Origin of the sequence: Enterobacter sp. LM3 (genome assembly GCF_046622475.1) — a bacterium.
GTDB lineage: Bacteria > Pseudomonadota > Gammaproteobacteria > Enterobacterales > Enterobacteriaceae > Enterobacter > Enterobacter cloacae_P.
On the sequence record NZ_JBJURN010000014.1, the window covers coordinates 57,672 to 107,433 of the forward strand.

The 49,762-nt window shown below is 52.0% G+C and carries 46 protein-coding genes and 3 pseudogenes (1 of these 49 running past the window's edge); 22 read left to right on the top strand and 27 right to left on the bottom strand.

All coding sequences use genetic code 11. The features are described 5' to 3' along the window. From ACJ9N4_RS15170 to ACJ9N4_RS15180, 3 genes are all read left to right on the top strand, one after another. Positions 1–29, top strand: the final stretch of a protein-coding gene (locus ACJ9N4_RS15170; RefSeq protein ID WP_000626969.1) for a NifB/NifX family molybdenum-iron cluster-binding protein. It extends 433 nt beyond the left edge of the window; 29 of the gene's 462 nt are visible here — the last part of the coding sequence; its start codon lies off the left edge, out of view; its stop codon occupies positions 27–29. 247 nt (positions 30–276) lie between these two features. After that, on the top strand, positions 277–627 hold the full coding sequence (locus tag ACJ9N4_RS15175; RefSeq protein ID WP_023135766.1) for a PaaI family thioesterase: 351 nt from the start codon (positions 277–279) through the stop codon (positions 625–627). 114 nt (positions 628–741) lie between these two features. After that, positions 742–1,218, top strand: a complete 477-nt coding sequence (locus ACJ9N4_RS15180) for a Dps family protein (RefSeq protein WP_000043177.1) — start codon at positions 742–744, stop codon at positions 1,216–1,218. 304 nt (positions 1,219–1,522) lie between these two features. On the opposite strand, the gene ACJ9N4_RS15185 is transcribed toward ACJ9N4_RS15180, so the two are convergent. Continuing rightward, positions 1,523–1,873, bottom strand: a complete 351-nt coding sequence (locus ACJ9N4_RS15185; protein ID WP_000928911.1) for an ArsR/SmtB family transcription factor — start codon at positions 1,871–1,873, stop codon at positions 1,523–1,525. Between the two features lie 161 nt (positions 1,874–2,034). On the opposite strand from ACJ9N4_RS15185, the gene ACJ9N4_RS15190 reads away from it, so the two are divergent. Beyond that, positions 2,035–3,693 (top strand): FAD-dependent oxidoreductase, encoded by a 1,659-nt coding sequence (locus tag ACJ9N4_RS15190; protein WP_025760366.1) that lies wholly within the window; start codon positions 2,035–2,037, stop codon positions 3,691–3,693. Positions 3,694–3,956: 263 nt separating this feature from the next. On the opposite strand, the gene ACJ9N4_RS15195 is transcribed toward ACJ9N4_RS15190, so the two are convergent. After that, entirely contained in the window at positions 3,957–4,598 is a 642-nt protein-coding gene (locus ACJ9N4_RS15195) for a recombinase family protein (protein WP_057064890.1), read from the bottom strand. Positions 4,599–4,765: 167 nt separating this feature from the next. On the opposite strand from ACJ9N4_RS15195, the gene ACJ9N4_RS15200 reads away from it, so the two are divergent. Continuing rightward, on the top strand, positions 4,766–7,753 hold the full coding sequence (locus tag ACJ9N4_RS15200) for a Tn3 family transposase (protein ID WP_049246514.1): 2,988 nt from the start codon (positions 4,766–4,768) through the stop codon (positions 7,751–7,753). A gap of 15 nt (positions 7,754–7,768) precedes the next feature. On the opposite strand, the pseudogene ACJ9N4_RS15205 reads toward ACJ9N4_RS15200, so the two are convergent. The 5 genes and pseudogenes from ACJ9N4_RS15205 to cpxP form a co-directional block, all read right to left on the bottom strand. Beyond that, a pseudogene (locus ACJ9N4_RS15205) lies at positions 7,769–7,900 on the bottom strand (CDP-diacylglycerol diphosphatase); the annotation flags it as partial. Positions 7,901–8,011: 111 nt separating this feature from the next. Next, entirely contained in the window at positions 8,012–9,001 is a 990-nt protein-coding gene (locus ACJ9N4_RS15210; protein WP_182273258.1) for a sulfate ABC transporter substrate-binding protein, read from the bottom strand. Positions 9,002–9,135: 134 nt separating this feature from the next. Then, positions 9,136–10,098 (bottom strand): 6-phosphofructokinase, encoded by a 963-nt coding sequence (gene pfkA / locus ACJ9N4_RS15215; RefSeq protein ID WP_182273257.1) that lies wholly within the window; start codon positions 10,096–10,098, stop codon positions 9,136–9,138. 174 nt (positions 10,099–10,272) lie between these two features. Further along, the gene (gene fieF / locus ACJ9N4_RS15220; protein WP_182273256.1) at positions 10,273–11,166 is read right to left on the bottom strand and encodes a CDF family cation-efflux transporter FieF; all 894 of its coding nucleotides are present in this window, start codon (positions 11,164–11,166) and stop codon (positions 10,273–10,275) included. Positions 11,167–11,315: 149 nt separating this feature from the next. After that, entirely contained in the window at positions 11,316–11,822 is a 507-nt protein-coding gene (gene cpxP, locus ACJ9N4_RS15225) for a cell-envelope stress modulator CpxP (protein WP_182273255.1), read from the bottom strand. A 149-nt stretch (positions 11,823–11,971) separates the two neighbouring features. On the opposite strand from cpxP, the gene cpxR reads away from it, so the two are divergent. Further along, entirely contained in the window at positions 11,972–12,670 is a 699-nt protein-coding gene (gene cpxR / locus ACJ9N4_RS15230; protein ID WP_003862004.1) for an envelope stress response regulator transcription factor CpxR, read from the top strand. Next, positions 12,667–14,040 carry an envelope stress sensor histidine kinase CpxA gene (gene cpxA / locus ACJ9N4_RS15235; protein WP_182273254.1) on the top strand — a complete coding sequence of 458 codons (1,374 nt, stop codon included), beginning with the start codon at positions 12,667–12,669 and terminating at the stop codon, positions 14,038–14,040. The genes cpxR and cpxA overlap by 4 nt, the downstream gene beginning before the upstream one ends. Positions 14,041–14,084: 44 nt before the next feature. Here cpxA and ACJ9N4_RS15240 read toward each other — a convergent pair whose 3' ends face one another. The 6 genes from ACJ9N4_RS15240 to ACJ9N4_RS15265 all read right to left on the bottom strand — a co-directional run bounded on the left by ACJ9N4_RS15240 (position 14,085) and on the right by ACJ9N4_RS15265 (position 19,530). After that, positions 14,085–15,335, bottom strand: a complete 1,251-nt coding sequence (locus ACJ9N4_RS15240) for an MFS transporter (protein ID WP_182274602.1) — start codon at positions 15,333–15,335, stop codon at positions 14,085–14,087. A gap of 115 nt (positions 15,336–15,450) precedes the next feature. Beyond that, the gene (locus ACJ9N4_RS15245; RefSeq protein ID WP_182919135.1) at positions 15,451–16,416 is read right to left on the bottom strand and encodes a sugar phosphate isomerase/epimerase family protein; all 966 of its coding nucleotides are present in this window, start codon (positions 16,414–16,416) and stop codon (positions 15,451–15,453) included. Positions 16,417–16,424: 8 nt separating this feature from the next. After that, a complete protein-coding gene (locus ACJ9N4_RS15250) occupies positions 16,425–17,129 on the bottom strand; it encodes a UTRA domain-containing protein (RefSeq protein WP_182273252.1) in 705 nt (234 codons plus the stop codon). A gap of 181 nt (positions 17,130–17,310) precedes the next feature. Next, positions 17,311–17,988: a 6-hydroxyaminopurine reductase gene (yiiM, locus tag ACJ9N4_RS15255; protein WP_182919136.1), complete on the bottom strand. Its 678-nt coding sequence runs from the start codon at positions 17,986–17,988 to the stop codon at positions 17,311–17,313. A 195-nt stretch (positions 17,989–18,183) separates the two neighbouring features. After that, positions 18,184–18,804: a superoxide dismutase [Mn] gene (gene sodA / locus ACJ9N4_RS15260; protein WP_182273250.1), complete on the bottom strand. Its 621-nt coding sequence runs from the start codon at positions 18,802–18,804 to the stop codon at positions 18,184–18,186. 177 nt (positions 18,805–18,981) lie between these two features. Further along, positions 18,982–19,530, bottom strand: a complete 549-nt coding sequence (locus tag ACJ9N4_RS15265; RefSeq protein WP_182273249.1) for a helix-turn-helix domain-containing protein — start codon at positions 19,528–19,530, stop codon at positions 18,982–18,984. Between the two features lie 102 nt (positions 19,531–19,632). On the opposite strand from ACJ9N4_RS15265, the gene ACJ9N4_RS15270 reads away from it, so the two are divergent. Beyond that, entirely contained in the window at positions 19,633–20,292 is a 660-nt protein-coding gene (locus tag ACJ9N4_RS15270) for an AzlC family ABC transporter permease (protein WP_182919137.1), read from the top strand. Beyond that, positions 20,292–20,615, top strand: a complete 324-nt coding sequence (locus ACJ9N4_RS15275; protein WP_182273247.1) for an AzlD domain-containing protein — start codon at positions 20,292–20,294, stop codon at positions 20,613–20,615. Before ACJ9N4_RS15270 ends, ACJ9N4_RS15275 begins: the two co-directional genes overlap by 1 nt. Positions 20,616–20,654: 39 nt before the next feature. On the opposite strand, the gene ACJ9N4_RS15280 is transcribed toward ACJ9N4_RS15275, so the two are convergent. Together ACJ9N4_RS15280 and fdhD are read right to left on the bottom strand one after the other, a co-directional pair. Continuing rightward, on the bottom strand, positions 20,655–20,867 hold the full coding sequence (locus tag ACJ9N4_RS15280) for a DUF1471 domain-containing protein (protein ID WP_182273246.1): 213 nt from the start codon (positions 20,865–20,867) through the stop codon (positions 20,655–20,657). A 114-nt stretch (positions 20,868–20,981) separates the two neighbouring features. Further along, positions 20,982–21,818, bottom strand: coding sequence for a formate dehydrogenase accessory sulfurtransferase FdhD (gene fdhD / locus ACJ9N4_RS15285; RefSeq protein WP_182273245.1), 837 nt, complete (start codon positions 21,816–21,818; stop codon positions 20,982–20,984). Between the two features lie 383 nt (positions 21,819–22,201). Between fdhD and fdnG the strand changes: the two genes are divergently transcribed. The 4 genes from fdnG to fdhE are packed head-to-tail and all read left to right on the top strand — an operon-like array spanning position 22,202 to position 27,725. Beyond that, a complete protein-coding gene (gene fdnG, locus ACJ9N4_RS15290) occupies positions 22,202–25,252 on the top strand; it encodes a formate dehydrogenase-N subunit alpha (RefSeq protein WP_182919138.1) in 3,051 nt (1,016 codons plus the stop codon). Positions 25,253–25,264: 12 nt separating this feature from the next. After that, entirely contained in the window at positions 25,265–26,167 is a 903-nt protein-coding gene (gene fdxH / locus ACJ9N4_RS15295; protein ID WP_182273243.1) for a formate dehydrogenase subunit beta, read from the top strand. Next, a complete protein-coding gene (gene fdoI, locus ACJ9N4_RS15300) occupies positions 26,164–26,799 on the top strand; it encodes a formate dehydrogenase cytochrome b556 subunit (RefSeq protein WP_182273242.1) in 636 nt (211 codons plus the stop codon). Before fdxH ends, fdoI begins: the two co-directional genes overlap by 4 nt. Continuing rightward, positions 26,796–27,725: a formate dehydrogenase accessory protein FdhE gene (fdhE, locus tag ACJ9N4_RS15305; RefSeq protein ID WP_182273241.1), complete on the top strand. Its 930-nt coding sequence runs from the start codon at positions 26,796–26,798 to the stop codon at positions 27,723–27,725. Before fdoI ends, fdhE begins: the two co-directional genes overlap by 4 nt. 39 nt (positions 27,726–27,764) lie before the next feature. Here fdhE and ACJ9N4_RS15310 read toward each other — a convergent pair. Further along, a pseudogene (locus ACJ9N4_RS15310) lies at positions 27,765–28,005 on the bottom strand (PIN domain-containing protein); the annotation flags it as partial. 149 nt (positions 28,006–28,154) lie between these two features. Between ACJ9N4_RS15310 and ACJ9N4_RS15315 the strand changes: the two are divergent. Further along, positions 28,155–29,073, top strand: a pseudogene (locus tag ACJ9N4_RS15315) (alpha/beta hydrolase). A gap of 13 nt (positions 29,074–29,086) precedes the next feature. Here the strand turns inward: ACJ9N4_RS15315 and fabY are convergent. The 5 genes from fabY to typA form a co-directional block, all read right to left on the bottom strand. Beyond that, complete coding sequence (fabY, locus tag ACJ9N4_RS15320) at positions 29,087–30,028, bottom strand: fatty acid biosynthesis protein FabY (RefSeq protein ID WP_182273239.1); 942 nt, start codon at positions 30,026–30,028, stop codon at positions 29,087–29,089. Between the two features lie 44 nt (positions 30,029–30,072). Beyond that, the gene (gene dtd / locus ACJ9N4_RS15325; protein WP_182273238.1) at positions 30,073–30,510 is read right to left on the bottom strand and encodes a D-aminoacyl-tRNA deacylase; all 438 of its coding nucleotides are present in this window, start codon (positions 30,508–30,510) and stop codon (positions 30,073–30,075) included. Then, entirely contained in the window at positions 30,507–31,388 is an 882-nt protein-coding gene (locus tag ACJ9N4_RS15330; RefSeq protein WP_182919140.1) for a virulence factor BrkB family protein, read from the bottom strand. The genes dtd and ACJ9N4_RS15330 overlap by 4 nt, the downstream gene beginning before the upstream one ends. Next, complete coding sequence (gene yihX, locus ACJ9N4_RS15335; RefSeq protein WP_182919141.1) at positions 31,382–31,981, bottom strand: glucose-1-phosphatase; 600 nt, start codon at positions 31,979–31,981, stop codon at positions 31,382–31,384. Before yihX ends, ACJ9N4_RS15330 begins: the two co-directional genes overlap by 7 nt. Positions 31,982–32,114: 133 nt before the next feature. Further along, on the bottom strand, positions 32,115–33,938 hold the full coding sequence (gene typA / locus ACJ9N4_RS15340) for a ribosome-dependent GTPase TypA (RefSeq protein WP_182273235.1): 1,824 nt from the start codon (positions 33,936–33,938) through the stop codon (positions 32,115–32,117). Positions 33,939–34,316: 378 nt separating this feature from the next. On the opposite strand from typA, the gene glnA reads away from it, so the two are divergent. The 4 genes from glnA (at position 34,317) to ACJ9N4_RS15360 (ending at position 38,706) form a co-directional block, all read left to right on the top strand. After that, on the top strand, positions 34,317–35,726 hold the full coding sequence (gene glnA, locus ACJ9N4_RS15345) for a glutamate--ammonia ligase (protein WP_182273234.1): 1,410 nt from the start codon (positions 34,317–34,319) through the stop codon (positions 35,724–35,726). Positions 35,727–36,012: 286 nt separating this feature from the next. After that, positions 36,013–37,062 (top strand): nitrogen regulation protein NR(II), encoded by a 1,050-nt coding sequence (gene glnL / locus ACJ9N4_RS15350; protein WP_182919142.1) that lies wholly within the window; start codon positions 36,013–36,015, stop codon positions 37,060–37,062. A gap of 11 nt (positions 37,063–37,073) precedes the next feature. Beyond that, on the top strand, positions 37,074–38,486 hold the full coding sequence (gene glnG / locus ACJ9N4_RS15355; protein ID WP_182273232.1) for a nitrogen regulation protein NR(I): 1,413 nt from the start codon (positions 37,074–37,076) through the stop codon (positions 38,484–38,486). 109 nt (positions 38,487–38,595) lie between these two features. Next, positions 38,596–38,706, top strand: coding sequence for a YshB family small membrane protein (locus tag ACJ9N4_RS15360; protein ID WP_148422545.1), 111 nt, complete (start codon positions 38,596–38,598; stop codon positions 38,704–38,706). A 99-nt stretch (positions 38,707–38,805) separates the two neighbouring features. Here ACJ9N4_RS15360 and hemN read toward each other — a convergent pair whose 3' ends face one another. Continuing rightward, complete coding sequence (gene hemN / locus ACJ9N4_RS15365; RefSeq protein ID WP_182919143.1) at positions 38,806–40,179, bottom strand: oxygen-independent coproporphyrinogen III oxidase; 1,374 nt, start codon at positions 40,177–40,179, stop codon at positions 38,806–38,808. Positions 40,180–40,367: 188 nt separating this feature from the next. Further along, the gene (gene yihI / locus ACJ9N4_RS15370; protein WP_182273230.1) at positions 40,368–40,883 is read right to left on the bottom strand and encodes a Der GTPase-activating protein YihI; all 516 of its coding nucleotides are present in this window, start codon (positions 40,881–40,883) and stop codon (positions 40,368–40,370) included. Between the two features lie 580 nt (positions 40,884–41,463). Here yihI and yihA point away from each other — a divergent pair. Beyond that, complete coding sequence (yihA, locus tag ACJ9N4_RS15375; RefSeq protein ID WP_182273229.1) at positions 41,464–42,093, top strand: ribosome biogenesis GTP-binding protein YihA/YsxC; 630 nt, start codon at positions 41,464–41,466, stop codon at positions 42,091–42,093. 313 nt (positions 42,094–42,406) lie between these two features. Here yihA and polA read toward each other — a convergent pair whose 3' ends face one another. Further along, a complete protein-coding gene (gene polA, locus ACJ9N4_RS15380) occupies positions 42,407–45,199 on the bottom strand; it encodes a DNA polymerase I (RefSeq protein WP_182919144.1) in 2,793 nt (930 codons plus the stop codon). A gap of 438 nt (positions 45,200–45,637) precedes the next feature. Here polA and ACJ9N4_RS15385 point away from each other — a divergent pair, with 438 nt between their 5' ends. Further along, the gene (locus ACJ9N4_RS15385) at positions 45,638–46,546 is read left to right on the top strand and encodes an acyltransferase (RefSeq protein ID WP_182919145.1); all 909 of its coding nucleotides are present in this window, start codon (positions 45,638–45,640) and stop codon (positions 46,544–46,546) included. Between the two features lie 23 nt (positions 46,547–46,569). On the opposite strand, the gene dsbA is transcribed toward ACJ9N4_RS15385, so the two are convergent. From dsbA to ACJ9N4_RS15400, 3 genes are all read right to left on the bottom strand, one after another. Continuing rightward, positions 46,570–47,193 carry a thiol:disulfide interchange protein DsbA gene (gene dsbA / locus ACJ9N4_RS15390; RefSeq protein WP_182919146.1) on the bottom strand — a complete coding sequence of 208 codons (624 nt, stop codon included), beginning with the start codon at positions 47,191–47,193 and terminating at the stop codon, positions 46,570–46,572. A gap of 27 nt (positions 47,194–47,220) precedes the next feature. Continuing rightward, a complete protein-coding gene (locus ACJ9N4_RS15395) occupies positions 47,221–48,207 on the bottom strand; it encodes a serine/threonine protein kinase (protein ID WP_411500600.1) in 987 nt (328 codons plus the stop codon). Positions 48,208–48,282: 75 nt separating this feature from the next. Then, positions 48,283–48,552: a YihD family protein gene (locus ACJ9N4_RS15400; protein ID WP_010436801.1), complete on the bottom strand. Its 270-nt coding sequence runs from the start codon at positions 48,550–48,552 to the stop codon at positions 48,283–48,285. A gap of 68 nt (positions 48,553–48,620) precedes the next feature. Between ACJ9N4_RS15400 and mobA the strand changes: the two genes are divergently transcribed. Further along, the gene (mobA, locus tag ACJ9N4_RS15405; protein ID WP_182273224.1) at positions 48,621–49,205 is read left to right on the top strand and encodes a molybdenum cofactor guanylyltransferase MobA; all 585 of its coding nucleotides are present in this window, start codon (positions 48,621–48,623) and stop codon (positions 49,203–49,205) included. Continuing rightward, the gene (mobB, locus tag ACJ9N4_RS15410; protein ID WP_182919148.1) at positions 49,202–49,705 is read left to right on the top strand and encodes a molybdopterin-guanine dinucleotide biosynthesis protein MobB; all 504 of its coding nucleotides are present in this window, start codon (positions 49,202–49,204) and stop codon (positions 49,703–49,705) included. Before mobA ends, mobB begins: the two co-directional genes overlap by 4 nt. Positions 49,706–49,762: the final 57 nt, after the last annotated feature.

A 49,762-nucleotide genomic window follows, 5' to 3' on the forward strand; every position in this document is an offset into this window, starting at 1 on the left:
ACGGAAACGGGCGCTGTTGCCATTCATGAGTTTATTTCATCACGGGCGGTGATTTTTATCAGACCCGTATTGTGTATAAACCAGGAGCCGGAATGTGTGGAGGAGGCAGTAATGATGCCGGGGGAGCCCCTCAGCTGACTGAATTCCGGATGCCTCCCGTCAGTACAACCGGACGCTGAGCAGAAACAGATGAATTGTTATCTTGATGCCAGAAAGGCCCATACCTGTTGTATGGTCTGTAGTTCCCGCGACAACAACCCTGATACGGTGAACTTAATGTTTTCAGAGCACCCGGATGGCTCTGTATGTGCGGACTACACGGCCAATCACAGGCATCAGGGGTATACGGGTCTTTTACATGGCGGAATGACGAGTACCCTGCTGGATGCAGCAATGACTCATTGTTTGTTCATGCAGGGTGTGCAAGCCCTGACGGCTGAACTGACGGTAAGATTCATTTCACCCGTTTGTACCGGAGACAAACTGATGGTATGTGCCAGACTGCTTGGGCAACGCAGGGGGATTTACCTGCTTGAAGCATGGCTGACAAAAGGACAGCAGACAGTGGCACGTGCCACGGCGAAATTCATTGTTCCGTCGCAGGATATTGCTCTGGCGCATCGCTAGTGTGACAGACGACAGGTGTACCTGGTTATTATAAAAATTTGAGGCGTGTTTTGCTCAGACCGGAAAGAATAATCGCATATCGTATATTCCACTGAAACCGTGTAAGAGGTAGTTATGAGTAAACAAATCATTGATATTGGTATTGCTGAATCATCCCGGGTGGAGATTGCAGACGGCCTGTCCCGGCTTCTTGCTGACACCTATACCCTGTATATAAAAACACATTACTATCACTGGAATGTAACTGGCCCCATGTTTAACAGCTTACATTTAATGTTTGAAAATCAATACAATGAGCTGGCCACTGCCGTTGATGATATCGCTGAACGTATACGCTCGCTCGGATGCTTCGCGCCCGGCACATATCATGAATTTTCACGTTTAACAGCGGTTAATGAAGATAAGGATATTCCGGCAGCAAAAAACATGATTGAAAATCTTGTCCAGGGCCAGGAGACCGTGGTTAAAACTGCACGCTCCCTGTTCCCGCTCGTTAATAATGCGAATGATGAAGCCACAGCAGATCTGCTTACACAACGTATCCAGTTACATGAGAAAACTGCCTGGATGTTGCGTAGCCTGCTTGAATAATGTCACCACGTGGCAGCAGAAAAAACGGTTTGTCAGCCACAGGCTATTACTGACAGTGCAGAATCATCCGTGTTCCTGTGGCTGTTTTTTCTGACCGTCACAGTATTAAACACCATTGAATCAGTGGGTTAATCAGTGAATGCGTGAACGAGAAATACAGTCCGTGACGGGCATCATCGGCTGGTATATCCGGACCACTGTTGTTTTCCCGTTAAGGTATCGCAGGTTCCGGTCTGGCATTTCACAGCCTGAACAGGGTTAATGATGCACGGATAAAACGGTTCACGGGGAAAGCAGGATCATATTATTCGTTGTTATGGCTTCCTTTACCGGTGCCTGCCTGCGGGCAGTAGAGATCATATAAGGTATTTAACAACGTCATGATACGGTTATCCTCAATACGGTAATATACCATTTTACCTGCCCGTCGGGTCTCGACCAGCTTCAGGCGGCGCATTACACCCAGCTGCTGGGACAGGGTCGGCTGAGTGATACCGACCGCCGCTTCCAGCCCGGCCACATTCGCTTCCCCCAGGCTTAACTGACACATCAACAGCAACCGGTCGCTGTTGGCCAGTCCCCGTAAGACATCTGCTGCCCTCAGGGCCGCATTCTTCATATCTGTCTGACGTTTTGTGTCTTCATTCATGAGCATTGCTGATTTCTCATACTATGTGTTTTTATATAATATAATTTAGTATACTGACGGTATCGTAATTTTGCCATCGTGTTCGTCAGGTCTGCAGCGTCCTGCCGGCCCGGGGAAACGATTATATCTGGCAGGCATTTTTGCCCCGGGTGAACAGAGAGGATGTAATGAAAATAGTGATTGTTGGTGGTGTTGCCGGCGGGGCATCCGCTGCAGCCAGAGCTCGTCGGTTATCAGAGGATGTCAGTATTGTTGTGTTTGAACGGGGAAGCGATGTCTCTTTCGCCAACTGTGGATTACCTTATCATATAGGCGGAAAAATTCCTTTAAGGCAGTCACTGATTCTGAAAACCCCGGAGGATTTTAAATCCCGCTTTAACATAGACGTCCGTATCTGTCATGAAGTGACGTCAGTGGATCCGGTTAATAAAACGGTGACGGTTAAAAATCTGACCTCAGGGGAGGTCTATAGCGAAGAATGGGATCGTCTGCTCCTCAGTACCGGCGCCGCTCCGGTTGTCCCTCCTTTGCCCGGGCTACAGGAAGAGGGTGTCTTTACGCTGCGAAATCTTACTGACATGGATGCTATCCTGGGGTGGATTGAGCAACATCACGTAGCTCACACCACGCTTGTCGGGGGGGGATTTATCGGACTTGAAGTGATGGAGGCTCTGAGCGAACGGGGGATCAGTGTGACCCTGCTGGAGATGGGGGAACAGGTTATGGCTCCGGTTGATCCTGAAATGGCATCTGCCCTGCATCAGGAAATCCGGAGTCATGGCGTGGATCTGCGTCTCAGAACGGCGCTCACCGAGGTACTGCGGACAGAGACGGGATTCCGCGTTGCACTGTCTGAGGGTGGGTTTCTGCAGACCGACATGGTTATTCTCGCCATCGGGGTAAAACCTGAGAACAGCCTTGCCACAGGAGCCGGGCTCGCAGTGGGTAAACGGGGAGGCATAAGCGTCAATGCCTGTATGCAGACCAGTATCCCTGACATCTACGCCGTGGGGGATGCCGTTGAAACCCCAGACTTTGTCTTTCAGGAACCCGCTAATTTTCCTCTGGCAGGGCCCGCCAACCGCCAGGGACGCATTGCTGCTGATAACATGCTAGATCGTCACAGCCTTTACCATGGCAGTCAGGGGACATCCATTTGTAAGGTATTTTCGCTGAGTATTGGCAGCGTCGGTGCGAATGAAAAGCAGCTGAAAGTTCATGGCACCCGATACGAGAAGGTTTACGTCCATGCCGCTGATCATGCCGGTTACTACCCGGGGGCAACGATGATCAGTCTGAAACTGCTGTTCAGCCCCGATACCGGTAAAATTCTCGGGGCTCAGGCATCAGGGAAAAAAGGGGTTGATAAACGCATCGATGTCCTGTCTGTCGCACAGCGCGCGGGGCTTACCGTCAACGATCTCGAACATCTTGAGCTGACTTATGCTCCACCTTTTAACAGTGCAAGGGACGTCGTTAACCAGGCTGGTATGGTGGCGACAAATGTAATGAAAGGAGATACGGTCATATGTCATGTCAGCGATGTGTTACAACGGGAACCGGGCAGTTATTGTTTACTTGATATTCGCTCTCCTGCCGAACTGAAACAATTTGGTGAATATCCTGACGCGCTATCCATCCCTCTTGATTCCCTGCGGGAAAACCTTGGAAAATTGCCTAAAGATAAAGAAATTTTTATAGGATGTCAGAGTGGCCTGCGCGGGCATGTGGCATACCGTATTCTGCAGGCTCACGGCTTCCGGACATATAATCTGAGTGGTGGTTTCATAACCTGGCAGACGGTAACGGAGTCAATGAGTAAATAAGAGATGAAGTGCCATACACACATGGCACTTCATTTCTCCAGATTCGTTGAAAACATATTATATGGAATAGAAAATCTACAAAAATTATTAACGCCTTGAATGGCAGCTATAAGCGCATACCCTGAATCACTTTAAAGTGATTCAGGGTGTGAATGACTATTTTTGGATGTGGCACACAGCGTACTTCCAGGCTGCTAGTCATTAACAAGCCCTAACTATGACGCCTATGCAATGATCGCAATAAACACCGTTATTCCAGCCTTTCAGGAAAATTCATTATTTTTATACAGCGCTTGTATCCGACATACCTGCGAAGCACTGTAACCTGTTGCATCTGCGGTTTCACGAATACTCAATTTCTTAACCTGCCGATAATACAGTACTTTCTGGTGACGCTCCCGATCAGCTTGCTTACCTTGGTATTTACCTAGTGTATGAGCCCGTTCAATCCCCTGTTTTTGCCGCTGTCGGCGGCTCAGCCAGTCCTTATGTGACATTGCGGCCATCAGGTCGATCAACATATTGTTGATAGCCGTAATGACAGCGCGGGTTATCGGGTCAACCTGTGAAGGGTCTTTATCTGACAGAGCCTGCCATGACGTGGGGACATCCAGACTGACAATCCGCAACTCGTGTTGCTCAATTTGCTTTTTCAGCGTCATCCAGTCGCTGTTGCTCAGACGGGTCAGACGGTCTATCTGTTCGACCAGCAAGATATCATTGTGGTGACTGTCCATCAGTAAGCGCCCCAGCTCAGGGCGATCAAGTTTTGTGCCGCTGATATTCTCCCGGTAGTAGCTGGCGATTTTATGTCCCCGCTGCTGAACGAACTGCTCCAGCATCTCTTTTGCCCGGTCAGCGAACTGATCTTCCGTCGATGCCCTTAAATAAGCTCTGATGAACATTTTTCCGCCATAATATCGCATTTAAGTTATTGCATTTAATCTATCGCATATAGGTTATGGCATAAATCGTGTGATGTCACGTTTTGGTTATACCGTCAGGGTGTACCCTTATGCGATAACCATTTTTGTTAAAAATTCCGCATCAAATAATTTATGAGGGAAACTATATGGCAAGGAGGCAGATTCTTTCTCTGTCGGAAAGAGAATCATTACTGGCATTACCGGACGATGAGTTAACGCTGACCCGAATGGCCTATTTCAGTGAGCATGATCTGGCGATTATCAGTGCTCACCGTAAACCCGCCAGCCGTTTTGGTTTTGCCGTCCTTCTTTGCTATCTGAAAAATGTTGGCTTTGCCCCGGATAAAAAAATCCCACCCTCTGATGCGTTGCTGAAGCATATCGCCAGCAGGCTAAAGCTTACCGGGGATCTCTGGTCTGCTTACCTTTCCGGCCGGGATACAACCCGGCGTGAGCATTTAACCGAACTGTACCGCTATCTTGGCGTAAAGGCGTTCACTGGCAAAATACAGCAGGACTGTATTACACACCTGTTGTCGATGGCGACGCGCACCGATAAAGGTATTCTCCTGGCCGAAGAACTGCTGGTCTGGCTCCGGCAGAACAACGTGATCATCCCCGCGATTGATGTCGTGGAGCGTACCTGTGCTGAGGCCATGGCAGGCGGCGATAAAATCGTATTTCAGACCCTGAATGCCCCGTTAACTCCGGCTCACAGGGATGCCCTGGATCGTTTACTTGAGTCCTCAGATAATCAACCTTCCAGGCTGACATGGCTTCTGCAACCGCCGGGTAAAATCAATGGTAAGAACGTGCTGCAACATCTTGATCGGCTCAGTAGCATTGAATCGCTGGCATTACCTGAAGGTATAGATCGTGCCATACACCAGAACCGGTTGCTGAAACTGGCGCGGGAAGGCCGAAAGATGAGTAGCCGGGATTTGACCCGATTTTCAGCAGCCCGCCGTCATGCGATCCTGGTCTGCGTGCTGGAAGAAGCCAGAGCCACACTGACAGACGAAGTGATTGAGCTGCATGAGCGAATGCTGAACAGCCTTTTCAGCAAAGCCAAAAGAACACAGGCTGAGCGCCTTCAGCAGACCGGAAAGCTGATCCAGTCCAAACTGAGGCAGTACATCGATGTCGGTCAGGCGCTGTCTGATGCCCGTGATTCCGGTGGCAATCCCTGGCTCGCAATAGAAAACATACTCCCATGGCCTGAATTTGTCGCCAGTCTGGAGGAAACACGCCATCTCGCCAGAAAAAATAATTTTGACCCGCTGCATATTATTACTGAGAAATACAGCACATTACGGAAATATGCCCCGCGCATGTTGTCTGCTTTACAGTTAGTCGCAACCCCGGCAGCGCAACCTCTGGCTGATGCACTGGTTGTGATCAAGGAGATGTACCGGAAGCAGTCACGTAAAGTTCCGGCGGCAGCGCCGCTTGATTTTGTCCCTGAAAGCTGGCGCAAGGTGGTGATTACACCTGCGGGTATTGACCGGCAGTACTATGAATTTTGTGCGCTCAGCGAGCTTAAGGGAGCGTTGCGCTCCGGGGATATCTGGGTTAAAGGCTCGCGGCGCTACAAAAATTTTGATGATTACCTCATACCCGAAAAGGACTTTGACAAACTCACACCGGCGCTGCCACTGCCCGTATCTGCTGATTATCATGAGTACATTACCAGCCGTATGACTCTGCTTCAGTCCAGACTTGAAGAGGTCAATGCCATGGCTGCCCTTGGTGAACTGCCCGATGTGGAAATATCCGACAGGGGCGTAAAAGTCTCTCCGCTGGATAACTGCGTTCCGGCGCAGGTTTCACCGCTGGCAGAGCTGGTTTACAGCATGCTACCGCGACCTAAAATCACGGAAATTCTCGATGAGGTAAACAGCTGGACGACGTTTACCCGACATTTTTCGCATATAAAAAATGACATTACCCGTCCCGATACCCGACTGCTCCTCACCACCATTCTTGCGGATGGCATCAACCTTGGCCTGACCAAAATGGCAGAAGCCTGCCCCGGGAGCACCAAATCATCACTCGAAGATATTCAGGCATGGTACATCCGTGATGAAACTTATTCAGCCGCTCTTGCAGAGCTGGTAAATGCGCAGGGAAAAAGGTCTCTGGCGGCATTCTGGGGAGACGGGACAACGTCATCATCAGACGGACAAAATTTCAGAACAGGCAGCTCAGGCCGCTACGCAGGGCAGGTTAACCCGAAATATGGGCAGGAGCCTGGACGTCAGTTTTATACCCATATATCGGATCAATACAGCCCGTTTTACACCTGCATAATCAGCCGGGTCAGGGATTCAACCCATGTTCTCGATGGCTTGCTGTACCACGAAAGCGACCTGGAAATCAGGGAGCATTACACCGATACTGCGGGTTTCACCGATCATGTCTTTGCCCTGATGCATCTGCTGGGATTTGCGTTCTGTCCACGAATCAGGGATCTCCACGACAAGAAACTGTTTATCAAAGGGAAAGCAGACCAATACCCGGCGCTTCAGTCACTGATATCAACGACCAGCCTGAATCTGAAAGAGATCGAAATTCACTGGCGTGAAGTGCTGCGTCTGGCAACCTCGATAAAGCAGGGAACCGTGACTGCATCCCTGATGCTGAAAAAGCTTGCCAGCTACCCCAAGCAAAACGGACTTGCCAAAGCATTGAGAGAAATTGGCCGTATTGAACGAACTCTGTTTATGCTCGACTGGTTCCGCGATCCGGCACTGCGTCGGCGTGTACAGGCGGGACTGAATAAAGGAGAAGCCCGTAACGCGCTGGCGCGTGCGGTATTCCTGCACCGGCTGGGTGAAATCAGGGACCGAAAACCGGAAAATCAGAGCTATCGCGCCAGTGGACTGACGCTCCTGACAGCTGCCATATCCCTGTGGAATACCGTCTATATGGAAAGAGCGGTCGATGCGCTGAAGCGTAAAGGGGTGAAGATCAACGAGCAACTGCTGTCGCATTTGTCGCCCTTAGGCTGGGAGCACATCAATCTGACAGGAGATTATATCTGGAAAAGCAACCGGATACCCGCTTCCGGTAAGTTTCGTCGGCTGAGGCCAGCTAAAGTAGAAAGGTCAAAAAACAACCTTAACGTACAATAATTTTCGATATCCAAACTGACCCCGATTAGGCAAACACTGGTCAAGAACGATATGCCGCAACGCGTTCGGGTTACCCGATGTCATCCAGAACCAGCCACCCACGGCAAGTGCGATGGCAACCAGAACCAGTACAATTATTTTTTTCACAACGCGTTCCCCGTATCCATTTGAAGTGGAAGAGTAACGCAAAATGATGACCAAATAAAAAACCCGGCGGATTTCTCACACCGGGTCACCGTGTCGTTCTTTGCAAAACACCTAGCGCTGGCTGATCTGGTCGAAAGTTCCGCCGTTGGAGAAGTGTTCTTTCTGCGCTTTTGTCCAGCCACCAAACGTCTCATCAATCGTGAAGAGTTTCAGTTTCGGGAATGCGTTTTCGTATTTCTTCGCAACCGCCGGATCGCGTGGGCGATAGAAGTTCTTCGCCGCAATGTCCTGGCCTTCTGGCGAGTAGAGATACTTCAGGTACGCTTCAGCCACCACTTTGGTGTCTTTCTTCTCAACCACTTTGTCGACCACGGAGACGGTCGGCTCGGCGAGAATCGATTCACTCGGGGTGACGATTTCGAATTTGTCTTTGCCCAGCGCATGAGTCGCCAGCAGGGCTTCGTTTTCCCAGGCAATCAGCACATCACCAATACCGCGTTCAACGAAGGTATTGGTTGCGCCACGCGCGCCAGAATCCAGTACTTCGACGTTTTTATACAGCGCTTTCACGAACTCCTGAGCCTTCGCCTGGTCACCATTATTGTGGTGCAGGGCGTAACCCCAGGCCGCCAGGTAGTTCCAGCGTGCACCGCCAGAGCTTTTCGGGTTCGGGGTGATGACAGACACGCCCGGCTTAATCAGGTCGTTCCAGTCATGAATTTGTTTCGGGTTGCCTTTACGCACCAGGAAAACGATGGTCGAGGTATAGGGTGCGGAGTTGTCCGGCAGACGTTTGATCCAGTTTTTATCAATACGGCCACGCCCGGCAATCGCGTCCACGTCGTAGGCCAGCGCCAGCGTGACCACGTCGGCCTCAATACCGTTGATAACCGAAGTCGCCTGCTTACCAGAACCGCCGTGTGACTGGCGAATCACGACGTTATCACCGGTTTCTTGCTTCCAGTGTGCCGCGAAGGCTTTGTTGTACTGCTCATAAAGTTCACGCGTCGGGTCGTACGACACGTTCAGTAACTGGATATCCTTAGCCAGAAGGCTGGTCGATGCCAGCAATAATGTTAAACCCACGCCCCATTTATTCATCGCCCAGCTCTCTTGTGCAGTATTTGGATGAATGCAGCGTGCCAGAAAGCTAACCAATGATTAAAGAATAAAAAAAGATTGGCTATAACATAGAGGAATAATGGCCCTCTTCAGAGAGAAGAGGGCCAGAAGGATCAGTACAGTTTTTTCGCGCAGTCTAACCAGTCACCTTTGAACGGACGCTTCATGTTTTCAATAGCGTCAATGATGTCATGGTGAACCAGTTTTTCGTTCTGAATACCCACGCAACGGCCGCCGTAACCCTGCAGCAGCAGTTCGATAGCGTACGCACCCATGCGGGACGCCAGAATACGGTCATATGGGCCTGGAGAACCGCCACGCTGGATGTGACCCAGTACGGTGGCACGGGTTTCGCGTTTGGTTTCGGTTTCGATGTACTTCGCCAGCTCGTCAACATCACAGATATGCTCAGTGATTGCCACGATAGCGTGTTTCTTACCTTTCGCGATACCGGCTTTGATTTCGTTAACCAGGTCTTCGCGGCTGAATTCCACTTCCGGTACCACCACAAACTCACAGCCACCAGCGATAGCCGCAGCCAGCGTCAGGTCACCACAGTAGCGGCCCATCACTTCCACGATGGAGATACGCTGGTGGGAAGAAGAGGTGTCACGCAGGCGGTCAATCGCTTCAACGACGGTACCCAGCGCGGTGAAATAACCGATGGTGTAGTCAGTACCTTTGATGTCGTTGTCGATAGTGCCTGGCAGACCGATGCACGGGAAGCCCATCTCAGTCAGACGTTTTGCACCCATATAGGAGCCGTCACCACCGATAACCACCAGGGCGTCCAGGCCACGTTTTTTCATGTTCTCGATAGCCACTTCACGGACGTGTTCATCGCGGAATTCCGGGAAGCGTGCAGAGCCGAGGAAGGTACCGCCACGGTTAATCATGTCCGACACGCTGTAACGGTCGAGCTGCACCATGCGATCTTCATACAGACCCAGATAACCGTCATAGATACCAAAAACTTCCAGACCTTCCGTCAGCGCTGAACGGACAACCCCACGAATTGCCGCGTTCATGCCCGGCGCATCACCGCCGCTTGTCAACACACCGATTTTCTTAATCATGACTACCTCTGAACTTAGGAATGCAAAATTGAAATCTTTTGCCGGAAGAAACTGTTCGACCAACGAATACTGCAAATAGTATATCAATCACTTCCAGCTGAATTGATTCAGGTCAGACCAAATGGCGGTAATTTATACACAAAATGCTGGCCTGGCTCACTTTTTTACAACGAATTACGAAAGCCCAACGTACCCGGGTACAACCGAGCAGGGATCCTGGTGAATGATGACGTCTGAACCAGGAAAACGCTGCAAAATCGCCTGCTCTACCTGTTCAGCTATGACGTGAGCCTGAACCAGCGGCAGGTTGTCTTCCATTTCAATATGAATCTGAATAAAGCGGGTCGGCCCTGACTGCCGCGTACGGAGATCGTGCGCTCCACTGACGCCAGGCCAGCTCGTCACGATTTCAATGATTTCTTGTCGCTCAGCATCGGGAAGCGCACGGTCGAGAAGCGACTGTACCGCCTCATAACCCATCCGTAAGGCACTATATAAAATATAGATCCCAATCCCTAATGCGAATAATGCATCGGCGCGATGCCATCCATACCAGGCAAGACCGAGCGCAATAAGAATAGCGCCATTCATCATAACATCAGACTGATAATGAAGCATATCCGCCCTTACAGCCTGGCTTTGCGTTTTACGTACCACCCAACGCTGGAACGTAACAAGAACCAGTGTGCATATAAGTGCAACAACTGTCACCACCACGCCCACGCCAGGATCGTTCATCGGCGACGGTGAAACCAGGTGCTGAATACCGGTCAAAAACAGGAATAGCGCCGAACCGGAGATAAACATACTCTGCGCCAGGGCGGCCAGCGATTCAGCCTTCCCATGCCCGAACGTGTGCTCTTCATCTGCCGGTTGTAGCGAGTAGCGCACCACCAGCAGGTTCGTCAGCGAGGCGGCGATATCCATCAGCGAGTCCACCAGTGCTGCCAGAATACTGACCGAACCGGTATACCACCAGGCAAAGATTTTAATCAGCAGCAGGCAGGAAGCCATGACGGTCGCCGCAATTGCTGCCCGGCTTACCAGCCGTCCATAGGATTGATTCATAAAAACTCCTGTCATGTCATGCCGCTAGTATAACGGAAGCTTGAGGAGTCAACGGATGAATAAACGGTTAACAAGTTTGAAGGGCAAAAAAAACCCCCACATCATGTGGGGGAAGACAGGGATGGTGTCTATGGCAAGGAAAACAGGGTTTACTGGTTACTACGGGTACTGCTATTGCTACTGAAAAACGTCGTTTCTGAGCTTCGCTGCATCCGTGCAACCTTACGCAACTGATCCATTCGTTGCTGATGTTTCTCGTTCAAAACCGCTTGCTGCTCGGGCGATAGCAGATGGAACATCTGGTTGCGAACCCTGGCCATTTCAACCTGGCGGGCAACCTGTATCTGTGCCATTTTTTCTGCCTGAGCGCGCACAGCGCTTTCGTCAAAATTATCGGCGGTGACAAGGCGATGCATTGTCTCCATTTCGCTAACATTAACAGGGGGCTGGTCTTGTCTTGCCCTCTGCATCAGATCTCGCATCTGTTGACGCTGATGTTCGGTTAAACTTATGCCGTCAAACATATGGCTTTGGCTACTGTGCTGCGCTGTCCCCTCTTCGGGAAGCCCGTTGTCGCTGGTGATAGCTACAGCAGCCTGGCTAAACGCACTGAACGCCAGCGTTGAGGCCATGACGGCAGCGGTAACTTTGCGCATCACTTGCTCCCAAAATCTTTCGTGTCGCGATTCAACGAGAGACAGTCTACGATTCAGGCTGCAAACATGCGTCAGGGGGTGTAAAACAACGTAAAGTCATGGATTAGACAGCCTTGATGTCGTAATTTCTGCCTCGGAGGTATTAAACAATGAATAAAATCCTGTTAGTTGATGATGACCGAGAGCTCACATCCCTTTTAAAGGAGTTGCTCGACATGGAAGGTTTCAACGTTCTGGTCGCCCATGATGGCGAGCAGGCGCTGAGTCTCCTTGATGACAGCATCGATTTACTTTTGCTCGACGTCATGATGCCGAAGAAAAACGGCATTGATACGCTGAAAGAGCTTCGCCAGACACACCAGACCCCTGTCATTATGCTGACCGCGCGCGGCAGTGAACTTGACCGCGTACTCGGCCTTGAGCTGGGTGCGGATGACTATTTACCTAAACCATTCAATGACCGTGAACTGGTTGCCCGTATTCGCGCTATCCTGCGTCGTTCCCACTGGAGCGAACAGCAGCAGAATACCGACAACAGCTCACCAACGCTGGAAGTGGACTCCCTGAGCCTGAACCCGGGTCGCCAGGAAGCAAGCTTCGACGGCGAGACGCTGGAACTGACCGGCACGGAGTTCACCCTGCTTTATCTGCTGGCGCAGCATCTCGGCCAGGTGGTATCGCGTGAACACTTAAGCCAGGAAGTGCTGGGTAAACGCCTCACGCCGTTTGACCGTGCCATTGATATGCATATCTCGAACCTGCGCCGTAAGCTGCCGGAGCGTAAAGACGGTCACCCGTGGTTTAAAACCCTGCGTGGTCGTGGTTATCTGATGGTTTCCGCTTCATGATAGGAAGTTTAACCGCCCGCATTTTCGCCATCTTCTGGCTGACGCTGGCACTGGTTTTAATGCTCGTTTTGATGTTGCCAAAACTCGACTCACGCCAGATGACGGAGCTTCTCGACAGCGAGCAACGTCAGGGCGTGATGATCGAGCAGCACGTCGAAGCCGAGCTGGCAAACGATCCGCCGAACGATTTAATGTGGTGGCGCAGGCTGTTTCGCGCTATCGATAAGTGGGCACCGCCAGGACAGCGCCTGTTGCTGGTCACCAGCGAAGGTCGCGTCATTGGGGCCGATCGCAATGAAATGCAGATCATCCGCAACTTCATTGGCCAGGCAGATAACGCCGATCACCCGCAGAAAAAGAAATATGGCCGTGTCGAAATGGTTGGCCCTTTCTCCGTCAGGGATGGGGAAGACAACTACCAGCTCTACCTGATTCGCCCTGCGAGCAATTCCCAGTCTGATTTCATCAACCTGCTGTTTGACCGTCCGCTCCTGCTGCTGATTGTCACGATGTTGGTCAGTTCACCGCTGCTGTTATGGCTGGCGTGGAGCCTGGCGAAACCGGCGCGTAAGCTGAAAAACGCGGCTGACGAAGTGGCACAGGGTAACCTGCGCCAGCACCCTGAACTGGAAGCCGGGCCACAGGAATTCCTGGCCGCCGGAGCCAGCTTCAACCAGATGATCACCGCGCTTGAGCGCATGATGACCGCGCAGCAACGCCTGCTCTCGGATATCTCACACGAACTGCGCACGCCGCTCACGCGACTGCAGCTTGGTACCGCGCTGCTGCGTCGCCGCAGCGGCGAAAGCAAAGAGCTGGAGCGCATCGAAACGGAAGCGCACCGTCTGGACAGCATGATCAACGACCTGCTGGTGATGTCACGCAATCAGCAAAAAAATGCGCTGGTCAGTGAAACGGTGAAAGCCAATCACCTGTGGCATGAAGTGCTGGACAACGCCGCATTCGAAGCGGAGCAGATGGGCAAATCGTTCACCGTCAACTTCCCGCCAGGGCCGTGGCCGCTGTACGGTAACCCCAACACGCTGGAAAGCGCGCTGGAGAATATTGTGCGTAACGCCCTGCGCTACTCACATACGAAGATTGAAGTGGCGTTTTCGGTGGATAAAGACGGGATCACCATCACTGTGGATGACGATGGTCCAGGCGTGAGCCCGGAAGATCGTGAACAGATTTTCCGGCCGTTCTACCGTACTGACGAAGCACGTGACCGTGAATCTGGCGGTACCGGGCTGGGTCTGGCGATTGTGGAAACCGCCATGCAGCAACACCGTGGCTGGGTGAAAGCCGATGACAGCCCGCTGGGTGGATTGCGATTAACGCTGTGGCTACCGCTGTATAAACGTTCCTGATCACACGTCCCCCGATACGGTGTCGGGGGACGCGATTCATGATGTTATGCCTCCGCACTGACTGGCATAACTTTCTGTTTCTTGATGCGTTTCACCAGCAATGTTGAACACGCAAATCCTAAGAGACTAAAGCCAATCATCACGCTGAACACATAGTTGTAGCCGGTAATCCCTTTAAAGTTATCCAGAATCCAGCCATAGAGGGTATACGCAAACATCGCTGGCATATAACCGATAATACAACCAAATGCCATTGCCGAACCGGCATACTGCCGTGGCGTTCCAATTTCATCCATCGGGGCAAAGAAAATAGCTCGCTGCGAGAAGATGATGGCACCAAACCCTAATGTTGCAATCATCCCGATGTAAACGTTCATCGACTGATGAGGGAGTTGCATAAACAACATCATCGCAATGGCAGAAATCAAGAACGTCCATTTCAGGTAGACCGTAGGGGACTTAGCCACTTTATCCGCCAGGAAACCGCCCACCGGCCCACCCACCATTTTGAGGGCATACTGGTTAATGATCCCGTACGCCCCCACCAGCGCAACCGGAAGCATGTAGATGTCTTTCAGGAACGGAATGAAATAGGTTAAACCGCAGTAAGCTGCATACACGAAGAAAATGCCAAATGACGCTAACCAGACGTTCGGGCAAGTCAGAACATGTTTAATGCCTCTCAGGGTTTCAATGTTTGTGCTGCTTCCTTCACCGCTTTTGACGTGGTCATCATCAACGATGAAGTAGGTTATCACCCCGGCCATAAGAGTGATAACCGTGTAGTAGAGCAAGCCTGCCTGCATCCCTGCCTTCCCTTCACCAAAGTGAACGAAGACAAACAGCGCACCTGATGCGACAATAACATCCACCACACCGCGCCCTGCCTCCAGAAGCCCGAACAACCGCCCCTGTTCTTCTTTTGTTCCTAACAGGCGTACAGCTTTTAATAACACAGGCCAGTACACCACATCAGCAAAGAAGGCCATCGCCGCAAAGCAAATAAGATAGCCAGTGAACGATGGAAGCGTGGATAAATATAGCCCACACAGTCCCACACCAATTAACCCGAAGGGCAGAAGGATCTTCTTAGAATAGCGATCAGCAATGTATAAAGAAAGGAAAAGCCCTGTGGTTTGTACAATGGTATATACCGTAAAACTGAGTCCTATTTGTGTGTTTGTCAGCCCCCAGTCATTTTGCATTGGCACATAAAAAACATCCTTCATGCTGGAAAGCTTAAATATCGTTCCACCACCCAAAACCAAAAAGCACAGACGAGCCCATTTATTCATGAACATATTCGACACCCTCACTGCAATTTAGAGAGAAAACCGTTCAGCAATATAAAAAGCAGGCTATTCCTGAAAAAAGGAAGCCATAAGATGCATCAAGACACAGTTAAATAAATTAAGCAGGTTGTTTTATATTTATAAACTTCGCACACAGGTTACGAATAAAATCGATCTGAGAAATAGCATTCTCTTTCTCCTGTGCCAGACGAGCATCAACCAGGTCATCATCAGGAAGCGGAGTGAAACTTGCGTCACGCCACGGTATCCAGGGATTATCGCCTTCGTCATCAAAACGAAATGCTGGCGCGTAATAATCAACCTCTTCTTCCAGACCGAAAGAAGTGACCTGCGGCTGGTCTTCACCCAACAGTAAAAGTTCACGCAGCATCATCTCGACAGGGAGATCGCCGAGCCCCGTACTGCAGGCTTCATGTGCCCATCCCTTACCCTCTTTTATCACTCTGGCATCCTTGATATGAACCTGAGTGATGTAAGGTGACATTGTCCGTAGCGCTGTCATGGGTTGTTCATTGGCATTTATCATATTGCCAAAATCAAAGAGTATGGAGAGATTTTTCATACCACTGTTTTTTACCAGTGTAACCAGTTCATGTCCTTTGAGATCTTCGTGTTGTTCAATCGTAAACTGGATACCACTATTATCAAACTGCGCCAGATAAGCTATATCCCGGGAGATTTTTTCCAGCACCGAATTTAAATAGCCTTCATAACGCGGATAAAATCTGACGGAGGTAGCACCTGTGCCCTGCGCGATATAAATAGCTTCATCCAGCGTCTTTTTATCTGATGCACTGGTTTCAATATGAATATCGAGCCCGTACAGTTCGGCTTTCTTTTTAAACGAAGCCAACTGCTCTGGCCGCATATTTTTCAGTGAAAAGGATTCCCCATCTTCAACATGTACTTTCACACCCGTTAAATGATACTGATGTGCAATATCCAGTAAATCTTCAGGAAGAATTCTTTCGTAACGCATATTTAAATGAAAGGCATATGCATGCAAATAAAGGCGGATGTTTCTTGCGCGCTCAGCCAGTTTTTCTCTGATAATGTTTTCCATAATCTTTCTCACTCATCACGAATAACCAGTTCGACGGATTCAAGTCTCCAGTACTCCAGATCAACCTGAACCACTTTTTTTTCAGACGTGGCACGATGCTTCTCTACCAAAATACCGTACGTATTAGGTGCTACGCCCAACTCTTTGCAGGCAAGCTCCGGCATATTGACGGGTTTGAAAATCATCTCTTTGATGGTCAAGGTAAGCCCAAAACTCTCTTCCCAGACTTTAGAAAATGCGTGATTTTCCAGCTTATCCATAAAACCCGGGGCGGCATCGGCGTCAATCCAGGACTCATGGTAAAAAACTTTATGATCATCCAGCCCACACCAGCCGGTTATCAGGTAGGGAGCCCTGGACGAAGAAAATGCTTTCTCAATATGGCGGGGTGCGGTATCGACAACGTCTTTAGTCAAATAACCCCATGACGGTTTTCGTCCCTGCGCACGCGCCTCCGCATTAAAGCTGGAGAGCGATTTTGGGTTGTAGATGAATCGACGAGGAGAGATGAACCACCCGCTGCGGTTCTTGCGAAAAATACGCGCCGCGACCTCAAGCTCAATTAACACCTGCCTTAAGGTCATGCGTTTCGCATCCAGCAATTCGCACAATTCGCGCTCAGAGGGAAGTCGGGAACCCGGCGGAAAATCATTAGCCGCTAGCCAGTTTTCGAAGCGGTCTCTCAGGAGATCAACATAGTTTTTTTCTTTCATGTCTCAAAATCTGGTTTAAACCAATTTGAAGACACAATATTTGAGCAGGGAAAATTCTCAAGCTTTTTCGGCAGGCTGACGCCATTTTTGTGGGCCAGGTAGCAAGTTCATCGTTAGCGAGGACACCACCAGAATGGCGATGCCCTCCAGATTCAGGCGGGCACTCTTGTTCTTGCAATAATTACTGTTTCCCCCACAATCTCCGCGAATTATCCTCGATCTGCCCGCTAATACGTCGCTTCTGCATCGTTCTTGTCCAGCTGGTCGATAACCCCGCAGCCGACAACAGACGATGATACTGTTCGTCATCAAACGGCATATGCCAGGCAATTGCGCAGGCGTCGTACACAGAGACATCACTCAGGCGTGACGCCAGCTCCAGCGGTGCATCCGCCGAAACCTGCCCGGCCAGCACCACGCGGTACAGCCAGCCGGTTTTGCCCACGCTTTGCAGCTGAGCTGACATATCACTAATGCCGAAATGGAAGTTAAGCTTGAAGCACGGTGAGCGCGGCTGCGTGACCTGAATCAGCGCCTCACCCCAGCGAAAGATATCGCCAATAAAGACGTTCTTTTCGGTCAGCCCTTCGGTCGAGAGGTTCTCACCGAACGCGGGTGCAACAAACAAATCCGCCTGCTCGGGGAATTCGGCTATCCAGTGACGATAATGTTCGCGAGGATAGTGGCACAGCGCGCGCTCAGGCCCGCCGTGGATTTTCGCTTCGGCCTGCTCGTCACCCGCAAGCCCAAGGTCGGTTAACGTCAGCTCACCATCGACCTGAATTTTGGCGATGGCGCTTGGGCGGCTACCGTCGTAATCCCTGACCTTGCCTGTAAACACATTCACCGGGTAATGCATCGCGACTCCTTTATATACCCTAAATAATTCGAGTTGTAGGAAGGCGGCAAGAGAGTGAATCCCCAGGAGCTGACTCCAGTAAGTGACTGGGGTGAGCGAGCGCAGCCAACGCACCTACAACTTGAAGTATGACGGGTATACAGATACAAAAAAAGCGAGTCATCAGACTCGCTTCTCAGAGGTGGCAATGCAACCTTATTTTTTCGCGGCAAAACGCGCTGCGGCTTCGTCCCAGTTCACCACGTCCCAGAAGGCTTTGATGTAGTCCGGGCGGCGGTTCTGGAATTTCAGGTAGTAAGCGTGTTCCCACACGTCCAGACCCACGATTGGGAAACCGGATGCGCCAGAGATCGCTTCCCCCATCAACGGGGAATCCTGGTTAGCGGTAGAAACAATCGCCAGTTTGTCACCTTTCAGTACCAGCCACGCCCAGCCAGAGCCGAAACGGGTTGCAGCAGCTTTTTCGAATTCCGCTTTGAAGTTATCAACGGAACCGAAGTCGCGTTCAATAGCCGCTTTCAGGTCGCCCTGCAGGGTGGTACCGGTTTTCAGGCCTTTCCAGAAAAGACTGTGGTTAGCGTGGCCGCCAGCGTTATTACGCAGAACGGTTTTCTTGTCCGCTGGCAGCTGATCCAGTTTAGCGATCAGCTCTTCAGCAGACAGGTTAGCGAACTCTGGCAGGCTTTCCAGCGCGGCATTCGCGTTGTTTACATAGGCCTGGTGGTGTTTAGTGTGATGGATTTCCATCGTCTGCTTGTCAAAATGCGGTTCCAGTGCGTCGTAGGCATACGGCAGGGATGGCAGTGTATAACTCATAATCCTCTCCATTAATGTCGGGCGGCACAACTGTTAATGCCGCGTAAGCAGTTGGTTCATTATAGTTAATTAAATGGTATTGAAAATGATTATCAATGCCGTAATTTCTATAAGGTTATCGCGCTTTGACAAATGGATTAATTATTAAATTTATCATGCAGTTAATGCGTTATTTCGTTAATTTTGTTCCGCGACCAGCAAAGCACAGGTGTCCGGCTCCAGCGCCTTAAAGATATGCAACTGGTCGGCGGGATAGCTTATGTAATCCCCTTCTCCCAGCTCTTCCGGTGCGTCAAGCGGGCCCACTATCGCCCGCCCCTGTGTGACGATAATATGCTCAACTGAACCTGGAGAATGTGGCTGGGAAATACGGTCTGCACCCGGCTGGGTCTGCAACAGATAGATATCACGGCGGGCACCCGGTGGGCACGCTGCCAGCAAAATGGCCTCATAGTTGGCCTGCCCGGCGACCACCTTCGTTCCTTCCCCCCGGCGGATCACCTGAGTGGTTGGCTGCTGCGGCTCAAGCAAGCGGGCGAAAGGAATGTCCAGCGCCACACAAAGCGACCAGAGCGTCTCCAGGCTAGGGTTACCATTGCCGGACTCCAGCTGGGAGAGCGTTGATTTGGCGATCCCGGCACGGCGGGCAATTTCCGCCAGTGAAAGCCCGGTTCGCAGACGTTCTCGCACCAGACTGCTGGCGATCACGCAAATTGGCTGCGTCATAAAACGGCCTCTTGTTCTTTATATCGAACGAATCGTTCATCTTGTAAAACACTTCTGATGCGTTCATTATAATGGAAATACGTTCGATATGGCTAAAACTGTATGAAGCACCACCTCTCCTGCCTTAAAGGCGACACCATAAAAGCAATCATCCTTGTTTGTCTGGCGGTTGGCGTTGTCGGAATGTCCTACGGCTCGCTGGCGATGGCATACGGTTTCCCGCTCTGGGTACCGTTTGTGCTTTCCCTCACCGTGCTGGCAGGGGCTTCAGAATTTATGTTTATCGGTATTGTGGCTAGCGGTGGTAACCCGCTGGCGGCAGCGGCTGCCGGGTTACTGGTTAACGCACGCCATGTGCCGTTTGGCGTCACGGTGCGTGAGCTGGTCGGCAAACGCGGTGCGAGCCTTCTGGGATGCCACATCATGAACGACGAAAGCGTGGTGTTTGGCCTGTCGCAAAAAACGCCCGAACAGCGTAAAGCAGCCTACTGGCTGTGCGGTTTAGGCATCGCGGTCATCTGGCCGTTGGGTGCGCTACTGGGCGCAATGGTCGGCAAACTGCTGCCCGCCCCGGAAACCATCGGGCTGGATGCCGTATTCCCGGCCATTTTGCTGGCGCTGGTCGTTCCCGCGTTTAAAAACCGAACCACGCTGATCCGCGCCTGCAGCGGCGCAGTCTTGTCGCTGGCCGCCGTGCCATTTACCCCGGCGGGTTTACCGGTTCTGCTCGCTTTACTGGGCCTTGCCGCGAGGAAAAAATAATGGAAAACATAACGGTCTTTATTCTCGGTATCGCCATTTTGTCTGCGGGGACGTATCTGATGCGTCTTGGCGGGGCAAAAATCGGCAGCCGACTGGCATTGTCAGAGCGCTCCCAGGCGCTGCTTTCTGATGCAGCAACGGTATTACTGTTTTCCGTCGCGCTGGCGACAACGTTTTATGAAGGGGAACACTTTGCCGGGATGGCGCGGGTGCTGGGCGTGGCGTTTGCGGTATTCCTGGCCTGGCGCAAGATGCCGTTAATTGTGGTGATCGTTGCGGCGGCGGTGGTCACTGCGCTATTGCGTCTGGCGGGCATAAACTAAAAAAGCGCCCGGGGGCGCTCTTTCGACGGTGTGACAGGCTTATTTGTTCAGTTCAGCGGTCATGTGTACACGGTTACCGGAAAACGCCTGGGTAATTTTGTAGGACGACGCGCCCGCTTCCTGAGCCTGAGCGGCGATTTTTGCTTCTGCACCATCAATGGTAGAGGCAGTTGCCGTGACCGTCTGAGCAGCGAAAGAACCAAAAGAAGCAGACAGAGCGATTACAGCGACAAAAGTTTTGATGCTTTTCATGATATAAACCCTTTCAATTAGTTGTTTGTATAAGGCGTGTCGCCTTGATGAGATAAATACTAGACCTCATCACCGACAACTAAAAGCGGAAGGATTTGCCAAATTCATTCAAAATTACTGATCAACAATCAATCGTTGAGGATGAGTATAAATCGTCGCCCTTCCCGGTTTACAGAACCCCACCAGCGTCAGGTTGCAGCGCTCAGCCACCTCCACTGCCAGCGTCGTTGCTGCCGACACCGCAAACAGAATTTCAACGCCGCACATCGCGGATTTTTGCACCATTTCATAGCTGGCACGGCTGGATACTAATGCCGCTCCCTGCTGCCAGATTTCACTTTCACGCGCACGGCGACCAAGCAGCTTATCCAGCGCCACATGGCGACCAACGTCCTCATGCCCCCCGACAATATCCCCCGACGGCAACACCCACGCCGCCGCGTGCGTACAACCGCTCAACTGGCCGATGGGTTGAACATCATTAAGGTGCTCAAGCGCTTTATTGAGGTTCGCAAGGTTGAAGGTCTGGGTAAACGGCAGAGGCACAACAGGTTTGCCGATATCGTTGAGCTGTTCTACACCACACACTCCGCAGCCAGTACGCCCGGCCAGCGCCCGACGGCGCTCTTTCAGCCCCATAAAGCGGCGGCTGGAAAGTTCGATTTGTACTTCCAGTCCATTGCAGGCCTGAACCACGTCCATGCCGTAGATCTCCTGAGGGTGCTCAATTATCCCTTCGGAGAGGGAAAACCCAATGGCGAACAGATCGAGATCTTTCGGAGAGGCCATCATTACAACGTGGGAAATACCGTTGTAGACCAGTGCAACCGGGACTTCCTCCGCCAGAAAATCAGGCGTGGCATGGGTAATGTGGGGGGGTCTGTGTACCGGCAGTTCCACAATACCAGCGGGTAGTGGCGACGAGTGGGGAGCACGATTTTGTTTAGACACAACGGTATTCCTGAACAACCACGGAGGTGAGCCTGCTATTGCATCACAAAGTGCAGGCCTTACGCATAGTATGGATCAACTTTTAAGCGCCCATCCCCATCAAGTTTACCTACTCATTTGGGAGAGGTGCAACGAAGACCATGATACACCCCTTTAACATGCAGGGTTAATAACGTGACTAATATCACATTTTATAATCAGCAGGGTGATAATACGTTCACTTTGTATTAACGCCATTGGAACAGGCTTACCGACATTGTGGTATTCTGATGATATCCCTCGTGGGATTGAGGGATTAGAACAAATTTTCTTCTTTGTGGTTGAAAAAACAACCGTGAAGTTAAAACTACATATGTAAGCAATGTCGAAACAAGGAGTGACCCATGCAGGTCAGCAGAAGGCAGTTCTTTAAGATCTGCGCTGGCGGTATGGCAGGCACCACGGCAGCGGCGCTGGGCTTTGCCCCCGGCGTAGCGCTGGCGGAGACGCGGCAGTACAAACTGCTGCGCACCCGCGAAACCCGTAATACCTGTACATACTGCTCTGTCGGTTGCGGGCTGTTGATGTATAGCCTCGGCGACGGTGCGAAAAACGCCAAAGCGTCTATCTTCCACATCGAAGGTGACCCGGATCATCCGGTCAATCGCGGGGCGTTATGCCCGAAAGGGGCCGGTCTGGTGGACTTTATTCACTCAGAAAGCCGCCTGAAATTCCCTGAATACCGCGCCCCAGGTTCCGACAAATGGCAGCAAATCAGCTGGGATGATGCATTTGACCGCATCGCAAAACTGATTAAAGAAGACCGCGATGCCAACTTTATTGCCCAGAACGCCAATGGCGTCACGGTCAACCGCTGGCTCTCCACCGGGATGCTGTGTGCTTCCGCTTCCAGTAACGAAACCGGCTACTTAACCCAGAAATTTACGCGTGCACTCGGTATGCTCGCAGTCGACAACCAGGCGCGTGTCTGACACGGACCAACGGTAGCAAGTCTTGCTCCAACATTTGGTCGCGGTGCGATGACCAACCACTGGGTCGACATCAAGAACGCCAACCTTATTGTGGTGATGGGCGGTAACGCCGCTGAAGCGCACCCTGTCGGGTTCCGCTGGGCGATGGAAGCCAAAATCCACAACGGTGCGAAACTGATTGTGATCGATCCCCGCTTTACGCGTACTGCGTCAGTGGCGGATTTCTACACCCCTATTCGTTCAGGTACTGACATCACTTTCCTGTCAGGCGTATTGCTGTACCTGATGACCAACGAAAAATATAACCGCGAATACACTGAGGCGTATACCAACGCCAGCCTGATCGTGCGTGAGGATTATCACTTCGAAGATGGCCTGTTCAGCGGTTATGATGCCGAAAAACGCAAGTACGACAAAACCAGCTGGAACTACGAGCTGGATGAAAACGGCTTTGCGAAACGCGACACCACCCTGCAACACCCGCGTTGTGTATGGAACCTGCTGAAAGAGCACGTTTCACGCTATACACCGGACGTTGTCGAAAACATCTGTGGTACGCCGAAGGCTGACTTCCTGAAAGTGTGTGAGCTTATCGCCGAAACCAGTGCGAAAGATAAAACCGCATCGTTCCTGTACGCCCTCGGCTGGACACAGCACTCTATCGGTGCGCAGAACATCCGTACGATGGCGATGGTTCAGCTGCTGCTCGGCAACATGGGCATGGCAGGCGGCGGCGTAAATGCCCTGCGCGGTCACTCCAATATTCAGGGTCTGACTGACCTCGGCCTGCTGTCACAAAGCCTGACCGGCTACATGACGCTGCCAAACGAAAAACAGACTGATCTGCAAACCTACCTGACAGCCAGCACGCCAAAACCGCTGCTCCAGGGCCAGGTGAACTACTGGGGCAACTATCCGAAGTTCTTCGTCTCCATGATGAAGGCATTCTTCGGTGACAAAGCGACAGCTGAAAACAGCTGGGGCTACGACTGGCTGCCGAAGTGGGACAAAGGTTACGACGTTCTTCAGTACTTCGAGATGATGCACCAGGGCAAGGTCAACGGCTATCTGTGCCAGGGCTTTAACCCGGTGGCGTCATTCCCGAACAAGAACAAGGTTGTGGCCTCTCTGTCAAAACTGAAGTTCCTGGTAACGATTGACCCACTCAATACCGAAACCTCGACCTTCTGGCAGAACCACGGTGAATCGAACGATGTCGACCCATCGAAGATTCAGACCGAAGTGTTCCGCCTGCCATCCACCTGCTTCGCGGAAGAGAACGGTTCTATCGTCAACTCCGGCCGCTGGCTGCAGTGGCACTGGAAAGGTGCGGACGCCCCGGGCATTGCCATGAACGACGGCGAGATCCTGGCCGGCATCTTCCTGCGCCTGCGTAAGATGTACGCGGCAGAAGGCGGTGCGAACCCTGAACCGGTTCTGAACATGACCTGGAACTACTCGACACCGGAAAACCCATCACCGGAAGAAGTGGCGATGGAGAGCAACGGTAAGGCACTGGCGGATGTTATCGACCCGGCCACCGGTGCAGTCCTGGCGAAGAAAGGCGAACAGCTCAGCACCTTCGCGCACCTGCGTGATGACGGTACTACCTCCAGCGGCTGCTGGATCTTTGCCGGTAGCTGGACGCCGAAAGGTAACCAGATGGCCAACCGCGATAACGCCGACCCGTCGGGCCTTGGTAATACGCTGGGCTGGGCATGGGCGTGGCCGCTGAACCGTCGCATTCTCTATAACCGTGCCTCCGCAGATCCGCAGGGTAACCCGTGGGATCCGAAGCGTCAGCTTCTGAAATGGGATGGCGCGAAATGGGGTGGCGTGGATGTTCCGGACTACAGCACTGCCGCACCAGGCAGCGATGTCGGGCCGTTTATCATGCAGCCTGAAGGGATGGGGCGTCTGTTTGCTATTGATAAAATGGCTGAAGGCCCGTTCCCGGAACACTACGAGCCGTTTGAGACGCCGCTGGGCACCAACCCGCTGCACCCGAACGTGGTCTCTAACCCGGCAGCCCGTATCTTTAAGGGCGATTTTGAAGCGCTGGGTAAAAAAGACAAGTTCCCGTACGTGGGCACCACTTATCGCCTGACCGAACACTTCCACTACTGGACCAAGCACGCGCTGCTTAATGCTATCGCGCAGCCGGAACAGTTTGTGGAGATCGGTGAGAAGCTGGCGAACAAGCTCGGCATCGCACATGGTGATACCGTGAAGGTCTCTTCTAACCGTGGCTATATCAAGGCCAAGGCCGTAGTGACCAAGCGTATTCGTACGCTGAACGTTCACGGTCAGCAGGTGGATACCATCGGCATCCCGATCCACTGGGGTTATGAGGGCGTGGCGAAAAAAGGGTTTATTGCGAACACCCTGACGCCGTTCGTCGGTGATGCGAACACGCAGACGCCGGAGTTTAAGGCCTTCCTCGTGAACGTGGAAAAGGTGTAACGGAGACGACTTATGGCTTATCAATCTCAAGACATTATCCGTCGTTCCGCGACTAACGGTTTCACACCCGCGCCACAGGCGCGGGACCACCAGCAGGAAGTGGCGAAACTTATCGACGTGACCACCTGTATCGGCTGTAAAGCCTGTCAGGTGGCCTGTTCAGAGTGGAACGATATCCGTGACGAAGTGGGTCATAACGTTGGGGTGTACGACAACCCGGCGGATTTGACCGCGAAGTCCTGGACGGTGATGCGTTTCTCGGAAGTGGAGCAGAACGACAAACTGGAATGGCTGATCCGCAAAGACGGCTGTATGCACTGTGCGGATCCGGGTTGCCTGAAGGCGTGTCCGTCGGAAGGGGCTATCATTCAGTATGCTAATGGCATCGTCGACTTCCAGTCCGAGCAGTGCATTGGCTGTGGCTACTGCATCGCGGGCTGCCCGTTCAACGTGCCACGACTGAACCCGGAAGACAACCGCGTCTACAAATGTACGCTGTGTGTTGACCGCGTCAACGTCGGTCAGGAACCCGCCTGTGTGAAGACCTGCCCAACCGGTGCTATCCACTTTGGCTCTAAAGAGGATATGAAAACGCTGGCGGCTGAGCGCGTAGGCGAGCTGAAAACCCGTGGTTACGATAACGCAGGCCTGTACGATCCGGCCGGTGTTGGCGGAACGCACGTCATGTACGTACTGCATCACGCCGACAAGCCGAATCTGTATCACGGCCTGCCGGAGAACCCGGAAATCAGCGCCACCGTTAAGTTCTGGAAAGGCATCTGGAAACCGCTGGCAGCGGTCGGTTTTGCTGCCACCTTCGCAGCAAGTATCTTCCACTACGTCGGTGTCGGCCCGAACCGCGCGGAAGAGGAAGACGACGACAAGCATGAAGAGAAAGACGAGGTGCGCAAATGAGAAAACGTGACACCATCGTGCGCTACTCCGCGCCGGAACGCATCAACCACTGGGTCACCGCCTTCTGTTTCATGCTGGCGGCGATAAGCGGGCTAGGGTTCTTCTTCCCGTCCTTCAACTGGCTGATGCAGATCATGGGGACACCACAGCTGGCGCGTATACTGCACCCGTTTGTTGGCGTCATCATGTTCGCGTCGTTCATCATCATGTTTTTCCGATACTGGCACCATAACCTAATCAATCGGGATGATATCTTTTGGGCGAAGAATATTCGTAAGATCGTCGTCAACGAGGAAGTGGGTGATACCGGGCGTTATAACTTCGGCCAGAAATGCGTATTCTGGGCGGCGATTATCTTCCTGGTCCTGTTGCTGGTAAGCGGTGTGATCATCTGGCGTCCGTACTTTGCGCCTGCTTTCTCAATCCCGGTGATCCGATTCGCGCTGATGCTGCATTCATTTGCCGCAGTGGCGTTAATTGTGGTTATCATGGTGCATATTTACGCCGCCCTTTGGGTGAAAGGCACCATTACCGCGATGGTGGAAGGCTGGGTAACCAGTACGTGGGCGAAGAAACATCACCCGCGCTGGTACCGTGAAGTCCGCCAGAAACAGGAAAAGTCATCTGAATGAGTATTCGCATAATCCCGCAAGATGAGCTGGGTTCGAGCGAGAAACGCACGGCGGAATATATTCCGCCGTTGTTATTCCCCAGACTCAAGAACCTCTATAACCGCCGCGCAGAGCGTCTGCGCGAGCTGGCAGAGAACAACCCTCTGGGCGATTTTCTGCGTTTTGCCGCGCTCATTGCCCACGCGCAGGAAGTGGTGCTGTACGACCATCCGCTGCAAATGGATCTGACCGCGCGCATTAAAGAAGCCAGCGAGCAAGGTAAACCGCCGCTGGATATTCACGTACTGCCGCGCGATAAGCACTGGCACACACTGCTGCATTCGCTGATTGCTGAGCTAAAACCGGAGATGAGCGGTACCGCGCTGGCGGTTATTGAGAATCTGGAAAAAGCCTCCGATATGGAACTGGAAGAGATGGCGAGCGCGCTGTTTGCTTCTGATTTCTCGCTGGTCAGCAGTGATAAAGCACCGTTTATCTGGGCTGCGTTGTCGCTCTACTGGGCGCAAATGGCAAGCCTCATCCCAGGCAAGGCCCGTGCCGAATATGGTGAAGCGCGCCAGTTCTGCCCGGTGTGTGGCTCGATGCCGGTTTCCAGCATGGTGCAAATTGGTACCACCCAGGGGCTACGCTACCTGCACTGCAACCTGTGTGAAACCGAGTGGCATGTGGTGCGCGTGAAGTGCAGCAACTGCGAGCAGACCCGCGATCTCAACTACTGGTCGCTGGAAAACGAAGACGCAGCGGTGAAAGCCGAAAGCTGCGGCGACTGTGGTACCTACCTGAAAATTCTGTATCAGGAAAAAGACCCGAAAGTCGAAGCCGTGGCCGACGATCTCGCCTCGCTGATTCTGGACGCCAAAATGGAGCAAGAGGGCTTTGCCCGCAGCTCTATCAACCCGTTCCTGTTCCCGGGTGAAGGGGAGTAACCCCTTGTGACAGCGCCGGGCGGCGCAAGCTTGCCCGGCTTACAGTTGATAAGGGGAAATGACCCCAGCAATACCCGCAAAGTCTTTGGTATTTCGTGAAATCAGCGGGCAGTTTCTGCTCTGAGCAGTCGCCAGGATGATGGCGTCTGGAAGCTTCATCCCATATTTCTCACGCAGTAAGACTGCTTCTTTCAGCAATATCCCGCGAGACATCGATCATTTCAAACGCGCCCATTATCGCTGCTGTTTTCGTCTCATGACCATGTTTACAAGCGCCTACCTTTTTGTAGGGTCAAAGCAGATAACAAAAATAGCTCTCGCATTTGCGAGCCGCTTTCCAGATCTCTGGTTTCACCAAATTTCTTTGTTTTCATCAGCAATAAACCAGGCTATAAAACTGTATATTCATACAGTCAAAGAGACTCTGTCATGGCACTGGAAAAAGGGATTGAACAACTGGTTCAGGAATTTATCGCTGCAGGCCGGCCCTCATCACGTCATCAGAATATTAATGCCCGACGAGCGGGGTATGTTGCCAGTACGGGACTTGCCGGAGAGGTAGAAACTCGCATACACGTTGAAACGCATGTTCTTGAGGGCCTTATTATTCGTGTATTTTCGCCCCCCAACGCGCCTGAAACATTACCTGCTACCATCTACTATCACGGTGGGTGCTTTATCAGCGGCGGCTTTGATACGCATGATAACCAACTCCGTCAGCTAGCCTGGTACGGCAATTGCCGGGTGATTGCGGTTCAGTACAGACTGGCACCAGAGCATACCTTCCCCACCGCGCATGACGACGCAGAAAGAGGTGCGATACTGGTCTGGCAATATGCGAACACGTTGGGTGTAGATAAAAACCGGATCACGCTTTGCGGGGACAAGTGCGGGAGGGCATCTGGCGCTGGTGACGGCGCTACGGCTAAAGGCCAAAGGTCTCTGGCAACCTGCGCAGCTCATACTTATCTATCCCATGCTCGACGCCACGGCGAGTTTTGAAAGTTACACCCTCAATGGCACAGATTATATTATCACCCGCGATACCCTGCTCAGCGGATATGAAATGTATCTGGCAGACACCGATCGTCAGCATCCAGAAGCCAGCCCACTGTGGCGGGATGATTTTAACGGTCTTCCGCCAGTACACATTATTACCGCCGAGTATGATCCGCTATGTGATGAGGGGGAGATGCTTTATCAGTATCTGACAGAGCAGGGGGTGGTATGTACCGCTCAGCGCTGGCTGGGAGTCATCCATGGCTTCTTTCAGCTCGGTGGAATCAGCCGTTCAGCACGAGACGTAATGAAGGATATCGCCTGGCGGATTGAAAACGCCCGGCGATAACAGCGGGAGGAGATTACTCCTCCTCGTTCCCACCTTCTTCATACGCACCAAACGGCTTCGCAGGGAGAACGATGTAAGTTCCTTCAAATATCGCGCCCGACGTTTCATCACCGAACAGCTCTACCTGCATCTGCACCCGAGCTTTGCGTCCACGTGCCAGACGGTCGAGATCGCCTCCCAGCGAACCGAGATCGGCAACGGCGCTCGGCTTGCCGCTAATTGGCGCGCTGTAGCGAATGTGGGCATCTGCCAGAATGATGGTGCCACCAAGATGACGTTCGCGCAGCATCAACCAGATAAGCCCCCAACCGGTGAGCGTAGCCAGTGAGAACAGACTGCCAGCAAACAGCGTGTGGTGTGGGTTCTGATTGCCGGTTTCCGGCATCGTGGTCATAAATTTTTGCCCGGTGTACTGCTGAATGCGTACCCCCATCTTTTCACTCAGGGGGATGTGTTGATACCAGGCCTGCTGTAACTGACCGCACCAGTCGGCACGGTGCAGAATATCATCCAGCGTGGCGACGGGTTTAATCATCAGAAAGTGGCGCACCGGTGTGGTTTGCGGTGTGGTGATTTCACCCTGGTTAACAAAACCGAGCTTGGCGAAGAACTCCACGGCATCCTCGCGGGCACTACAGGTTACGCGCTTAACGCCTTCCTGACGGGCAACTGACTCCAGGGTCATCGCCATCAGTGTCCCCAGACCTTTGTCCTGCACAGAGGGGTGGACAGCCATAAAGCGAATAGACGCTTCGTTATCCGCGTTGATATACAGACGCCCGACGGCGACAAGGTTACCCTCTTCATCCACCACCATCTGGTGATGCGCCATTGCGTCCCAGGCGTCGCGTTCAGATCCTTTCGGTTGATGTAATGGCTTGCGCAGCATTTCCCAGCGGAACTGGTAATACACCTCTAACTCTTCTTCCGTTTGCGGTACTCGAAGGTGATACATAGCTGTACTCTCTCTTGTTACCCGCGGCCACGCCGCCAACTGGCTCATATCTGGAGCCAGAATGTGACGGGGCCATCGTTCACCAGCGAGACCTGCATATCTGCAGCGAATCGTCCGGTTTGCGTATTCATTTCCTGCTGGCGACAACGCTCAACAAAATACTCATAAAGTGCTTCTGCACGATCCGGGGCGGCCCCCCTGGAGAAGCCAGGACGCATGCCGCGCTCGGTATCTGCGGCCAGCGTAAACTGGGAAACAACCAGCACACTGCCACCCGCCTGCTGGACGTTCAGGTTCATCTTGCCTTCCGCATCACTGAAAATGCGGTAACCCAGCACACGCTCACACAAACGGTTAGCTTTTTGTTCGTCGTCATCCTTTTCGACACCTAACAACACCAAAAGTCCTGGGCCAATTTCACCCGTCACCTCATCCTCCACGGTGACGCTGGCACGGGTTACGCGCTGTATCAATGCAATCATGGTTGGTTTTCTTCTTGTTGTTTTTCAGCTTCAGCTGCTTTTCTGAGTTCGCGATATATGCCGAGAGTGACAGTTATTTCGGCACCAAGCAAGACGATACACCAGGTCCAGTAAACCCAGACAAACAAAATGGGGATCACCGCCAGCACGCCGTAAATCAGCTGATAAGAAGGGAACATGGTGATGTAGAGGGCAAAGCCTTTTTTGCCCAGTTCAAAGAACGCCGCCGCCACTAGCGCCCCAACGATAGCGTCGCGGTTAGGCACGCGAGTGGTCGGTACCACACTGTAGAGCAGCCAGAAAGAGAACCACGATAAAATCAGCGGGAAGATTCGCAGAACATTATCAATAACGCCGTTTAAGTCACTGGCCCAGCGCAACGAAAGAAGATACGAGCTGATAGCCAGGCTAGCACCCGCTAACAACGGGCCGAGCGTTAAAATCATCCAGTACACGGCAAAAGAGTACACTTTCGGGCGCACTTTTTTACTGTGCCAGATGGTGTTAAGCGCATTATCAATGGCATACATCAGAAGCAGCGACGTCACGATCAGGCCGCACGCCCCCACTGCCGTCATCTTGCTGGAGTTGGCAACGAACTGCTCAATATAGTTCTGTATAACATCGCCAGTGGCAGGAATGAAGTTCGCAAAGACAAAATGACGAAGCTGCAGGCTGACATCTGCAAACATCGGAAAAGCAGAAAAAAGCGCAAAGATGACGGCCACCAGCGGCACCAGTGAGAGTAACGACACATACGCGAGGTTCCCCGCCAGCGTCGTCATGTTGTCCTCGTCAATGCGGTGCCAGAGGAGTTTTAGCCACGCACGCAACGGGCGGGTATGGTGAGTGGCTTTTTGCTGAACGGTTTTTAGCATAGCTGCTTCGCAAAGTAGTTCGGTATCGTCTCTTTTCCGGTCACCAGAATTGACGTGATACCTAACTGGTTAGCTCCCTCTATATTATCGGCGTTGTCGTCGAAAAAGACCGCATCGGCCGCAGAGAATCCCTCCGACTGGAGAACAGCCTGATAAATTCGCGCTTCGGGTTTGCGCATGCCCATCTCCTGGGAGAGATAGATTTTATCTGCCGCCGCACGCACTTCAGGGTATTCATCTGGCCAGAACGTGGTGTGCAGACGGTTGGTATTTGACAGAACCACTACCCGATGCCCCTGCTCACGCAGTTTTTTCATGGTGACGATGACGTCCGGGCGGATCGCAACAAACACCGCCTGCCAGCCGTGGGAGAACTGCTCATAGCTTAACGGCAGCTCCATTTCATGACAGAAACGTTCAGCGAATTCTTCGTCGCTGATCTCGCCGCGCTCGTGCTGATGGAAAGTCTCCCCCATCGCGAAACTCTGTTTTAACGTCGCCAGTGGAACACGGCTGAAATCACTCCATGTACCCAGCACACGATTAAAATCGATATCGACGATTACATTTCCTAAGTCAAAGATATAAAGCATGTTTATCTCCTGCTCGCCGTGGAAAAGTAACTGTAGCGGGAAAGATAAGGTTTGGCTATGCGCCAGAACCCAGGTCAGAAAAAGAAAAACCCCGCCACAAGGACGGGGTTTTGCAGACTAAAAGAGGAGTGAATTACTCTTCTTTCGCACCGCGCATTGCACGTTTACGGTCGTTCTCAGTCAGGTGACGTTTACGGATACGGATAGACTGTGGAGTCACTTCTACCAGTTCGTCGTCATCGATGAATTCCAGAGCTTGCTCCAGGGTCATCTTGATCGGTGGAACCAGAACCGTTGCTTCGTCAGTACCGGACGCACGCATGTTGGTCAGTTTCTTACCGGTCAGGCAGTTTACAGTCAGGTCGTTAGAACGGCTGTGAATACCGATGATCTGGCCTTCGTAAACTTCAGCACCGTGACCCAGGAACAGCTTACCGCGGTCCTGCAGGCTGAACAGTGCGAATGCAACCGCTTTACCCTGACCGTTGGAGATCAGAACGCCGTTGTTACGCTGGCCCACGTCGCCTGGACGAACGTCGTCGTAGTGGCTGAAGGTGGAGTACAGCAGACCGGTACCAGAAGTCATGGTCATGAACTCTGAACGGAAGCCGATCAGGCCACGGCTTGGGATCACGTAGTCGAGACGTACGCGGCCTTTGCCATCTGGATTCATGTTTTTCAGGTCGCCTTTACGCTCACCCAGAGCCTGCATGACAGAACCCTGGTGCTGCTCTTCAACGTCCAGCGTTACGTTTTCGAACGGCTCTTGTTTACGGCCGTCGATTTCGCGGAAGATAACTTTCGGACGGGAAACCGCCATCTCGAAACCTTCACGACGCATGTTTTCGATAAGAACAGACAGGTGCAGCTCACCACGACCGGAAACGCGGAATGCGTCAGCGTCTGGGGTTTCTTCAACGCGCAGCGCAACGTTGTGCACCAGCTCTTTGTTCAGGCGGTCAAGGATCTGACGAGAGGTAACGAACTTACCTTCTTTACCACAGAACGGAGAGGTGTTGACGTTGAAGAACATGGATACGGTTGGTTCATCAACGGACAGGGCTGGCAGCGCTTCAACATTCTGCGGGTCGCAGATGGTGTCGGAGATGTTCAGCTCACCCAGACCGGTGATCGCGATGATGTCGCCTGCTTCAGCCACGTCGCTATCGATACGCTCCAGACCCAGGTGAGTCAGCACTTTACCGACTTTACCGTTACGGGTTTTGCCTTCGCTATCGATGATAGTAACCTGCTGGTTAGGCTTAACTTTACCGCGCTTGATACGACCAATGCCGATAACACCAACGTAGTTGTTGTAGTCGAGCTGAGAGATCTGCATCTGCAGGGTGCCGTCGAGATCAACGTTTGGTGCAGGAACACGGTCAACAATCGCCTGGTACAGCGGGGTCATGTCTTCAGCCATGTTCTCGTGATCCAGACCTGCGATACCGTTCAGCGCAGAAGCATAAACGATAGGGAAGTCCAGCTGCTCGTCAGTCGCGTCGAGGTTAACGAACAGGTCGAATACCTGGTCAACAACCCAGTCAGGACGCGCGCCAGGACGGTCAACTTTGTTGATAACTACGATTGGCTTCAGACCGTGGGCAAATGCTTTTTTGGTCACGAAGCGCGTCTGTGGCATTGGGCCATCCATTGCGTCAACGACCAGCAGAACGGAGTCTACCATGGACATTACACGTTCAACTTCACCACCGAAGTCGGCGTGCCCTGGGGTATCAACGATGTTGATACGGTAGTCATTCCATTTAATCGCGGTGTTTTTCGCGAGGATGGTAATCCCACGCTCTTTCTCCAAATCGTTGGAGTCCATCACGCGTTCTTGGGTTTCGGCACGCGCATCAAACGTACCGGATTGCTGCAGCAGCTTATCAACCAGGGTAGTTTTACCATGGTCAACGTGCGCGATGATGGCGATGTTACGCAAATTTTCGATCACAACTTTGCCTCAGGCATTTAGAAATAGCGCGTTATTGTACACGGATTAATCGCACTACAAAACAGGATCACAAACATCCCCCGCAAACAAGTATTGCAGAGATGCTTTGTGATCGCTTTCACGGAGCGGTAAAAGGGCACTTTCACGTAAATTGCACCAATATGGTGCTCAATGTTCACATTGAAGCACTATACTGGTGCAAGATGACCATCATGGTGCAGCCCTTTTGCACTATGGTGCGCATGATAACGCCTTTTGGGGGTGTTTTAAAAGTTGGCACAGATTTCGCTTTATAAAAATACATGGCACACGGCCAGTACAAACAGAAATTGAAGACCTCGTTACCACGACGACAATGACCAATCTGGAGAGTTAAGTATGTCCGCTGAACACGTTTTGACGATGCTGAACGAACATGAAGTGAAGTTTGTTGATCTGCGCTTCACCGATACCAAAGGTAAAGAACAGCACGTCACTATTCCTGCTCATCAGGTGAACGCCGAGTTCTTTGAAGAAGGCAAAATGTTTGACGGCTCCTCCATTGGCGGCTGGAAAGGCATTAACGAATCCGACATGGTTCTGATGCCGGACGCGACGACTGCGCTCATTGACCCGTTCTTCGAAGAGCCAACGCTGATCATCCGCTGTGATATCCTCGAGCCAGGCACGCTGCAGGGTTACGATCGCGACCCACGCTCCATCGCTAAACGTGCTGAAGAGTACCTGCGTTCTACCGGCATCGCAGACACCGTTCTGTTCGGGCCAGAGCCAGAATTCTTCCTGTTTGACGACATTCGTTTCGGCGCTTCAATTTCTGGTTCCCACGTTGCTATCGATGATATCGAAGGCGCATGGAACTCTTCCACCAAATACGAAGGTGGTAACAAAGGTCACCGTCCTGGCGTGAAAGGCGGTTACTTCCCGGTTCCTCCGGTCGATTCTTCACAGGACATTCGTTCTACCATGTGTCTGGTGATGGAAGAGATGGGCCTGGTGGTTGAAGCACACCACCACGAAGTCGCAACTGCTGGCCAGAACGAAATCGCAACCCGCTTCAACACCATGACCAAAAAAGCGGATGAGATTCAGATCTACAAATACGTTGTGCACAACGTTGCGCACCGTTTCGGTAAGACCGCAACCTTCATGCCAAAACCAATGTTCGGCGATAACGGTTCCGGTATGCACTGCCACATGTCCCTGTCCAAGAACGGTACCAACCTGTTCTCTGGCGATAAGTATGCAGGTCTGTCTGAGCAGGCACTGTTCTACATTGGCGGCGTAATCAAACACGCTAAGGCAATCAACGCCCTGGCGAACCCAACCACCAACTCTTACAAGCGTCTGGTTCCGGGCTACGAAGCACCAGTGATGCTGGCATACTCTGCACGTAACCGTTCTGCTTCTATCCGTATCCCGGTGGTGGCTTCTCCGAAAGCGCGTCGTATCGAAGTTCGCTTCCCGGATCCAGCGGCTAACCCATACCTGTGCTTCGCAGCACTGCTGATGGCCGGTCTGGACGGTATCAAGAACAAGATCCACCCAGGCGAAGCAATGGACAAAAACCTGTATGACCTGCCGCCAGAAGAAGCGAAAGAGATCCCACAGGTTGCCGGTTCTCTGGAAGAAGCACTGAACGCGCTGGACGCTGACCGCGAGTTCCTGACTGCTGGTGGTGTGTTCACTGACGACGCTATCGATGCTTACATCGCTCTGCGTATTGAAGAGAACGACCGTGTGCGTATGACTCCGCACCCAGTTGAATTCGAACTGTACTACAGCGTTTAAGTCAGAATTAAAGAAAGAAATTAATACTCGGCGGATTTCTTGTCGCAGCAAGGCGGCAACTGAGTGAATCCCCGGGAGCATAGATAGCTATGTGACCGGGGTGAACGAAGGCAGCCAACGCGGCTGCGGCGAGAAAGACGCGAGAGGATTTTTTGTTGCCGTGGAAACTTTCAGCCCATCTTCGGATGGGCTTTTTTCTCCACCAACAAACTGATCTCACGCGCTTTTTGCAACGAAAAAGCTATACTGCACTAAATTAGTGCAACCAACTCCAGGAGACTGCTGAATGGCAACTGGCACGCTGCCCGATGCTGGGCAGATCCTCAATTCTTTAATTAACAGTATTTTGCTGGTCGACGACGAGCTGGCTGTACATTACGCCAACCCGGCGGCGCAGCAACTGCTCGCACAAAGCGCACGCAAACTGTTTGGTACCCCACTTCCGGAATTGTTGAGCTATTTTTCGCTGAATATTGGCCTGATGCAGGAAAGTTTGCAGTCCGGTCAGGGGTTCACCGATAACGAAGTGACGCTGGTGATCGACGGACGCTCACATATTCTTTCGCTAACGGCGCAGCGTCTGCCTGAAGGGTTCATCCTGCTTGAAATGGCACCGATGGACAACCAGCGCCGCCTCAGCCAGGAACAGCTCCAGCATGCGCAGCAAATTGCCGCCCGTGACCTGGTACGGGGGCTGGCTCATGAAATCAAAAACCCGCTGGGAGGGTTACGCGGCGCAGCACAGCTGTTAACCAAAGCACTGCCCGACCCAACACTTGCGGAGTACACCAACGTCATCATTGAGCAGGCCGATCGCCTGCGCAATCTGGTCGACCGTCTGCTGGGGCCGCAACAGCCGGGTATGCATGTTTCAGAGAGCATTCATAAAGTGGCTGAACGGGTAGTGAAGCTCGTCTCGATGGAACTGCCGGAGAACGTCACGCTGGTGCGTGATTACGACCCAAGCCTGCCGGAACTGGCGCACGATCCTGACCAGATTGAACAGGTTCTGCTGAATATTGTGCGCAATGCGTTGCAGGCTCTGGGACCGGAAGGGGGCGAAATCATTCTGCGCACCCGCACCGCATTCCAGCTGACGCTGCACGGCGTGCGCTATCGCCTGGCAGCACGCATCGACGTTGAGGATAACGGGCCGGGCATTCCGTCACATTTACAGGACACGTTGTTCTACCCGATGGTGAGCGGTCGCGAAGGCGGCACTGGTCTGGGGTTATCCATTGCCCGCAATTTGATCGACCAACACTCTGGCAAAATTGAATTTACCAGTTGGCCGGGACATACCGAGTTTTCGGTTTTCCTGCCGATTAAAAAATAAAGGTGACGTTTATGCAACGAGGGATAGTCTGGGTAGTCGATGACGATAGCTCCATCCGTTGGGTGCTGGAACGCGCACTCACCGGAGCAGGATTAAGCTGCACGACGTTTGAGAACGGCAGCGAAGTGCTCGATGCGCTCACCACCAAAACCCCGGATGTTCTGCTTTCGGATATTCGCATGCCGGGAATGGACGGGCTGGCGCTCTTAAAGCAGATCAAACAACGCCATCCTATGCTTCCGGTCATCATAATGACGGCGCACTCCGATCTGGATGCAGCCGTCAGCGCTTATCAGCAAGGGGCATTCGACTACCTGCCCAAACCGTTTGATATTGACGAAGCTGTCGCTCTGGTTGAACGCGCCATTAGCCACTACCAGGAGCAGCAGCAGCCCCGTCATACCCCCGATTTTGGCCCAACAACGGACATCATCGGCGAAGCGCCAGCCATGCAGGATGTATTTCGTATCATTGGTCGTTTGTCGCGTTCGTCCATCAGCGTATTGATTAACGGTGAATCGGGTACCGGCAAAGAGCTGGTTGCCCACGCCTTGCACCGCCACAGCCCGCGGGCAAAAGCGCCGTTTATCGCCCTGAATATGGCGGCGATCCCGAAGGATTTGATTGAATCCGAACTGTTCGGCCACGAAAAAGGGGCGTTTACCGGCGCAAATACCATTCGCCAGGGGCGCTTCGAACAGGCCGATGGAGGCACTCTCTTCCTGGATGAAATCGGCGATATGCCGCTGGATGTTCAGACCCGCCTGCTGCGCGTACTGGCCGACGGACAGTTTTATCGCGTGGGCGGCTATGCGCCAGTAAAAGTGGACGTCCGTATTATTGCCGCAACACACCAGAACCTGGAGCTGCGCGTGCAGGAAGGGAAATTCCGCGAGGACTTATTCCACCGCCTGAACGTGATCCGTGTACATCTTCCGCCACTGCGCGAGCGTCGTGAAGACATTCCTCGCCTGGCACGCCATTTTCTGCAGGTGGCCGCCCGTGAGCTGGGTGTGGAAGCCAAGCAGCTACACCCGGAAACTGACGCCGCACTTACCCGTCTGGCCTGGCCGGGCAACGTGCGTCAGCTGGAAAACACCTGCCGCTGGTTAACCGTCATGGCCGCCGGGCAGGAAGTTCTGATTCAGGATTTACCCGCTGAACTGTTTGAAGCAACCGCGCCAGAAAGCAGTACCGGACACGCACTACCGGACAGCTGGGCGACGCTGCTGGCACAATGGGCCGATCGCGCGCTGCGTTCCGGTCATCAAAATTTACTCTCTGAGGCTCAGCCTGAGATGGAGCGCACGCTGTTAACCACCGCGCTTCGTCATACGCAGGGCCATAAACAGGAAGCCGCTCGCTTACTGGGATGGGGACGCAATACCCTGACACGTAAGCTGAAAGAGCTGGGCATGGAGTGATTTTTACCGCTGTGTAAAGATGATTAATTGAGCGCAAATTGCTGTTATTTTGCGCTTTACTGTATCGATGAAATTTGTATGATCGTGCCCGGAAATGGGGGGAACCATCATGCTGGAATCATTAGTGAGTTTGCTCTCTAGCGGAGCAGCCGAAAGCCACACACCGCAAACTGCCGTTGCAGCGGTATTGTGTGCGGCACTGGTTGGGTTGTTTAGCTAGCGGGTAGCCAATGAAAAGCCGGGTGGCGGCTTCGCCTTACCCGGCCTACTAAACGCGAAATGCAGGCCGGGTAAACGAAACGCCACCCGGCAGTGCATCTTAAATCACCCGTGAGAACTGCTGCAGACGTGCCTTTTGACGCAGGTAAGCGTCGAAGCACATACAGATATTACGAATCAACAGACGCCCTTTTGGCGTAACCTCAATGGCGCTCTCCGAAACATCCACCAGCCCATCTTTCGCCAGCGGTGCAAGCAGCTTCAGGTCTTCCGCGAAATAATCGCTAAACTGCAGATCCCATTGTGCTTCTACGTCACTAAAACCGAGACGGAAGTTACAGATCAGCGCCTTAATCACATCACGACGAATGCAGTCGTCACGCGTTAACGCGATACCGCGCCACAGGGCATTGCCGGTTTCATCTACCTGCTGATAATAAAGCTTCAGCTCTTTCTGGTTTTGCGCGTAGCAGTCGCCGATCATACTGATGGCGGAGACGCCCATCCCCAGCAAGTCGGTATCACCCTGGGTGGTATACCCCTGGAAGTTACGGTGCAGAACCCCTTCACGCTGAGCAATCGCCAGTTCGTCATCCGGACGGGCAAAGTGATCCATGCCGATAAACTGATAGCCGGTTTCGGTCAGCGAGGTGATGGTTTCCTGCAAAATATCCAGCTTCTGTTGAGCAGAAGGCAGATCGGCATCTTTGATTTTCCGCTGGGCGGCGAAAAGCGTCGGCAGATGCGCATAGTTAAAGACGCTCAAACGGTCAGGATTGAGTTCTGCCACACGTTTCAGCGTGAAGGCGAAACTCTCTGGCGTTTGCTTTGGCAGGCCGTAAATCAGGTCGATATTGGTCGAGGTAAACCCGATTTCACGCGCGTGGTTAAGTAAGGCAAAGATAAATTCTTCATCCTGCTCGCGATTCACCAGGCGCTGCACTTCTTTGTTGAAATCCTGGACGCCCATGCTCAGGCGGTTGAACCCTTCGGCGCGTAAGTGATCCAGTACATCCAGCTCGATTTCGCGCGGATCAACCTCGATCGAGATTTCAGCATCGTCATTAAAATTGAAGTTGCCGCGCAGCAGTGTCATCAAACGGCTGATCTGCGCTTTATTCAGGTAGGTTGGCGTACCGCCCCCCCAGTGAAGCTGGCTAACATGGCGTCCGGTAAACAGTGGCGCACGATGCAGAATTTCTTGTTCGAGCACATCCAGATACTGATCGGCTTTGTGCTGCTGACGGGTAACGATTTTATTGCAGCCGCAGAAGTAGCAGAGCTTGTGGCAGAACGGAATATGGACGTAGAGCGACAGCGGGCGCTCAGGGTAGCGCGCGACAGCCTGCTGAAAATCCGCTTCGCCGAAAGCATCGGAGAACTCCAGCGCAGTTGGGTATGACGTATAACGCGGCCCGGAATAGTTATATTTCTGGATTAGGGCCAAATCCCAGTCGATAGATGGTACAGACATGCTCACTCCTTCCGTTGGTGTCGCGTTCGTATACGGCGGCCCGTTCTGGCCCCACTGCGGGCCATCATCCGGGTGCGCAGCCACTTCTGTCGCCGCGACAACCGCCGTAGTTTAACGAATAACCACACCAGATAACATATAACCGGAAGGGTTATAAGCAGGACTATCGTGCCTGCCAGGTGCAAATGTTAGTTTCCACCCTTCAGAAGACGCATCATATCTTCCTGCTTTTCGTCTTCTTCTTCATCTTCGTCATCGTCGTAAGACAGGCCCAGCTTCTGCATCAGTTCATCAATGCGATCCAGTTTGGCATCAACCCATGACTGCTCTTCAGCGGTCAGGGTTTCTCCCTCTTCAAGACGTTCCAGCAGCGCGTCCAGGCGCTCATCATTCTCCAGCAAATCCAGCTCAGCCTGCGGTGAAAGCATAGGTTTCTCGCTCTTTGGTTTGTGCTGCTTAGTGACCGGGGTGTCTGTCACGCCCAGTGGAATGGGAGTTTTACTGCCAATACGTGGATCTTTCTGCTGCTTGCCTTTTGCAGAAGCACCCGTGGCATCGCTACCGCCCGCACGGCTACCCGCAGCATGACCACGATGCTTTTTCTCGCGTTTGCGATCGCGCGCTTCCTGGTTCAGTTCTTCGCGCGTTTTGCGGCGTGCTTTTGCAGGGCGTTTAGCGCCCGCTGTGGAGGTCGGTTTTTTCATGATGTTTTATCTTTAAGTCGTTTTCTTCAGTATAGAATTGCGGCGAAATCTAGCAGAAAGCAAGCAAAGAAAAAAGGCGACAGAGCAATCTGTCGCCTTTTTTCCTGACTCACAACCCTTAGTGGGTCAGACATTCCGTGTTTGCCTACAACAAGCCCTGTTTATCCCTTGGCGGATATACCGTCCGTGTACGGTTCCATTTCCTGTTTAAACGCCTCCAGGCGCTTATCATCCTGACAATCCTGAGTCTTCGCCTCCTGGCGCTCCTGACCCTTATCCTTAAGTCGTTATCCTGTTGGCATCCTCGCCCTGGCACACACTTTACCCTGTTCGCTTAAACTAACAAGCAATGAGAGGGTACAAAAAAGGATTTTCGGATAATTACTCAAGCACAACAATCTGATTTTAAACAGTTTGTGTTTTTTAACGCCTGCGATTTCTCTTAAATCTCCTATAGCATCTATGGCAAATCTCCTACAGCCGCCAGGGTGTTCGCCTACAGGCAGAGTGCGATGAGAAAAGCCTTTTGTCTGCATTCGGGTATAATCCCCCACAGATTACGATTTTTGGAGACGACCACGTGACTACCTGGAACTACCAACAGACGCATTTTGTCACCAGTGCGCCTGATATTCGCCACTTACCTTCTGATACGGGTATTGAAGTGGCATTTGCTGGCCGCTCCAATGCGGGAAAATCCAGCGCCCTGAATACGCTGACCAATCAGAAGAGCCTGGCGCGTACCTCAAAAACGCCTGGCCGTACTCAGCTGATCAACCTGTTTGAAGTGGCAGAAGGCAAACGTCTTGTCGATTTACCGGGCTACGGCTATGCGCAGGTACCGGAAGAGATGAAGATCAAGTGGCAACGTGCGCTGGGTGAATATCTGGAAAAGCGCCAGTGCCTGAAAGGCCTGGTGGTGCTGATGGATATTCGCCACCCGCTGAAAGATCTCGATCAGCAGATGATCGACTGGGCCGTGGCAAGCGATATTGCTGTGCTGGTGCTGCTGACAAAAGCCGATAAGCTGGCAAGCGGTGCGCGTAAAGCACAGGTGAATATGGTTCGCGAAGCGGTACTGGCATTCAACGGTGATGTGCAGGTTGAAGCGTTCTCCTCGCTGAAAAAGCAGGGCGTGGACAAGCTGCGTCAGAAGCTCGATAGCTGGTTTAACGAGCTGGAGCCCGCGACAGAAGCGGAAGAAGAGTAATAGCGAGCGCGGCAATGTCCGCGCTTTTTTTTTGCCTGAAATTTTCTTTACCGCAATAAAAAACGCCCCAGTCATTACTGACTGGGGCGGCTAAAATATTCAGCCAAATCCGATTACGTGAAGTAAAAGGTCTGAAAGATAGAACATCTTACCTCTGTACCCTACGTCGTTAACTCTACCCCTTTTTTATCTGTAGACAAAGCACTTTTTGTAGTTTTTTTTCACTCTTTACATAGGGAATTCTAATGATCGTCACAAAACGCACGTCGTTATGTTGCTAACTTACATAAAACGCGCGTTATTCTCCTGACCCTTAGTGAGCCTGATCCCAGTTTTCACCACTCCCCACTTCCACCAGCAATGGCACGTCCAGTGTCATGCTGCTTTCCATCAGTTCGTGGATCTTTTTCGATACGGTTTCAAGCTCGTCTTTGTGCACTTCGAACACCAGTTCATCGTGTACCTGCATGATCATGCGCACGCGTGGCTTCTCTTTTTCCAGCCACGCATCCACGGCGATCATCGCGCGTTTAATGATGTCAGCAGCTGTCCCCTGCATTGGGGCGTTGATCGCAGCACGCTCTGCGCCAGCGCGACGCGCGGCGTTACTGGATTTGATGTCCGGCAGGTAGAGACGACGACCGTCCAGCGTTTCAACATAGCCTTTCTCTTTCGCCTGCTCTCGGGTGCGTTCCATGTACTCCAGTACGCCCGGATAACGCTCAAAGTAGAGATCCATATACTTCTGCGATTCTTTGCGAGGAATGTTGAGCTGGCGGGAAAGGCCAAAAGCGCTCATCCCGTAAATCAGACCGAAGTTGATCGCTTTCGCGCTGCGTCGCTGTTCGTTTGTCACACTTTCCAGCGGCAGACCAAACACTTCGGCAGCCGTCGCCCGGTGGATATCCTTCCCTTCAGCAAACGCCGTCAGCAAACCTTTATCACGCGACAGATGCGCCATAATACGCAGTTCGATTTGCGAGTAGTCCGCAGAGACAATCAGGTAATCCTCTGGTGCGATAAAGGCCTGACGAATGCGGCGACCTTCCTCATTACGTACCGGAATGTTCTGCAGGTTTGGATCGGTCGATGAGAGTCGCCCGGTTGCCGCCACCGCCTGATGGTAAGAAGTATGTACGCGGCCCGTTTTCGGGTTGATCATCAGCGGCAGTTTATCGGTATAGGTCGATTTCAGCTTCGCCAGACCACGATACTCCAGAATCACTTTTGGCAGCGGGTAATCGAGCGCCAGCTCTTCCAGCACCTCTTCAGAGGTTGATGGCGCGCCACCAGGGGTTTTCTTCAGCGGCTTGATGCCCTGCTTTTCAAACAGAATAGTTTGCAGCTGTTTAGGAGATGAGAGGTTAAACGGCTCACCTGCAAGCTCATGGGCTTTTTGCTCAAGCTCGGTCAGACGCTGTGCAAGCTCGCCAGAGTGGTTATGCAGTACCGTTGGGTCGATTTTTACGCCGTTGCGTTCGATGCGGGAGAGTACTGGCACCAGTGGCATCTCGATATGCCGAAACACATTCAGCGGGCCTTCTTCTTTCTGCAGTTTTGGCCACATCTTCAGGTGCAGCTGCAGCGTCACGTCGGCATCTTCTGCCGCATAGCGACCCGCCTCTTCCAGAGCAATCTGGTTAAAGGTCAGCTGATTTTTGCCTTTACCGGCAATCTCTTCAAAGGTGATTGTTTTATGCTTCAACCAGCGATCAGATAAGGAATCCATATCATGACGGCCTGCTACGCTGTCCAGAATGTAGGATTCCAGCATGGTATCAAAGGCGATACCACGCAGCTCAATGCCGTAGTTTTGCAGAATACCGCGATCGTATTTCAGGTTTTGCCCGACCTTCAGCGCCTTGTCATCTTCAAGAATCGGTTTCATCAGCTCAAGCACACGGTCGCGCGAGATTTGATCCGGCGCGTCCAGGTAGTCGTGTGCAACAGGGACATAGGCCGCGATACCAGGCTCTGTCGCAAACGACAGGCCAACCATATTGGCAGAGATGTTATCGAGGCTATCGGTTTCCGTATCGAAGGCAAATACTGGCGCTTTTTTCAGTTTCTCGATCCAGGCGACCAGTTGCGACTCTTCGAGAATGGTTTCATAGTTGTCGAAGGAGAGGGTTACGGCTTCTTCTTCTGCCTGCTCTTCTGCAACTACAACAACCGTCTCTTTCGGCTTCGCTGTGGGCTTAGCCCCTTTGGCCTGCAGCCACTTGCCGCTTTCTACGTCGGTGATCCAACGCTTGAATTCATATTGCTTAAACAGGTTCAGCAGATCGTCAGCTGAAGGTTGCTGCACTTCAAGTTGTTCACAGCCCAGCTCAAGCTCAACGTCAGTTTTGATCGTCGCCAGCTGATAGGAGAGATAAGCCACCTCTTTATTATCTTCCAGCTTCGTGGCCATCGTTTTCGCACCACGGAAGGTGAGACCCGCTATTTTGTCAGACTCGGCGTACAGCGTATCCAGGCCACCCAATCCCTGCAGAAGGGCCTGTGCAGTTTTTTCACCCACCCCCGGCACGCCAGGGATGTTATCCGAAGAGTCACCCATTAATGCAAGGAAGTCGATAATCAGCTCCGGTGGCACACCATATTTTGCAACCACCTCTTCTGGGCCCAGAATGGTGTTCGTCATGGTGTTAATCAGGGTGATCCCGGGTGTCACCAGCTGCGCCATATCTTTATCACCGGTACTGATCAGTACCGGACGGCCCACTTTTTCAGCTTCACGCGCCAGCGTACCAATCACGTCATCGGCTTCAACACCTGAAACGGCCAGCAGCGGCAGACCCATCGCTTTTACCATCGTATGCAGTGGCTCAATTTGCGCACGCAGATCGTCAGGCATTGGTGGACGGTGAGATTTGTAATGCTCAAACAACTCGTCGCGGAAGGTTTTTCCTTTCGCATCAAAAACGACTGCCGCATGGGTTGGCTGATACTGAAGGATCAGGCTGCGCAGCATGTTCAGGACGCCGTACATTGCGCCGGTCGGTTCCCCTGCGCTATTGGTCAGAGGAGGAAACGCATGATACGCCCGATACAGGTAAGAAGAGCCGTCGACGAGAATAAGAGGGTTTTCTGGGATCTGAACCATAATGTCCGTGCCTTTAATCAATTTATGGGTAAAGGATGCCACAGAAGGATGAAAACATCAGTTATTAGCGCCTGATACAGGAAAAGATTTTGCGATCGTGAGGATCGTTCGCAAAAATAAAACTGTGGATAAGTTTGTGCATACTTTCAATTCAGATGAATAACTGCCGCTATCATTGTATGCGGCAGTATATTTTCCTGTTTTAAATCAATTTGTTATATATTACCCATCATTGGCATACCTGTCTGATGACTATTTAGTCTATGTGGATATAAGACCCGTTAACAGCTCAAACATGGATAAATTCGCTGCTGAGCAGGAAAAGCCACAAACTCGCAGCGTGAAAGCGCCATTCTTTTGTCTAATTTCTGGTAAAATCAGCGCCCAGCGCCGGATAACCGTCGCCTCCTTACAGCTAACTATCTGAAAAAGCTCATCATGTCGAGATTGCTCGCTGCAATAACATTACTGTTAAGCATCATTTTAACTATTCTTGTGACTATCGCCTGTTCTGTGCCGATCATTGTCGCCGGAATAATTAAACTGCTGTTACCTCTCCCCTCGGTGTGGCGGGCTGTGTCTGCGTTTTGTAATTTCATGATGTATTGCTGGTGCGAAGGGTTGGCCATCTTGCTGTACCTGAACCCTCACCTGAAGTGGGATGTTGAAGGTCTGGAAAGGCTCAACAAAAAGAACTGGTATCTGCTGATCTGCAACCACCACAGCTGGGCTGATATCGTGGTTTTATGCGTGTTGTTCCGCAAGCATATCCCGATGAACAAATACTTCCTGAAACAACAACTGGCCTGGGTACCCTTTATCGGTCTGGCCTGTTGGGCACTGGATATGCCGTTTATGAAACGCTATTCACGTAGTTATTTAATTCGTCATCCTGAGCGTCGCGGTAAAGATGTGGAAACCACACGTCGCTCCTGTGAGAAGTTTCGCGCGCATCCTACGACGATTGTTAACTTTGTTGAAGGCTCCCGCTTTACTGAAGAGAAGCGCCAACAGACTCGCTCCCCATATCAAAACTTGCTGCCCCCTAAGGCTGCAGGCATTGCGATGGCGCTGAACGTGCTGGGTGAGCAGTTCGATAAATTACTGAACGTCACGCTCTGCTACCCGGAGAACGACACAACGCCGTTCTTCGACATGCTCAGCGGCAAACTGACACGTATTGTTGTTCGTGTTGATCTGGTACCGATTGAAGCGGAACTGCATGGCGATTACGTTAATGATAAGAATTTCAAACGTCGTTTCCAGCTCTGGCTTAACACACTCTGGAAAGAGAAAGACGAGCAGATAGACAACATTAAATCTTCATGCAAAAACGCCGGTCATTGACCGGCGTTTTTACATCAACAATCTTACTTCTTCCCAACCAGGTATTTCACGGTGTCTGCATACTGCTGTACGAAGATATCCATGCTGCTGGTATCCATACCCTGCATGTTCAGCTGATATTTGCCATTAACAAACATCGCCGGAACACCCTGCAACTGCAGGTCAGCAGCCGCTTTTTCCTGCTGGGCAACCAGAGATTTCACCACAAAACTGTTCCATGCCGCGTCGTAGTCTTCACCTTTCACACCGGCATCCACGAACACTTTACGAATATCCGCAGTGGTCTGAACGGTCTGGGTTTTCTGTACGGCTTCAAACATTGGAGCGGTGATTTTATCTTCCACGCCCAGCGCCATCGCAACCGCCCACGCCTGAGTCAGGTCTTTACCCAATGGGCCCAGGAATTCAACGTGGTACTTGGTCATTTTGGTACCTTCCGGCAGCTTTTTCTTCACATTGTCAGAAACATGCAGCACCTCTTCAAATTGATAGCAGTGCGGGCAGTAGAATGAGAAGAACTCCAGAACTTGTGGTTCGCCGGCCACTGGCTTATCCAGCGTGATGTACTGCTTACCGTCGGTAAACTGTGCAGCAGAAGCGCTAAATGCCAGAATCATACCTGCCAGCGCCAGCCAAATTTTTTTCATGATTAACTCTCTCCTGGGTGTGTCCAATTAATACATCGGCGTTAATTGCAGAGGGGGTTCCTGAAGAACCTTAACCTGCTCAGTAAATGTGGATATCTGGTTGCGCCAGTAATCCTCCCCGGTAAGCCACGGGAAATTTCGGGGGAATGCGGGGTCATCCCAACGCCTGATTAACCAGGCAAGATAATAAACAAAACGCATCGCGCGTAAAGGTTCTATCAGGGCAATTTCGTCTGAATTAAAAGGGCTAAATTCTTCATACGCTTCAATAATAGTTTCAAGCTGCATGCGTTGCTCAGTTTTGTCGCCATTGAGCAACATCCACAGATCCTGAACAGCGGGTCCCATACGCGCATCATCGAGATCGACAAACAGTGGGCCATCACGCCAGAGAATATTGCCTGCATGGCAATCACCATGAAGACGCAGCGTTGAAATATCATCACGCCAGCAGGCTTTAACCGCATCAATAAGTTTATCCGTCGCGTTGAGGAAATTATCCTTTAATGCGCCAGGGATGAGTGCCGAGGTTTCAAATACCTGGCGGGGTTCGATGAGATATTCCTGAATACCGATAGTCGGGCGGGCAATAAACGGTTTTTCACGTCCCGTTTGATGAATGCGTCCCAGGTAACGGGCAACCCATTCCATTTGATCAATATTATCAGCTTCAAACTGACGGCCGCCCAGACTGGGGAATACGGCGTAGTAAAACCCTTCGTGCGTCAGCAACGTTTGGTTATTAAATTTCAGGGGTGCAGCAACGGGAACATCGTCATCCAGCAAATCGTGGGCAAACTGATGCTCTTCCTGAATTTGTTCTGCAGACCAGCGCTTAGGACGATAGAACTTTACGACGAAGCGCTGACGATCCTCATCCTGAAATTGGTAGACGCGGTTTTCGTAGCTATTTAAAGGGGTTAGCCCGGAATCCACCCGGATGCCCTGCTCGAACAGCGCATCCATAATGGTATCCGGGTGTAATGTCTGGAAAGTAAAAGCCTGGTCGTTCATCCGATCATCCGGAAATTATACGAATGATTCAGGATATCATCTTGTGGCGATTTCGGTGTCGCCGCTTACAAGCTTTTACTCTTTAATTACGCCACGCGCACGCAGTAATGCGGTTTTAAAATCTTCCTCATAATCTTTCTGAATACCAGGAATGACAGCATCTTTGGCGGAATCGCGCATTTTGAGGTGGTAGATCAGGATGTCGTCAGAAAGGTCCGTCAGTTCACCGTCAAAACCTGACTCTTTCGCCAGTTTCTGTAAAAATTGCATCAGATTCAGCTCTGGCTCTTTTTGCCAGGCCGGCTGGAGGAGTTCAATGACTTCATTAAGACGTTTACATTTCATGGTGGTGCTCCTTTCATTTAGAGAGACACGTTAGCAGGGTCAATCCCACAATAAAAGAGGCGATATTAGTGAATCAGTGCCAGGAAATTATCGGGGTCGTGTTGGCCGGTGGCAGAGCAACGCGCATGGGCGGAAAAGATAAAGGTCTTCAGCTCCTCAACGGTAAGCCATTATGGCGACATGTCGCTGATACGCTTGCAAATCAGGTGTCGGCAATCGCTATCAGTGCTAATCGCCATATCGATATTTACCAACGCAGCGGGTTCCCTGTGTATCAGGATAACCTGGCGGATTACCCTGGGCCGCTGGCTGGGATGCTCTCGGTTATGCAACAGTCAAAGGGTGAGTGGTTTCTCTTTTGTTCGTGTGATACGCCGTTTATCCCGGCCTGTCTGGTTGAACGTCTGGTGCAGCAGCGCGGTGATTTCCCTGTTGTCTGGGTGCATGACGGCGAGCGCGATCATCCTGCTATCGCATTGATTAACAGATCGTTAGTACCTGACCTGCAAAATTATCTGGCGACAGGAGAGCGAAGGGTGATGGTGTTTATGCGTCAGTCAGGCGGCCATCCGATTGATTTTAGCGATCTGAAATCTGCGTTTGTGAATGTGAATACGACCGAAGATTTGCAGACCATGCAGGAGAATAAATGATCCCCGTATTAGCGATTTCTGCCTGGAGCGGAACAGGTAAAACCACGCTGCTGAAGAAACTGATACCTGCACTTTGTGCTAAAGGTATTCGTCCCGGATTGATTAAGCACACACATCACAATATGGATGTCGATAAACCCGGCAAAGACAGCTATGAGTTACGTAAGGCAGGAGCAGCACAAACGATGGTGGCGAGTCATCAGCGCTGGGCGTTGATGACTGAAACACCGGATGAAGCACCGCTGGATCTCGCTTACCTGGTCAGTCGGATGGATCATTCCACTCTGGATCTGGTGTTGGTAGAGGGATTTAAGCATGAGGCAGTGCCTAAAATCCTGTTATTCAGAAGTGATGCTGGGCATGACGTTAGCGAGTTGACGCTGGATGAGCATGTGGTTGCAGTAGCCAGTGACGTTGCCTTACCCCTGGAGGTACCGGTGCTGAATTTGAATAATGTGGATGGGATTACGGAATTTATTTTGAGGTGGCGTGCGGTCTGACTTACCGGGCGGCGGCTTTGCCTGGCCTGGCCTGGCCTGCAGGTTTTTACTGTGCAT

Coding starts and splice junctions, on each gene's coding strand:
- fabY (WP_182273239.1), bottom strand. CDS start 30,028: ATGTATCACCTTCGAGTACCGCAAACGGAAGAAGAGTTAGAGGTGTAT.
- ACJ9N4_RS15245 (WP_182919135.1), bottom strand. CDS start 16,416: ATGGAAAACATTATCAGAGAAAAACTGGCTGAGCGCGCAAGAAACATC.
- hemN (WP_182919143.1), bottom strand. CDS start 40,179: ATGTCTGTACCATCTATCGACTGGGATTTGGCCCTAATCCAGAAATAT.
- ACJ9N4_RS15190 (WP_025760366.1), top strand. CDS start 2,035: ATGAAAATAGTGATTGTTGGTGGTGTTGCCGGCGGGGCATCCGCTGCA.
- fdxH (WP_182273243.1), top strand. CDS start 25,265: ATGGCTTATCAATCTCAAGACATTATCCGTCGTTCCGCGACTAACGGT.
- ACJ9N4_RS15265 (WP_182273249.1), bottom strand. CDS start 19,530: ATGACGCAGCCAATTTGCGTGATCGCCAGCAGTCTGGTGCGAGAACGT.
- cpxP (WP_182273255.1), bottom strand. CDS start 11,822: ATGCGCAAAGTTACCGCTGCCGTCATGGCCTCAACGCTGGCGTTCAGT.
- ACJ9N4_RS15360 (WP_148422545.1), top strand. CDS start 38,596: ATGCTGGAATCATTAGTGAGTTTGCTCTCTAGCGGAGCAGCCGAAAGC.
- fdoI (WP_182273242.1), top strand. CDS start 26,164: ATGAGAAAACGTGACACCATCGTGCGCTACTCCGCGCCGGAACGCATC.
- ACJ9N4_RS15210 (WP_182273258.1), bottom strand. CDS start 9,001: ATGAATAAATGGGGCGTGGGTTTAACATTATTGCTGGCATCGACCAGC.
- dsbA (WP_182919146.1), bottom strand. CDS start 47,193: ATGAAAAAAATTTGGCTGGCGCTGGCAGGTATGATTCTGGCATTTAGC.
- glnA (WP_182273234.1), top strand. CDS start 34,317: ATGTCCGCTGAACACGTTTTGACGATGCTGAACGAACATGAAGTGAAG.
- cpxR (WP_003862004.1), top strand. CDS start 11,972: ATGAATAAAATCCTGTTAGTTGATGATGACCGAGAGCTCACATCCCTT.
- sodA (WP_182273250.1), bottom strand. CDS start 18,804: ATGAGTTATACACTGCCATCCCTGCCGTATGCCTACGACGCACTGGAA.
- yiiM (WP_182919136.1), bottom strand. CDS start 17,988: ATGCATTACCCGGTGAATGTGTTTACAGGCAAGGTCAGGGATTACGAC.
- ACJ9N4_RS15330 (WP_182919140.1), bottom strand. CDS start 31,388: ATGCTAAAAACCGTTCAGCAAAAAGCCACTCACCATACCCGCCCGTTG.
- ACJ9N4_RS15195 (WP_057064890.1), bottom strand. CDS start 4,598: ATGTTCATCAGAGCTTATTTAAGGGCATCGACGGAAGATCAGTTCGCT.
- dtd (WP_182273238.1), bottom strand. CDS start 30,510: ATGATTGCATTGATACAGCGCGTAACCCGTGCCAGCGTCACCGTGGAG.
- ACJ9N4_RS15385 (WP_182919145.1), top strand. CDS start 45,638: ATGTCGAGATTGCTCGCTGCAATAACATTACTGTTAAGCATCATTTTA.
- glnL (WP_182919142.1), top strand. CDS start 36,013: ATGGCAACTGGCACGCTGCCCGATGCTGGGCAGATCCTCAATTCTTTA.
- ACJ9N4_RS15200 (WP_049246514.1), top strand. CDS start 4,766: ATGGCAAGGAGGCAGATTCTTTCTCTGTCGGAAAGAGAATCATTACTG.
- ACJ9N4_RS15400 (WP_010436801.1), bottom strand. CDS start 48,552: ATGAAATGTAAACGTCTTAATGAAGTCATTGAACTCCTCCAGCCGGCC.
- ACJ9N4_RS15270 (WP_182919137.1), top strand. CDS start 19,633: ATGAAGCACCACCTCTCCTGCCTTAAAGGCGACACCATAAAAGCAATC.
- mobB (WP_182919148.1), top strand. CDS start 49,202: ATGATCCCCGTATTAGCGATTTCTGCCTGGAGCGGAACAGGTAAAACC.
- ACJ9N4_RS15175 (WP_023135766.1), top strand. CDS start 277: ATGTTTTCAGAGCACCCGGATGGCTCTGTATGTGCGGACTACACGGCC.
- ACJ9N4_RS15250 (WP_182273252.1), bottom strand. CDS start 17,129: ATGAAAGAAAAAAACTATGTTGATCTCCTGAGAGACCGCTTCGAAAAC.
- polA (WP_182919144.1), bottom strand. CDS start 45,199: ATGGTTCAGATCCCAGAAAACCCTCTTATTCTCGTCGACGGCTCTTCT.
- pfkA (WP_182273257.1), bottom strand. CDS start 10,098: ATGATTAAGAAAATCGGTGTGTTGACAAGCGGCGGTGATGCGCCGGGC.
- cpxA (WP_182273254.1), top strand. CDS start 12,667: ATGATAGGAAGTTTAACCGCCCGCATTTTCGCCATCTTCTGGCTGACG.
- glnG (WP_182273232.1), top strand. CDS start 37,074: ATGCAACGAGGGATAGTCTGGGTAGTCGATGACGATAGCTCCATCCGT.
- ACJ9N4_RS15180 (WP_000043177.1), top strand. CDS start 742: ATGAGTAAACAAATCATTGATATTGGTATTGCTGAATCATCCCGGGTG.
- ACJ9N4_RS15240 (WP_182274602.1), bottom strand. CDS start 15,335: ATGAATAAATGGGCTCGTCTGTGCTTTTTGGTTTTGGGTGGTGGAACG.
- ACJ9N4_RS15395 (WP_411500600.1), bottom strand. CDS start 48,207: ATGAACGACCAGGCTTTTACTTTCCAGACATTACACCCGGATACCATT.
- fieF (WP_182273256.1), bottom strand. CDS start 11,166: ATGAATCAATCCTATGGACGGCTGGTAAGCCGGGCAGCAATTGCGGCG.
- yihI (WP_182273230.1), bottom strand. CDS start 40,883: ATGAAAAAACCGACCTCCACAGCGGGCGCTAAACGCCCTGCAAAAGCA.
- ACJ9N4_RS15280 (WP_182273246.1), bottom strand. CDS start 20,867: ATGAAAAGCATCAAAACTTTTGTCGCTGTAATCGCTCTGTCTGCTTCT.
- ACJ9N4_RS15185 (WP_000928911.1), bottom strand. CDS start 1,873: ATGCTCATGAATGAAGACACAAAACGTCAGACAGATATGAAGAATGCG.
- fdhE (WP_182273241.1), top strand. CDS start 26,796: ATGAGTATTCGCATAATCCCGCAAGATGAGCTGGGTTCGAGCGAGAAA.
- ACJ9N4_RS15275 (WP_182273247.1), top strand. CDS start 20,292: ATGGAAAACATAACGGTCTTTATTCTCGGTATCGCCATTTTGTCTGCG.
- yihX (WP_182919141.1), bottom strand. CDS start 31,981: ATGCTTTATATCTTTGACTTAGGAAATGTAATCGTCGATATCGATTTT.